The sequence below is a fragment of the Azospirillum himalayense genome, from assembly GCF_042657465.1.
Taxonomy (GTDB): domain Bacteria; phylum Pseudomonadota; class Alphaproteobacteria; order Azospirillales; family Azospirillaceae; genus Azospirillum; species Azospirillum himalayense.
The window spans coordinates 223470-278863 of sequence record NZ_JBHSLC010000004.1; the positions used below are offsets into that span (position 1 = coordinate 223470).

Below are 55394 nucleotides of genomic sequence, written 5' to 3' on the forward strand. Positions count from 1 at the left end.
ACCCAAAGAAATTCGACTCTTTTCATGTGGGGATCGCAAGGCCCGGATGCAACCCGAACCCTTCGGACAAAGCCCCGCTCACGTGTTTGGCCTGACGACTCTTTCCCCGTTCGTCGGCGTCGGCCCTGCCCTTCGGCAGAGTTGTCCCCGGCTTGTTGCTTAGCCCATAGTTTTTTCGGTCCGATTCTTTTGTCTTAGCTTTCCTGAAGGAGCCGGCGGCATGCAGCGTGCCCATCTCGTGGCCGCGTTCCTGACCTTTGCCGCCCTGTGCGTCGGCGTGTCCGCTCTTTCGGTGTCGCGCGACCGCCACGCCACGCTGGAACAGTCCCGCCGCGAATTCGCCGCGACCGCCCATCTTCTCGACGAACACGCCAGCCGCGCCATCGAAGCGGGGGACGCCCAGCTGCGCATGCTGCTCGACGCGCTGGAGCGGTGGGACCGCCGCGACGCCACCGAAGGTCAGCGCATCCAGGCCGCGATGCGCGCCCGCGCGGAACGCCTGCCGCAGATCGGCGGGGTCTGGGCGCTCGACGCGCAGGGCCGCCTGCTTCTGGACAGCGCGGAACACCCGCCGCCGCCCCGCGACCTGTCGGAGCGGGACTACGCCCGGGCTCATATGGGCATGACGCAGGGACCGCCGCCGGGTCTCCATGTCGGGGCTCATCTGCCCGGCCCCGGCGCCAGCCAGGGGCGCTTCACCATCAGCCGCGCCCTGCGCGACGAGGAGGGAGCCCTGCGGGCGATCGCGGTGGCGGGCATCCAGAACACCTATTTCTCGCAGATGTACGGGGAGGCCGGCTGGGGCGAGGGCGCGCGGCTGGCCCTGTTCACCAGCGGCAAGGAGAAGCTGGCCGAATGGCCGCCGCACAGCGCCGTCGAGCCCCCCACCACCGCCTGGCCCCAGCCCTGGGACCCGCCGGACGGCCCGGCAATCATTGAGGGCACGCAGATCACTGCCGCGCGGATGCTGACCGGCTTCCCGATCGTGGTGGTGGCGAGCCGCCCGCTGGCCGAGGTGCTGGCCCCCTGGCGGGAGCGCGCGCTGTGGACCACGGCGGTCAGCGGCGGCATCCTGACCGGCGCGTCCCTGCTGTTCGCCTTCGCCCTCGCCGGCGCCCGGCGGGAGGAGGCGGTCCGGGCGGAGCTTCTGCGCGCCAACCAGAGCCTGGACGAGCGCGTCCGCCAGCGCACGGCGGACCTGGAGAAGGCCCTGCGCAGCGCGGAGATGGCCAGCCTCGCCAAGATGAAGGTGCTGGCGACCGTCAGCCACGACCTGCGCCAGCCCCTGCAGGGTCTGGCCGCCTTCCACGAGCTGCTGCTGAAGGAGGCGGCGAACCCGACGCTCCAGCAGCTCGGCGCCATGGCCTCGGCCTCGCTCCAGGCCGGGCAGCGGCTGCTCGACGATCTGCTGACCCTGTCGCGGCTGGAAGCCGGGGTGATGCCGGTGGAGGTCGGCGTCTTCCCGCTCGCCCCCTTGCTCGACCAGCTCGCCGCCGAATTGCGGGCGGAGGCCGAGGGCAAGGGCCTGCGGCTGACCGTGATGCCCACCGCCGCCTGGGTGCGCAGCGACCCCGCGCGGCTTCAGCCGATCCTGCGCAACCTGCTGTCCAACGCCGTCAAGTACACGGCGCGCGGCGGGGTGGTGGTCGGGGCGCGGCCCCGCGGCGACGGCCTGCGGGTGGAGATCTGGGACAGCGGCCAGGGCATCGCCAAGGCGGAACTGGGCACGATCTGGGAGGAGTTCTACCAGATCGGCAACCCGGCCCGCGACGGGTCGCGCGGCGCCGGCCTCGGCCTGTCCATCGCGGAGCGCACCGCCCGTCTGCTCGGCCATCCGCTGCAGGTCCGGTCCCGGGTAGGCCGCGGGTCCGTCTTCACGGTCACCCTGCCCCGCGTGCCGCCTCCCGCCGTCCCGCCCGCTGCGGAGATCTCCCAGCCGGAGTTGACGCCCCCCGCGGCGGCCCCCCTCCCTGCTGAGCGTGCCGCCGGGGCCTCTCCGGGGCGCCTCTCCGGTCGGCGGGTGCTGGTGGTCGAGGACGATCCGTTGCAGCGCAGTTCCCTGACCCTGCTTCTGGAGCAGGCCGGGGCCGGGGTGATGGCGGCGGACAGCTTCGATTCCGCCCTCGCTGCCGCCCAAGCGACCCTCCAGGCACCCTCGGCCATCCTCAGCGATTACCGGCTGCCCGGCGGCACCGACGGGCTGAGCGGCATCCAGACCCTGCGCGGGGTGCTGGGACGCGACGTTCCGGCCGTCCTGCTGACCGGGGAACTGTCCGCCGACCTCGTGCGCGCCGCCAAGGAGGCGGGGTGCCTCGTGCTGGCCAAACCCGCGGCACCCAACCGCATCCTGTCCACACTGGCGGAGCTGACCGCGGGCGCCAATGCCGCCGCCTGATGTGGGGGCCGGCCGCTGCCGCTTCCCTTGGTGCGCGGCGCCCGGTTGCGCTACAGTCGCCCGATGACCGAAGAAGACCAGCCCCACATCCTGGTCGTCGATGACGACACCCGCCTGCGCGAGCTGCTGCGCAAGTATCTCGCCGGCAACGGCTTCCTGGTGGCCACCGCGAAGGACGCCGCGGAGGCGCGGGCCAAGCTGGCCGGGCTCGCCTTCGACCTGCTGGTGCTCGACATCATGATGCCGGGCGAGACCGGGCTGGAGCTGACCGAATCGCTGCGGCGGGAGCGCGACCTGCCCATCCTGCTGCTGACCGCGCGGGGCGAGCCGGACGACCGCATCGCCGGGCTGGAGGCCGGGGCCGACGACTATCTCGCCAAGCCCTTCAACCCGCGCGAGCTGCTGCTGCGCATCAACTCCATCCTGCGCCGCCAGGCCAGCCGCCCGGTAGACCCGGTGCCGCCGCAGCCGGTGAAGCTCGGCCCGATGATCTACCTGCCCGACCGCGACGAGCTGCGGGCGGGCGACGAGGTGGTCCGCCTGACCACGGCGGAGGCCGGGCTGCTGCGCGTGCTCGCCGCCGCCCCCGGCACCATCTTTTCGCGCGAGGAGCTGACGGAGCGCAGCAAGGTCGCCGGCAACGCCCGCACCATCGACGTGCAGGTGACCCGCCTGCGCCGCAAGATCGAACCCGACCCGCGGGAGCCGCGCTACCTCCACACGGTGCGCGGCGAGGGCTATGTGTTGAGGCCGGACCCGTAACGGGGGCCGCCGGAGCACCCAGAGGATCCAGAGCACTAGGACCAGGACCATGACCACCGACACCGCCGCCGCACCGATGCCGATGCCGCGTCGCGAGCAGACGGGGCTGCTGAAGCGGTTCCTGCCGCGCACCCTGTTCGGCCGTTCGCTGCTGATCATCGTCACGCCGGTCATCCTCGCCCAGGCGGTGGCCACCTGGATCTTCTACGACCGGCATTGGGACACCATGACGAACCGGCTGGCCTTCGCGGTGGCCGGCGACATCGCCATGGTCATCGGCATGCTGGAGCACGACCCGACTCCGGAGGGCCGCAACTGGACGCTGGCCGCCACCGCGCGCAGCACCGACCTGATCGTGACGCTGGAGCCCGGCAGCACCCTGCCCGAGCACCCGCAGAAGCTGCGCGGCATGCTGGAGAACACGCTCAGCAAGGCGCTGCACGAGCGGGTGCGGCGGCCCTTCGCCATCAACACCCGGATCACCCGCGAATGGTACGAGATCCGCGTGCAGATGCCCGACGGCGTGCTGTCGGTGATGTCGCCGGAACGCCGCCTGTTCAGCCCGACCAGCTACATCTTCATCCTGTGGATGGTCGGCTCGGCCCTGGTGCTGTTCACCGTCGCCATCATCTTCATGCGCAACCAGATCCGCCCCATCAAGCGGCTGGCCGCCGCCGCGGACGCGCTGGGCAAGGGCCGCGACGTGCGCAACTTCAAGCCGGAGGGCGCGACCGAGGTGCGGCAGGCCGCCGTCGCCTTCCTGCGCATGCGCGAGCGCATCCACCGCCAGATCACCCAGCGGACGGAGATGCTGGCCGGCGTCAGCCACGACCTGCGCACGCCGCTGACCCGCATGAAGCTGGCGCTGGACATGATGGGCGACGGCCCGGAGGTCGACGAGTTGCTGACCGACGTCACCGAGATGGAAACGATGATCGAAGGCTATCTGGCCTTCGCCCGCGGCGAGGGGACGGAGACCGTCCAGCCGACCGACCTGACCCGCATCCTCAACGAGGTGGTCTCCGGCGTCCGCCGCGAGGGGGCGGAGGTGGCCCTGACGGCACCGGACGGGCTGACCCTGCCGCTTCGCCCCAACGCGACCCGGCGCTGCCTTGCCAACCTGCTGTCCAACGCGCGGCGCCACGGCGACCGCATCTGGGTGCGGGCGGAGCGCGAGGACGGCTTCATCGACATCCTGGTCGACGACGACGGGCCGGGTATCCCCCAGGCGTCCCGCGACGACGTGTTCAAGCCCTTCTTTCGCCTGGACAGTTCGCGCAACCAGGCGACCGGCGGCGCCGGACTGGGGCTGACCATCGCCCGCGACGTCGCCCGCAGCCACGGCGGCGACATCACGCTCAGCGACAGCCCCTACGGCGGTCTGCGCGTGCTGATCCGCCTGCCGGTGTGATCTCCCCAGGAGCCCCGCCATGCCCGTCAGCCCCGACGAATACCGCCTCATGGACGTTCAGCAGGGCGGGTGCTGCTTCTATTGCGGGGAGCCGGTGGGGGCCAAGGCGACCTTCGACCATCTGATTCCGCTGGCCTACGGCGGACTCGACGCGGCGCCGAACGTCGTGCTGGCGCACCGCCGCTGCAACCAGCGCAAGGCCGACCGCCTGCCGACGCCGGAGGAGATCGACCGCTTCGTCACCCAGCGCCGCCGCAGCCAACTGGGCGTCTGGCCGCCGCTGCTGGCGCTGCGCGACGCCGAGCCGGGCGACGAATGGATCACCGTCGCCCGCGCCATCGCCGGGTTGTGAGCGCCGGGCCATGAGCGCCGGGCCATGAGCACTGGGCCATGAGCACTGGGCCATGAGCGCCGGACCTCCTGAGCCCTCTTGACGGCGGCCCCGCCTTCTGGCCCGATCACCGGAACGATAAACAAGGTTAATTCGGGAGCGTTCGATGACGGATCGGTACGACGTCGTGATCGTCGGCGGTGGTGTGATGGGCTGCGCGGTCGCCTATTTCCTGGCGAACGACCCCGGCTTCGGCGGCACCGTGGCGGTGGTGGAGCGGGACCCGACCTACCAGCGCGCCTCCTCCGCCCTGTCGGCCAGCTCGATCCGGCAGCAGTTCTCGACCCCGGCGAACATCGCCCTGTCGCAGTTCGGCCTGTCCTTCATCCGCAACGCGACGCAGCATCTGTCCGTGGACGGCGACCCGGTGGATCTCGGCCTGCGCGAGCCGGGCTATCTCTATCTGGCGACCGGGGCCGGGGCGGACATCCTGCGCCGGAACAACGCCATCCAGCTCTCCTGTGGCGCCGACGTCGCCCTGCTGTCGCCGGATGACCTGACCGCCCGCTTCCCCTGGCTGTCGGTGGAGGGGATCGCGCTCGGCTCGCTCGGCCTGTCCGGGGAGGGCTGGTTCGACGGCTACAGCCTGATGCAGGCCTTCCGCCGCAAGGCCAAGGCGTTGGGCGTCGCCATGATCGCCGGCGAGGTTGCGGGCATCGACACCGCCGACGGCAAGGTCACCGCGGTGCGTCTGGCCGACGGGCGGCGGTTGTCCTGCGGGGTGGCGGTCAACGCCGCCGGGCCGCAGGCCCGCCGCGTCGCCACCATGGCCGGGGTCGACTTGCCGGTGGCGGCGCGCAAGCGCTGCGTCTTCGTGTTCGACTGCCGCGAGGAGCTTCCCGGCTGTCCGCTGGTCATCGATCCGTCCGGCGTGTGGTTCCGGCCCGAGGGCAAGCAGTTCATCTGCGGCGCCCCGCCGCCCGCCGACCGCGACCCGGACACCGACGACCTGACGGTCGAGCACGACCTGTTCGAGGAGATGATGTGGCCGGCGCTGGCCGAACGCGTCCCCGCCTTCGAGGCGATCAAGGTCACCAACGCCTGGGCCGGCTTCTACGAATACAACGAGATCGACCAGAACGCCGTCATCGGGCCGCATCCGGAGCTTCGCAACTTCCTGTTCTGCAACGGCTTCAGCGGTCATGGCCTGCAACAGGCGCCGGGCGCCGGGCGCGGGCTGGCGGAGTTGATCACGACCGGCGCCTACCGCAGCCTGAACCTGTCGGCCTTCGCCTACGACCGTCTGGTGGAGAACCGCCCCCTGCTGGAGACCAACGTTATCTGAAGGCATCCCGACCCCTCTCCCGCCCCGGGAGAGGGTGCCCGCGCAGCGGGCTCTCGCGCTGGCTGAAAACCAGCGCTGACGCGGCAGGTGGACCTTTGGTCCGCCGAGAGCGGGTGAGGGTCGAACAAGGATCAAGGCGTTGACCCTCGGCGGCACCCTCACCCTTCCCACGCCACGGGCGTGGGCCCCTTCCCTCTCCCGGGGCGGGAGAGGGGATTGGCAGCGGACGATTTTGGGGAACGGGCGCGAGCCTGACCGGTTGATGGGGTGACCATTCCGAACGGAGCATGAGGCCCCGCAATGAAGCAGCCCCACACCGAAGAGACCGTCAAGCACACCGACGACCAGCAGAACACCGGCAACCACAAGAAGCCGGACGCCCCCGACGCCAAGGGCGCCGACCGTTTCGGCGGCACCCGCAAGGGCGCGGAGAATGTGGAGCCGACCAAGGACTGACGCTGGGGACTGATCCCGGCCCGAAGGGCTTGCACCGGCGGGGGCGGACGTGCCACATCCCCTGGAGCGTCCATCCCCAATCCGGCCGGGAGCCTCTCCCATGGCTCACGCCATGTTCAAACGCTACAAGGTCCTGTTCACCCGCCCCTTGCCCGGCTTGCGTCCGGGCCGGCCCGAGCGCGACGCCATGGTGGAGCGGCTCAAGCGCTTCGCCAGCCAGAACGGCATGGCTGGCGACCTTCACGCGATCGCGCCCAACGCCGGCTTCGGCATCCTGGAAATCCAGTGCACGGACAAGCTGGCCCGCCGCCTGAGCGACCTGTCCGAGGTCGAGTCCGTCCTGGAAGCGTAAGTCCTGTCCGATGCCTTGCGATGGCGGCCGCTGTTTTCGGCGGGCGCTTACGATGCGTTGGCTTCGTTGTCCTTCTTCGCTTTCTCCTGCTTCGCCTTATCGTGATGCCACTTGATGGCGAAGAACATGCCCGTTCCCAACACGATAATTTTGAATGGGAAGAAGACCAAAGGGAACCAGTCGTACATTTTGAACATCTCCAGGCTATGACACCACCCATCGTCAAGGATCACCTGACGACCGTCAGGTCGATCGCGTGACTTTGTCTGCGGATGGGGCCACGGGCGGCTGAGTTGGCGGGTCTGCAACGAAACGGGCTTCTTCGGCCTTGTAGACGTACTGGCTGGCCACCAACCACCCCTTCAACGGCCGTAAGGGCGGCACACAGGTCAGCAACAGGAACGGCAGGGTCGTGACGAGGTGCACCCAGTAAGGGGCCTCGAACTTTACCTCGATCCAGAGCGCCAGGATGACCGTGGGAATGGAGGCGAAGCAGATGACGAAGAAGGCAGGGCCGTCGGCCGGATCGGCGTAGGAGTGGTCCAGACCGCAGACCTCGCAGTGGGAGCGCAGCGCCAGGAAGCCGTTGAACAGATGACCCTGGCCGCAGCGTGGGCAGCGACCACGCGCGCCGGTGCTGAATGGGGGAAGAGGCGGCCACTCCTGTTCGGATGACATCACGTGTTCCTTCGGGGGCAATGGCAAGCAATGCCTGCATGCAATGCGTGATCGTATGCACCATCAAGGCTGACAATGTCAATTTGAATGCATCCAATACGCCGCCGAAATTCATACAAAATGGGAGACGCGGCCGGGGACAAGGCTAACGGCTGTGCGCCGCTTCAGGCCTGCCTTTGCCTTCCCAGCCGTCAGACAGGTTTCAGGCTCCCTCTCCCCTCCGGGCTGGAATTTGGGAAGCGCAAGCGCCCTCTACCTCCCGTTCAGTTGACGGGACATCGGCTTGCGGCGGCGGCACAACGGGCCATCTTCAGTGTTTCAAAGCACAGATGCCGTCAGGAGCGTGCCTACATGAATCCCCGGTTGCTCGCCGAGGTGCTGGAACCCGTGCTGAACGCCGCGGAGAAGGACGACGCGGCGATGCTCGACGCCGTGAATCTGTCGGCGGAGGCGCTGGCCGCGCTCGGTGCGGTCATCCTCGACCGCGAGGGGCGCCCGGCCGATGGCGTGTCCGACGAACGCGCGGTGGTCGCCGCGCTCAACACCCACGCCCACACGCTGATGCAGTGCGGGCGGCTCGACGACGTGGTCGAAGCGTTGCAACTGGCCGAACGGATCGGCCGGCTGGGCCGCCTGCCCCACCATCCGCGCATGTCCGACGGCTAGCCACCTACGGTTAGGCGGGAGGAACACCGAACCGCCCCGGTTGTTGTGCGAGCCGTGCCGCCCAACAGGGGAGACGTGTCTTGTCGACAGCGCCCAAATCGAACGCTTTTTCCGGCCCCATCGAGGGCGAGGCCCTGTCCCTGCTTCAGGACAAACTGCTTCCCGGCTTCCTGACCGGACGGCGTTGGTACGCCGCAAAGGACGCCGGCACGCCCACCGTGCACATCGTCGATGCGCTGCCGCTTCCGCTGGCCTCCGGTTCCGCCCAGCTCTGCCTGTTGCGGGTCGAGGCACCGGGGCGCGAGCCGCAGCTCTACCAGCTTCCCCTGGTGCTCAACCGCGACGGCAAGGCCGATACCGCTGACCCCTTCTCCATCGCCGGCCCCGAGGCGCTCCCCTGGACAGGCAGCCTGCGCGACGGCTACGGCGACGAGGAGGTGGTTCGCGCCCTGCTCGACGGCATCCGCAAGGGCGGCGAGAACGGCGGCCTGCGCTATGGCCGCAGCCGCGCCTTTGACGCCGTGAAAAACGCGCTGGGCAATGGTGCCGCGCTGCGCTGGACGGGGGCGGAGCAATCCAACACCTCCGTCCGCGTCGGCGACGCGGCGATCCTGAAGGGGCTGCGCAAGCTGGAATCCGGCACCCATCCGGAGCTGGAGGTCGGGCGCTTCCTGACCGAGGTCGCCAACTTCCGCAACACCCCCGCGCTGCTCGGCTGGGTGGAGCGCACGGGCGACGGCGAGGCCGCCACCCTGTGCATCCTGCAGGAGCTGGTCCCCGACGCCCGCGACGCCTGGAGCCACGTCACCGCCTGCTTGACGGAGCGCGTCGAACGCTTCGACGACAAGGCGGACGACGTCGCCCTGATGACCTTCATGCGCCGGCTGGGCCGTCGCACGGCGGAGATGCACCGGGCGCTCGCCACCCCCGGCGGTGGCGACGCCTTCACGCCCGAACCGGTGACTCCGGCCATGCTGACGGGCTGGGCGGACGGGGTGCGCACCCTCGCCCGCCGCGTGCTGGGCCAGCTGCGCGAAGCCGCCCCGCGGCTGGACGCCGACCTCGCTCCCTACGCCGCGTCGCTGGCCGACAGCGAGGCGACGGTGATGCGGCAGATCGCGACGCTGACGCCACCGCACGGCACCTTCCACGCCATGCGCCTGCACGGCGACTATCACCTGGGGCAGGTGCTGGCCGGCAAGGACGACCTGTTCATTGTCGATTTCGAGGGCGAGCCGATGCGCCCGCTGGCCGAACGGCGGGCCAAGCACTGCATCCTGCGCGACGTGGCGGGGATGCTGCGCTCCATCACCTACGCCGCCGCCGGGGCGCGGGCCGCCCTGCCCGGCGACCTGGACGAGACGGCGCGCGGCGCCCGCACCGCCTGGCTGAACTGGTGGGAGGGCGAGGCGGCGGCCGCCTTCGTCGCCGGCTACCGCGAGTCTATCGGGGATTGCCCCGGCTGGCCCACCGACGCGGCCACCGCCACGCAGCTTTTGAAACTCTTCCTGCTGGAGAAGGCGCTCTACGAGATCGGCTACGAGCTGGCGAACCGGCCCGACTGGCTGGCCATCCCGCTGGCCGGGGCCATCGGCATCCTGGGCGCCGACGCCGGGCCGGAGGTCGCCGACCGCGCGTCCGGCCCGGTCGGGCTGGCCGCCCCCGGCGCCACCCGCCTCGGCGAGGCGCGGGCCCACGCCATGCCCTTCGGCGCACAGGTGCAGCCCGACGGCTCCGTCCGCTTCACCCTGTGGGCGCCGGGGACCGAGCAGGTCTCGCTGTGGCTGGAGGACACCCAGGCCCTGCTGCCGATGGTGCGGCGGGCCGACGGCTGGTTCGAATGGACCACCGCCCAAGCCCAGGCGGGCAGCCGCTACCAGTTCGAGCTTCCGGACGGGCTGCGCGTGCCCGACCCGGCCTCCCGCCACCAGCCCGACGACGTGCACGGGCCGAGCGAGGTGATCGACCCCACCGTCTTCCGCTGGTCCGACGCCGCCTGGACCGGCCGCCCCTGGCACGAGACGGTGCTGTACGAGCTGCATGTCGGCACCTTTACCGAGGAAGGCACCTTCCGCGCCGCCATCGACAAGCTCGACCACCTCGTGGAACTGGGCGTCACCGCCATCGAACTGCTGCCGGTGGCCGATTTCCCCGGCGCCCGCAACTGGGGCTATGACGGGGTGCTGCCCTACGCTCCGGACGCCGCCTATGGCCGCCCGGAGGATCTGAAGGCGCTGGTCGACGCCGCCCACGCCAAGGGGCTGATGGTCTTCCTCGACGTCGTCTACAACCATTTCGGGCCGGACGGGAACTACCTCCACGCCTACGCCAAGGCCTTCTTCACCGACCGGCACAAGACGCCCTGGGGCGACGCCATCAACGTGGACGGGCCGCGCAACGCCACGGTGCGCGACTACTTCATCCACAACGCGCTCTATTGGATCGAGGAGTTCCACATGGACGGGCTGCGCTTCGACGCGGTCCACGCCATCCTCGACGACAGCGACAAGCTGTTCCTTCAGGAGCTGGCGGAGCGCGTGCAGGACGCCGTGCGCTGCCGCCGCCACGTCCATCTCGTTCTGGAGAACGACGAGAACGAGGCCCACCTGCTGGAACGTCATCCGGAAGGCGACCCGCGCTGGCACACCGCGCAGTGGAACGACGACCTGCACCACTGCCTGCACGTCTGGGCGTCCGGCGAGGACGCCGGCTATTACGCCGACTACGCCGGCGACGCGGTGAAGCTGGCCCGCGCCATGGCCGAGGGCTTCGCCTTCCAGGGCCACGCCTCCTCCTACCGCGGCGGCGAGGCGCGCGGCGAACCCTCCGCGCATCTGCCGCCGACCGCCTTCGTCACCTTCATCCAGAACCACGACCAGATCGGCAACCGCGCCTTCGGGGACCGCATCACCCGCTTCTCCCGGCCCGAGGCGGTGCGGGCGGCGACCTCGCTCTATCTGCTCGGGCCGGGCATCCCGATGCTGTTCATGGGCGAGGAATGGGCCTCCGACCGCCCCTTCCCCTTCTTCTGCGACTTCGCCGACGAGCTGGCCGAGGCGGTCCGCAACGGCCGGCGGGAGGAGTTTGCCAAGTTCCCCGAATTCCAGGACCCGAAGGTGCGCGACCGCATCCCCGACCCGACCGCGCCGGAAACCTTCCAGTCGGCCAAGCTCGATTGGGACGACCGCGACACCGGCGCGCATGGGGAGTGGCTGGACTGGTACCGCCGCATCCTGGCGGTGCGCCGCAAGGAGATCGCGCCGCGGCTGGAAAACGCGCCCGGCGGTGCCGCCGCCCACGAGGTGATCGACGGACGGGGCATCCGCGTCTCCTGGCGGCTGGGCGACGGCAGCCACCTGCATCTGCTCGCCAACCTGTCCGAGGCGCCGGTGGAGGGCATGGGCGAGGCCGTGGGCCGCGTCCTGTGGACCGAGGGCGACGGGCTCGACGGTGGAACCATGGCGCCGCTGTCCGTCCTGTGGACCATCGAGGAGACGACGGCGCTCGACCGGCTCGGCGAGCGGATGGGGATCGAGACGCACTACACCGGCGCCTCGGGCGAGACCGTCCAGGCCTCGGAGGGCACCATCCGCGCTCTGCTCGCCGCCATGGAGGTCGACGCCGACGACCCGGAACAGGCGCTGGCGGCGCTGGAGCGGCGCGAGTTGGCCCGCCCCCTGCCGCCGGTGGCGGTGCTGCGCATCGACCGCCCGCCTTTCTCCGTCACCGTCACCCTGCCGGAAGGCAGCGGGACGCTGCGCTGGACCTTGACGCTGGAGGGCGGGGGCGACCGCAGCGGCGAGGCCGATTTCACCGACCTGCCGTTGGTCCGCAAGGCGGGCGTGGGTGAGCAGCGCTTCGAGGTGCGCCGCCTCGACCTCGGCGCGGCTCCGGCGCCCGGCTATCACCGGCTGCGGCTGGACGTGGAGGGTCTACGGGCGGAGCATCCCGGCCTGGAAACAACGGTCATCGCCGCCCCCGCCACCTGCCATCTGCCCGCCCCGCTCCAGATGGGCGAACGGATCTGGGGCCTGTCGGTGCAGCTCTACGCCCTGCGCTGCGCCGGGGATTGGGGGATCGGCGACTTCGGCGACCTCGTCAACGTCGCGGAGATGGCGGCGGCGCGCGGGGCGGGCATCGTCGGGCTGAACCCGCTGCACGCCCTGTTCCTCGACCAGCCCGATCAGGCCAGCCCCTATTCCCCGGCCAGCCGGCTGTTCCTCAACCCGCTCTACATCGACGTGCTGGCGGTGCCGGAGCTGATGGGCTGCCCCGAGACCCGCGACCTGATCGCGGATGAGAGCTTTCTCGGCGCGGTGCAGGCGGCGGGGGCCGCCCCGCTGGTCAATTACGCCGCCGTCGCGGCACTGAAGCTGCCGGTCCTGGAACGGCTGTTCGCCCATTTCCAGACCGAAGGCAGCGAGGAGCGGCGTCGGGCGCTCGCCGCCTTCCGGGCCGAACTGGGCGAGGGGCTCGACCGCTTCTGCACCTTCCAGGCCCTGCGCGAGCGTTTCGCCAAGGACGGCACGCCCGACTGGCGCCGCTGGCCGGAGGAGTATCGGGACGCCACTTCCCCCGCCGTCCGCCGCTTCGCCGAGGAGCAGCGGGAGCGCATCGACTTCTTCGTCTGGCTGCAATGGCTGGCCGATAGCCAGTTGCAGGCGGCGGCGGAGCGGGCGCGGGAGCGCGGCATGGCCGTCGGCTTCTTCCGCGACCTCGCGGTCGGGGCGGACAGCGGCGGGGCGGAGACCTGGGCCGACCCGCATGTGGTGGTGGCGCAGGCCCATGTCGGCGCCCCGCCCGACCTGTTCAATCCGGCCGGCCAGGACTGGGGCCTGCCGCCCTTCCACCCCCACGCTCTGCGCGAGGGCGGCTACGCCCGCTTCATCGAGCTTCTTCGCGCCAACATGCGCCACGCCGGGGCGCTGCGCATCGACCACGCCATGGCGCTCCAGCACGTCTACTGGATACCGGAGGGGCACCCGCCCTCCGAAGGGGCCTACGTCGCCTACCCGATGGACGACCTCCTCGGAATCCTGGCCCTGGAGAGCCAGCGCAACCGTTGCCTCGTCGTCGGCGAGGATCTGGGCACCGTGCCCGAGGGATTCCGCGAGCGCATGGCGGAGGCGGGTGTCCTGAGTTACCGGGTGATGTTCTTCGAATGGACCGAGGACGGCGGGTTCCGCGGCCCCGACGACTATCCCTATACGGCGCTCGCCACGGTGGGCAGCCACGACCTCGCCACTCTGCGCGGCTGGTGGGAGGGGCACGACATCACGCTGAAGGAGGAGCGCGGCCTGTATCCGGCGGAGGGTGAGGCGGAGCGCCAGCGCGACCGCCGCAAGGCCGAACGCGCCCGCCTGCTGGAAGCGCTCGCCGACGCCTTCCTGCCCCTGCCCGCCAGCTTCGGCCCCGACAGCCCCTACAGCGAGGCGCTCGGCCACGCGGTGCACGCCTTCCTGGCCCGCACCGGCTCGGCCATCGCCATGGTCCAGATGGACGACCTGACCGCCGAGCTGGAGCAGGTGAACCTGCCCGGCACGGTGGACCAGTACCCCAATTGGCGCCGCAAGCTGCACCTCGCGCTGGAGGACATGGCCGACTGCCCGCAGGCCGGCGCCATCGCCGCCATCATGGCCGCCGCCCGGCCCGCGGCGGTGGCGGACGGGAAGAAGCCAGAAAGCCCCCTCTCCCCTCCGGGGAGAGGGTTGGGGTGAGGGGGTCCCGCAACTCCCGAACGTCCGGCACACGCGCAACCCCCTCACCCTCCCCTCTCCCCAGAGGGGAGAGGGAACACCCATCAGGAGACCAACCCATGGCGGCGGACGCCGATAAGCCGATCCCCCTGGCCACCTACCGCGTGCAGTTGCGCGCCGAGTTCGGCTTCGACCGCACCGCCGGAATCGCCGACTACATGGCGCGGCTGGGCGTCAGCCACCTCTACGCCTCGCCCTACATGAAGGCGCGGCCGGGCAGCACCCACGGCTATGACATCGTCGACCACAACGCCCTGAACCCGGAGCTGGGCAGCGAGGAGTCCTTCCACGCCATGGTCGAGGCGCTGAAGCGCAACGGGCTCGGCCAGATCCTCGACTTCGTGCCGAACCACATGGGCGTCGGCGGGTCGGACAACGGCTGGTGGCTGGACGTGCTGGAGTGGGGGCCGGACAGCCCCTACGCTGGCTATTTCGACATCGAGTGGGAGCCCGACCGCCGTTACCTGCACGGCAAGGTGCTGGTGCCGCTGCTCGGCGACCAGTTCGGCGCCGTTCTGGAATCCGGCGGGCTGGAGTTGCGCTTCGACAAGGACGCGGGCGGCTTCGCCGTCTGGGCCTACGATACCCACAAGCTGCCCATCCGGCCCGCCGACTATGGCACGATCCTCGGCGACGACCATCCCGATCTGGAGCGCATCGGCGACGCCTTCCGCCACCTCGATCAGGTGCGCCCTCACCAGATCCGCCGCGCTAACGCCCTCAAGGCCGAGCTGGCCGCGCTGGTCTCCGAGAAGCCCGATGTCGCCGAGGCCGTGGAGCGCCGGCTGAAGCGCTTCCGCGGCGCGGAGGGCGAGCCGGAGAGCTGGCGCCGCCTGACCGACCTGATCGCCGCCCAGAACTGGCGCGCCGCCTATTTCAAGGTGGCGGCGGACGACATCAACTACCGCCGCTTCTTCAACATCAACGAACTCGCCGGCCTGCGCATGGAGGAGCGGGAACTGTTCGACGTCGCCCACCGGCTGGCCTTCAAGCTGGTCGACGACGGCACGCTGGACGGGCTGCGCATCGACCACATCGACGGCCTCTACGACCCCAAGGGCTATTGCGAGCGGCTGGCCCAGGCGACCGAGCGGCCCTTCTATCTGGTGGTCGAAAAGATCCTGGCCCGCCACGAGCGGCTTCGCGAGGACTGGCCGATCGACGGCACCACCGGCTACGAGTTCGCCAACCTGATGGGCGGCCTGTTCGTCGATCCGCGGGGAGAGGAGGCCTTCACCCGCCTCTATGCCGACTTCACCGGGCGGCGCGAGAGCTTCGACGAGGTGGTGCGGACGAGCAAGATCCGCATCATGGACAGCGAGATGGCCAGCGAGCTTCACGTGCTGGCCCGGCAGGCCTCGCGCATCGCCCGCGCCAACCCGCGCACCGCCGACTTCACCGCCAACATCCTGCATCAGGCGCTGAAGGAGACCATCGCCCGCTTCCCGGTCTACCGCACCTATGTGGACTGGCGCGGCGTCAGCGAGCTGGACCGGCGGAGCATCGACTGGGCGATCACCCAGGCGCGCAAGGCCGACCCGAACACCGACGGCTCAGCCTATGATTTCCTGCACAGGCTGCTGACCACCGATCTGGTGGCCCAACCGCGCAGCGGCTACAGCCGCCAGCAGGTGTTGCGCTTCGCCATGCGCTTCCAGCAGTACAGCGGCCCGGTGATGGCCAAGGGGCTGGAGGACACCGCCTTCTACCGCTACAACCGGCTGGCCGCGCTGAACGAGGTGGGCGGACACCCGGAGCATTTCGGGGTCGGCACCGCCAACTTTCACCACGCCAACGCGGAGCGGGCGGAGCGCTGGCCGCACGCCATGCTGGGCAGCACCACCCACGACACCAAGCGCGGCGAGGACACCCGCGCCCGCCTCTACGCCCTGTCGGAGATGCCGGAGGAGTGGGAGCGGCAGATCCAGACCTGGAGCCGCCTGCTGCGCGCCCGCCGCGGCGACGTGGAGGGCACCGCCCCGCCCGACCGCAACGACGAGTATCTGTTCTATCAACTCCTCGTCGGCGCTTGGCCGGCGGAGCTGACCGGGGCGGACCCCGCCAGCCTCGACCCGCAGGCGATGACCGAGTTCGCGGAGCGCCTCGCCGGCGCCATGACCAAGTCGATGCGCGAGGCCAAGGTCCACAGCACCTGGGCGTCTCCCAACGAGGCCTACGAAAGCGCCATGACCAGCTTCGTCCACGACGCGCTGGACGTGACGCGCAGCACCGCCTTCTTCGACGCCTTCCTGCCCTTCCAAGCGCGGCTTGCCCGCATCGGCATGGTCAACGGGCTGACCCAGACCCTGCTGAAGCTGACCAGCCCCGGCGTGCCGGACATTTACCAGGGCTGCGAGCTGTGGAACTTCAGCCTCGTCGATCCCGACAACCGGCGCCCGGTGGACTACGACACCCGCCGCCGCCTGCTCGACGAGGTCGAAGGGGCGGAGATCGGCAGCTTGCTGAACCGCTGGCAGGACGGCGCGGTGAAGCTCTCCCTGACCCGGCGCGCCCTGGCCCTGCGGACGGCCATGCCCGACCTGTTCGCCAAGGGCGAGTATCTGCCGCTGGATGCGACGGGCGAGCGGGCGGAGCATGTGGTGGCCTTCGCCCGGCGGCTGGGCGACGACACCGTCGTGGTCGCCGCCCCGCGTCTGGTGGGGGCGCTGGGCGAGGCTCCGGACTGGGGCGACACCTCCGTCCCGCTGCCGCGCGGGCAGCGCTGGCGCAACGCGCTGACCGACGGGACGCTGGAGGCTGCGGACGCGGTGACCGCCGCCGACCTGTTCCGGGACTTCCCCGTCGCCCTGCTGGTGCGGGAGGGGTGAGTTCCATGGACCGCAACCCGCCGCCGCGCCGCGCGCTCGTTCCCATCGACCAGCGCCTGATCGGGAGCGATCCCGGCAAGCCTGCCGTCTTCGGGACCGTGCTGTCCGGCGACCCTCGGGAAAGTTTCCTGAATCTCTACGACGGCGGCGGGGGGCGGTTCGCCTGCGGGGTCTGGCAATGCACGCCGGGCACCATCGCTATGGCCGACTGGCCCTACGAGGAGTTCTGCGTCCTGCTGGCCGGGCGGGTGGTCATCACCCCCCGGGACGGCGCGCCGCAGGAGCATGGGCAGGGTGACGCCTTCGTCATTCCCAGGGGCTTCACCGGCGTCTGGGAGGTGCGGGAGACGATCCGCAAATATTACGCGATCGAGAAGCCGCTCGGTCCCCGCGCCGCCGTGGGGCGGATGCTGCGTGCCCCGCTGTGGCTGGCCCGGCGGCTGTTGCGGCGGGGCGAGCCGGCGCTTGTCCGCGGGGGCTTCTAAACGAGAACCCTGACAGGGCTGCCTCACAAAATACCCGATTTCTTCTGTCAGGATTGATCGAATCCCTCCGCCACGCGTTATTCCGATGGACAGGTGCCCGAACCGGGAAACGAGAGGCGCCTCATCGGACCATTCCTGCACGACGGCCTGCACCACGGGACGCGACCACAGACGGACGGGAGACAAGTCATGAGCGATCATCGCCAATGGGTCGAGCTGGACCCCAGCAACGGCTCCGAAAACACCAAGCCACAGGACGGGCAATCCGCCGCGGCCCCTGCGCAGAACTCCGCGCAGCCGGCGGAAGCCCCTGCGCCGGGCGGCCCGGACGAGTCTCCGGACCGCTGACCGACAGTCATTTTCCAAGGGTACTTTTTAAAGCATCGGAAAACGGCAGGGCGGGCCTCAGTGCCTCAGCCCTGCCGCCGCATAGGCTGCTGTACGGGTTGCGGCGCCGATTGCGGCGCGGCGGCGGACGCACGGTCGGGCCGCCCGAACAGTTCCAGCGCCGGCGGAATGGAGGACGGGCGCAGGCCCGCCAGGATTTCCCCGACAGCCCCGACCGCATCGACGAGCGCGTCGGGCATCACCGGCTTGCGCAGCAGGCCGACCGCGAAATCGCGCGCCTCCTCGCCGCGGTGGTCGAAACCGGTGATCAGCAGGGAGGGGATGTTGTGCTCCTCCCACAGCTTGCGGGCCAGCGTCAGCCCGTTCTCACCTCCGGCCAGATAGACGTCCACCAGGGCAAGATCCGGCTGTTCCCGGACCCCCAGCCGCGTCGCCTTGGCGGCGTCGCGCAGAGGGCCGACGACCGTGTATCCGGCATTCTCCATCACGGCCTTGATGGCGGGCCCGATCAACGGGTCGTCTTCGACGACGAGCAACTTCACGGCATCTGTTCCTTGTTGGCGGACGGCACGGACCGACGTGGCCCGCAGCGCCCATGTTTGTCGATGCGGTGCATCAATCAAGGGGCTGATTGCGCGCAATGAGCGAGCCGGCGCGGGACCGAACGGGCAGTGCCATAGGGAGAAGCGAACCCGCAGCCCACTTTGCGTGTTTGAGACAGTCCAAGCGTGATGCAACCTCCGTGGGAGTCCTGCATGAAGTTCATCGAATTCACCGACCGCGCCGGGGCACCGGTCCTGATCAACGCTGCGGGAGTTCTCTACCTGCGCGGCACCGAAGGGGAGCGGACCGAGATCACTTTCGCCGGACGCTCCGAACCGCTGGTGGTCGCCGCCCCGCTGGACGAGGTGGCCCGGACGCTGGAAGACGCCACGCCGATACCGCCCGACCCCACCCTGGCGCTCGTCTCCTGATGGGCCGGCCTCACACGTCGTAGATCGGGCCGGGCGTGGACTTGTTGGCGCCGCCGCGCTTGCGCTCCTCCTTTTCGGTCAGTTCGGCCTCGCCGCCCCGGTCGGGCTTGACGGTGCCCCCCTGGGCCTCGTCGATCCGGTCATCCTTGGGCTGGGGCTGGGTGGCGGGATTCCGGTCGTCGTTCATGACGGTCCTCGTTCTGGTTGTCGGTTCACCGTCCTCAACATTTCGCGGGCCGCGACGTTGCGCCCGTCGCCTGCCCCTTCCGGAGGGCTGATGCGCGCGCGGCGCGGGTTGCCTGGAACCGCGCGCTCCATCACTTTTCGGGGCGCAGACAAACCGGAAGGACCGCCATGATCGACCTTCACTATTGGCCGACCCCCAACGGGCACAAGATCACCCTGTTCCTGGAGGAAGCCGGGCTGGACTACACCATCCATCCCGTGGACATCTCGGCCGGCGACCAGTTCAAGCCGGACTTCCTGGCGATGTCCCCGAACAACCGCATGCCGGCGATCGTCGACCGCGCCCCGGCCGACGGCGGGGAGCCGGTGTCCGTCTTCGAATCGGGCGCGATCCTGACCTATCTGGCGGAGAAGACCGGCAAGTTCCTGCCCGCCGACACGCGCGGCCGCAAGACGGTCCTGGAGTGGCTGTTCTGGCAGGTGGGGGGCCTCGGCCCGATGGCCGGGCAGAACCATCATTTCGTGCAATACGCGCCCGAGCAGATCCCCTATGCCATCGACCGCTACGTGAAGGAGACCAACCGCCTCTACGGCGTCCTGAACAAGCGTCTGGCGGGCCGCGCCTTCATCGCGGGGGACGCGCTGACCATCGCCGACATGGCCTGCTACCCGTGGATCGTCCCGCACGAGCGGCAGCGCCAGAACCTCGCCGACTTCCCCGAGCTGAAGCGCTGGTTCGAAGCGATCCAGGCCCGCCCGGCGACCGTCCGTGCCTATGAGAAGGGTGCGGAACTGGCCAAGCGCCCGTCGGTCACCGACGAGGGGAAGAAGATTCTGTTCGGCCAGACCGCCGCCAACGTCCAGAAGTAGTTTCCGTTCTGCGCCGATGGCTTCCGTCGCTCCCGCGAAGATGGGAACGACGGAAGCAACGGTCCGGTTGCCGGTTGGCGGCTGCAAATTGGCGGCTGCAAACCGAACCAGGATGACCTCAAAGCGAATAAGACGATGTGAATCCAAAGCGAACGGAAGTTCGCTTGGGGCTCCGCCGCAACCGCGGCCCCATGCCCTACTTCGAGCCTTCGACCTTGATTCGCCCCTCGATGGCCGGCGCGCCCGTTCCGTTGGCCCGGAGGAGCACCGCCTCGCTGGAGGCCGGGAAGACCCCGGTCAAGGCGGTCACGACCACTTGGTGGGTGACCAGCACCACCGGCGCGCCATCGGCCGGCAACCCGGCCAGGAACCGGCGCAGCGTGGCGATCTGCGCCTCCTGCTCCTCCCGCCGCTCGAAGAAGGAATTGAGCGCCGGAAGCTCCTGCACCGGACCGGCCCCCAAAAGCCGGGCGGTCTCCAGGCAGCGGCACCACTGGCTCGAATGGACGGCGGCCGGCCGGCCGGCGATCCTCCGCAGCAGATCGCCGGTGCGCCGGGCCTGTTCCCGGCCGTTTGCGTCCAGGTTGCGCTGGGTCGCGCAGTCGCGGATCTGGAAATTCGGCGGATCGCCGACCCCCGGGGCCTCCGCGTGCCTCATGAGGATGATCAGCCCCTTCGGATCGCCCCTGTCCGGAGGCGTTGCCCAACCCCGCTGAGCGGAGCAAACGATCGCCATGGCGGCAAGCGCGGCGACCAGCGACCTGCGGCGGACAACCCTCGGCATCGGACCACGGCGGTTGGTGACGGGACGACACCGATATTGATCGCGTGGGTCGAAGGCCAAGCCCGCCTTGCGGCGTGCCTCCCGAGCGCGGCGCCTCGCGACCGGCAGCCGCCCTACCGGTCGCCGCGCAGGACGTCCCGGCTGGCCAGCACGGCGCCGCCCATGATCAGGGCACAAGCCGCCCAGACGGTCCAGCCCCCAGCCGCCTGCCCGAACAGGATCAGCAGCAGGGTGGAAGTCAGCGGCGTGGCGTAGGACAGCACGCCCAGCGCCCGGATGTCGCCGCGTTTCACCCCATGGTCCCACACGAAGAAGGCCGCGCCGACCGGCCCGATCCCCATGGCGAGCACCGCCAGCCACTCGCCGCCGGACGGCGCCACGGTGGTTTCGAACAGCAGGTGAGACAGCCCGGCCAGCACCGCCGTGGCGAGGCAGAAGCCGCCGACCGCCTCGGTCGGGACGTCGCCGAAGCGGCGCGACAGCACCGAATAGGATGCCCAGAGCACCGCCGCGGCCATGGCCGACAGATAGCCCGGCGTGTCCCCGGCGTCGAGCGACAGGCCCCGCGCGCCGCCGGTCACGATCAGCACCGTCCCGGCCAGCCCGCACAGCGCGCCCAGCACATGGCCGCGCTTCAGCCGCTCCCCCGGCAGCAGGGCGGAGAACAGGACGATCAGCAGCGGCCAGAGATAGTTCAGCAGATTGACCTCGACCGCCGCGCCGGGAGCGAGGCGGAAGGCCAGGAAATAGAAGAAATGGTAGCCGAACAGCCCGGCGACGCCGAGTAGCCAGACCCGCCATGGCTGGCGCAGCACGCCGATCACGTCCTTGCCCCGCGCGGCCCCCGCCGCCGTCCCGACGATGAAGGCGACGCCGAAGGACATCGCGACGAGTTGGAACGGTGGAATGGTCCCCGACAGCGCCGTCAGCAGCGCCAGCGTGGACCACATCAATATGGCCAGCCCGCCAATGGCGGTGGCGCGGCGGACGGCGGCCGGGACTGACGCCGCGGCGGCCGGGAGACTCTGGGGCGGGAAGCTATCGGTCGACATGGCGAACGCTTAACGCAAAGAACGCCGCCGGGCAATCGGCCCGGGCAATCGGGCTGGGCAATCGGACTGTCGGACACCGGACCTGTGCGTGTATCCTGCCATTCGGCCGGCCGCATGCCGTCCCTCCGTCCGCGTCGTCCCCTTCCCAACCACGGCCCCCGTTTTGCCCACCGAAGCCCTTCTCGCCGTCCTGGCCGGCGCCCTTCTCCATGCCGGCTGGAACACCGCGCTGAAGGCCGGCGGCGGCAGCGCGTCCGATGCGGTCCTGGTGGTCGCCGGGTCCGCCTTCATCGCGCTGCTGCTGCTCCCCGTCCTTCCGTCGCCATCGCTCGCCAGCGCACCTTACCTCTGTGTGACGGCGGTGCTGCACGTCGCCTATTTCCGTCTTCTCGCCGCCGCCTATCGCGAGGGGGCGATGAGCCACGCCTATCCCCTGATGCGCGGCACACCGCCGCTGCTCGTGGCGCTGTGCAGCGGCGTGCTGCTGGGCAAAGGTCTGTCCGCCGGCGCCTGGGCGGGGACGGTGCTGGTCTGCGGCGGCATCCTCGGGTTGACCCTGCTGGGGCGGGGATCGGGCCCGTCGGGGTCGTGGCGGGGCAACGCCTGCGCGCTCGCCAACGCCCTGGTGATCGCCGCCTACACGGTGGTGGACGGCATCGGCGTGCGGCTGTCCGGCGCGCCGGCCGGCTACACGCTGTGGTGCTTCCTGCTGTTGAGCGTGCCCATGGTGGGCGGGGCGCTGCTGAGCGACGCCCGCGGCTTCCTGAGCCACGCCCGCCGGCGCTGGATGGTCGCGCTGGCCGGCGGGGCGGCCAGCATCGCCTCCTACGGGCTCGCGCTCTGGGCGATGACCCTGGCGCCGGTCGCGGTGGTGGCGGCGCTGCGCGAAACCTCGATCCTGTTCGCCATGGCGTTGGCCGCCCTGGTGCTCAAGGAGCGGGTCGGTCCGGTGCGTCTGGCCTCCGGCGTGGTCATCGTGCTCGGCGCCGCGTCGCTGCGCCTCGCGGCCTGAGGCCCTACTGGCGGATGGCCAGGAAGTTCTGGTACGCGAAGATTTCGTCGAACTCGGAATAGCCGGACAGCCGGTACAGCCCGTCCTTGACGATCTTGCAGACGGCGAAGCCGTCCAGCCGGTTCCAGAAGTCGCGCAGGAAGGTCCGGGAATCGAGGTTGCAGCCGCCGAACTCGAACTGGATGAAGTCGATGGCGCGCCGGTCCAACAGGCCGCGCGCCCCGTCCAGAACGGCGATCTCGTGGCCCTCCACGTCGATCTTGAGGAAATGGATGCGGTCGATGCCGGTCTCCGCGCAGAACCCGTCCAGGGTCGCCAGACGAACGGTCTCGCCGCTCCCGCCCTCCCGAAACTCCCGGATCGCACGATCGTGGAGGGAGGCCAGGGTCGAACCGGGCCGGTCGCTGTGCAGAGTGGCCGCGCCGGCCCGGTCGGACAGGCCGAGGTTGACGGGACGGCAACGGCCGGGGTAACGCGCGGCCGTCTCCTGCAGCGCGCGGAACGCCGTCGGCGACGGCTCGAAGGACCAGACGGTCGCGGCGGAAAAGCGGTCGAGTGCCGCCGCCGTGTAGACACCGACGTTGGCGCCGACGTCGAAAATCACGGCTTCGGAGTCCGCGACGCCGCGCCGCTTCAGTTCGCCCTGGATGTAGCGGAGGACTCCGGCCTCGCCCGACGTCTGGATGTCGGCGTCGTTGACCAGACCCATCCCCTTCAGGGCCTGCCGGTGGATCGCGCGGAAGAAATCCTGCTGGCCGGCCTTTCCCTGATGCTCCGCGACGTGGTCGGCGAGAGCGCGGAACAGCTCTTCAGGGGTCATGGCGGCGTGGTCTCCGGCAGCGGCGGACCGGCAGTGTAGCCGCCGCCGCCCCGCCGCGCCTCAGAAAAGCCCGTTCAGCAGGGACCCGCGCCCGCTGTAGCCGCCGCTTCCCCCGGTGAGAATGCCCAGCGCCCCGGAACTGGTCGTCGTGCCACCGGTCAGCAGGGAGGTCAGGCGCTGAAGCTGCGGCGTCTGCTGGAGCGGGTTGTCGCCCTTGGCCGGCTGCTTGGCGATGGTGTCGTAGTCCTTGCTGTAGTCGCCCATGCGGAGTTGGAGGCCGTAGTTCTTCTCCTCCTTGGCCGCCACGCCCTTGTCGCGGGAGACGCGCAGCGTGTAGTCGCCGCGGTCGAGCGACAGGGTGCCCGCCTCGAACTTCTTGTACGCGTCGTAGGTGCCGCCGGCCTCGCTGTTGCTGTCGGCGATGATCTTGCCCTGCTTGTCCATCAGCTGGACGCGCACGCCGGTGTCGCCGACGCGGCCGAGGGCGACCTCGCCGGGCGTCGCCAGGTTGAATTTGTAGAAGTCCGCCGGGTCGTTGGCGGCCAGCGTGCTGAGCACGTTGAGGCGGCTGGTGTCCTTGATCAGCGTGCCGACGTTGGTGGCGAAGGGCGCGGCGTTCAGGGCCGACTTGCGGACGGTCTGCTCATACTCCTGGACATTGCCGCTGGGCTTGGCGTCGGTCGCCTGCTTGGCCTGCTCCTGGACACGCTTCATCGCCGCGTCGATGGACGTCTGGATGCTCTGCGCCAAGCCGCTGATGTCGCTCATTCCAACCATGGCACGCCCCTCCGACCGGCATTCTTCGCGTTCGTCGGGCGGCCCCTTGCAGACGGCGGGCCAAAAGGCTTTCGATGATTTTCAAAGGGTTGAGCTAGGGCTCCCGCCGAAGGGGCCGGCAAGATCCGCACCCCGTCCGGCAGGAATTGCCGGGCTCAAGCCTCCACCAGCGTGAATTTGTCGACGTCCACCAGCCCGCGGTCGGTGATCTTCAGATGCGGGATCACCGGCAGCGGCAGGAAGGCCAGCTGCAGGAAGGGCTCGGCCAGCGGGCAGCCCATCTCCTTCACCGAGGCGCGCAGACTGCGCAGATGACGCTCCACCGTCTCGAAGGGCTCCAGGCTCATCAGCCCGGCCAGCGGCAGGGCCAGTTCGCCGACCACATGGCCGTTGCGCACCGCGACGAAGCCGCCCTGAAGCTCGATGAGGCGGTTGACGGCGATGGCCATGTCCTCGTCCGACGCGCCGACCACGCAGATGTTGTGGCTGTCGTGCCCGACCGAGGAGGCCAGCGCGCCCTCGCGGAGGTGGAAGCCGCTGGCGAAGCCCCGCCCGACATTCTGGTTGGTGCCGTGGCGGGCGAAGACGCAGATCTTCAGGATGTCGCGGTCCGGCTCGGCCACCAGCTTGCCGTCCCTGGCCGGCACCTCCAGCCGCAGATGGGCGGTGATGATCTTGCCGGGCAGAACGCCGATCACCGACTGGACGGAGCCGCGGGCCGGCACCGCGAAGTCCTCCGCCGTCACGGGGTGGAGCTTGACCGAGCGCAGCCCCACCGGGCTGACCGCCGGGCGCCCGGCGAAGGTCTCCGGCGTCACCACCCGCCCGTTGCGGATGACCCGGTTGACCGCGCAGTCCTCCAGATCGTCCAGCAGGACGAGGTCGGCGCGCTGCCCCGGAGCGACCAGCCCCCGGTCGAACAGGCCGAAGCCGCGCGCCGCCGACCATGTGGCGGCGCGGTAGACATGGGCCACCGGCGCGCCGAGCCGGATCGCGCTGCGGATCAGATGGTCCATGTGCCCCTCCTCGGCGATGTCGAGGGGGTTGCGGTCGTCCGTGCAGAAGCCCAGGAAGGGCGAGGTTTCCGGCTGGATCACCGGGGCCAGCGCGTGCACGTCCTTCGACACCGACCCGTCGCGGATCAGCACCTGCATGCCCTTGCGCAGCTTCTCCATCGCCTCCGGCGCGCTGGTCGTCTCGTGGCAGTTGCGGATGCCGCAGGAGAGATAGGCGTTCAGCTCCCGCCCGCTGAGCAGAGGGGCGTGGCCGTCGATGTGACGCCCGTCGAAGGCGGCCAGCTTGTCGAGAACCCCGTCCACCTTGTGGAAGACGCCGGGAAAGTTCATGAACTCGGCCAGCCCCAGCACCTTCGGGTGGTCCTTGTGGCGCAGCAGGTCCGCCGCCTCCAGCCGCGCGCCGGAGGTCTCCAGCTCCGTCGCCGGCACGCAGGAGGAGAGCTGCACACGCAGGTCCAGTGCCGTGCCCTCGGCGCAGTCCAGGAAATAGCGCAGCCCCTTCTCGCCCAGCACGTTGCAGATCTCGTGCGGGTCGCAGATGGCCGTGGTGGTGCCGCGCGGCAGGACGCAGCGGTCGAACTCCATCGGCGTGACGCAGGTGGATTCGCAATGGACGTGGGTGTCGATGAAGCCCGGAACGACGGTCAGCCCGCGCCCGTCGATCTCCTCCACCCCGTCGTAGGACTCGTAGGTGCCGACGATCCGGTCGCCGCAAAGGGCGATGTCGCCCGCGGCGGTCTCGCCGGTGACGACGTTCAGGAAACGGGTGTTCTTGATGACCAGGTCGGCCTTCGTCTCGCCCAAGGCCTGGCCAATGCGCGTCTTCAGATCGTCCCGGGTGACCGCCATCGCTTCGCCTCGTCCTGCCCGTTTCCAATTCTTCTTTAGGTAAATGGCCGGGCGGGACCCTTCAATCGGATTTTCCGTAACGTCAAGCCGCACGGTCAGTCACCCGGGCGACGCGCCAGCTTGGTCACCGGCCCGGTGCCGCGGTAGTCCGGATAGTTCCAGTAGGTGCGCGGCTCCAGCCGGTAAGCGGGAAGACCAAGGCCCAGCGTGTAGACAGGCCCGCTTCCGCCATAGCCGATGGCGTAACCCGCCCCACGGGTTCCGTCGTCGTCTCCGCAAGCCGTCAGCACAAGCAGAAGAACGACAATGAAGGATTGAGCGGTTTTCCCGATGATGGCTGTGATGGGTTTCATGATCCACCAGCCTGCTCTGTCGCGCTGCATCCCTAAGAAGATAAACAGGACTGGTCTCTCAACTATTCCCGGGATAATAGTTCGCTCAAAAAACAATATGCGCTTCGTCTAGTTCCGACCCAATGGTGACGCGGCAACGTGTCATAGAAGGATTTAACGCTTCGGAAACCAATAGGCTCCTCATTATCGTCATGCACAGAGGCGGCCCAAGACCGCCGTAATGGGGACGTCCAGCATGTTGAAAGCGCTTAGGAATCTAAAGATCGGGCCGAAGGTCTATCTTCTCGTGGGGCTGCAGGCGGCGGTGGCCGCGGTGACCGGCCTGATGGGACTCGCCGCCATGCAGGATCTGTCCGGCAAGTCCGAGGCCATCGAGCGGGCGTCGGACCGGCAGGTGCTGGGCGAGCAGCTCAACGGCCTCGTCCTGGCCGTCGTCATGGATTCGCGCGGCGTCTACATGGCCCGCGACCGGGCCGAGGTGGACAAGTTCGGCAAGCCCCTGCTGGACAGCCTGAACAGCCTCGGTGAGCGGCTCGGCACCCTGAAGCGCCTCACCCCGGCGGAGGGGCAGGCCACGCTGGCCCCGGTGACGGCGAAGGCCGAGGAGTTCATCCGCTTCCGCACGGAGCTGGTGCGCATCGCCCGCGAGAAGGGGCCGGCCGAAGCCCGGACCTACGGCGACAACGACGCCAACCGCGGCAACCGCCAGGCGCTCAACGCCGCGATCCAGGCGCTCAGCGCCAGTCAGGACGGCATGATCGACCGCCTGCACGACGAGTTGGAGTCGGCCCGGAGTCACTGGACCACGCTGATGCTCGCCATCGGCGTCGGCGGCGTGCTCTTCGGCATCCTGCTGGCGGTTCTGGTCGCCCGCGACATGATCGCGCGCCCCATCGCCCGCATGACCGCCGCGATGAAGACCATCGCCGCCGGCAACACCGGAGCCGAGGTGCCCGGCACCGGCCAGGGCGACGAGGTCGGCGACATGGCCGAGGCCGTGCTGGTCTTCCGCGACGGTCTGCGCCGCGCCAACGATCTGGCCGAACAGGAGCGCCGCGAGATCGACGTGCGCCGCCAGCGGCAGGAACAACTGGAAGCCCTGACCCACGGCTTCACCCAGAAGATCGAGGGGCTGTGCCGCACTCTGAACGGGGAGGCCGACAGCATCCGCAGCAGCGCCGAATCGCTGACCCATTCCGCCGCCGACGCCTCCCGCCGCAGCTCGACCGTCGCCGCCGCGGCGGAGCAGGCCACCAGCAATGTCCAGACCGTGGCCGCGGCGACCGAGGAGCTGTCCACCTCCATCGGCTCGATCAGCCAGCGCCTCGGCGAGGCCGCCCGCATCGCCAGCGAGGCGGAGCGCGAGGCCCAGCGCACCAACAGCACCATCCAAGGCCTCGCCCAGGCGGCGGAGAAGATCGGCGCGGTGGTCAACCTCATCACCGAGATCGCCAGCCAGACCAACCTGCTGGCGCTGAACGCGACCATCGAGGCGGCCCGCGCCGGCGAGGCTGGCAAGGGCTTCGCCGTGGTGGCCCAGGAGGTGAAGAGCCTCGCCAACCAGACCGCCCGCGCCACCGAGGAGATCTCCGCCCAGATCGTCGCCATCCAGAGCGAGACCCAGCAGGCGGTCGGCGCGATCAGCGGCATCGTCGGCACCATCGAGCGGATCAGCGACATCAGCACCAACGTCGCCGCCGCGGTGGAGCAACAGGGCTCGGCCACCCAGGAAATCGCCCGCAACGTGCAGGAGGCCGCCATCGGCACGCAGGAGGTCTCCTCGACCATCTCCGGCGTGTCGCAGTCGGCCGACCACACCGGCGAGGCCGCCGGCGGCCTGCTGAGCGCCGCCAAGGGCCTGTCGGTCCACGCGCGCACCCTGCAGAGCGACGTGGACGACTTCACCCGCCAGATGAAGGCGGTCTGATCCTCTCCCCCTCCTCCCCGGACTTTATGCCGGGGAGGAGGCCTTTCCCGACGCATCCTTTCCACTGATGCGCCCCGAGCGTTCGAAGCTTACCCGCCAGATACCCCATTTGATGTAGATCAATGCCGCGCCCGCATCGAAACTGGTGCAATGCCGGCGAGCGTTTCGCGCCCAAATACCCCTACAATCGATAGGGATTACGCCGCGCCGTGGGTTTCCCGCCTCGGGTTTCCCAGGACGCGCCGTGGCGTGCTGCGCATCCGGCGTCCGGCAACCGGGCGGCCAGCGGATCAATGCGAAAGGGTCTTTGGGGGAAATCATGCCCGACGGACATGTGGATCTCGACGCCGAGCACATCGGCGATCTCGACGAGTATGAGGGTGCGCTGGCCGGCCTGTCCCGCCGGGAATTCCTCGCCTACTGCACGGGCGTGGCCGCCACGCTGGGCCTGTCCCCCGCCTTCGGCGTGAAGATCGCCAACGCCGCCGTGGCCGCGCCGCGCCCGACGGTGATCTGGCTGTCGGGACAGGCCTGCACCGGCTGCACCGAATCGCTGCTGCGCACCCACCACCCGTCGCTCGAGACGCTGATCCTCGACACCATCTCGCTGGACTACAACGAGACGCTGATGACCGGCTCCGGCCACCAGGCCGAGAACTGGAAGCAGCAGGCGATGAAGGACAATTGGGGCAAGTACCTGATGGTCACCGACGGCTCCATCCCGACGAAGGACGGGGGCGTCTACTGCAAGGTCGCCGGCAAGACCTACAAGGACGCCGTGCTGGAGTGCGCCAAGGGTGCGGCCGCCGTGATCTCCATGGGCTCCTGCTCCTCCTGGGGCGGCTGGCCGTCGACCGGCGTCAATCCCACGGGCGCCGTCGGCCTGAACGAGATCATCAAGGACAAGCCGGTCGTCTCCGTCCCCGGCTGCCCGCCGAACCCCTACAACTTCCTCTCGCTGGTGCTGCATTTCGTCGCCTTCGGCAAGCTGCCGGAGCTGGACGACAAGATGCGCCCGAAGTTCGCCTTCGGCCGGCTGATCCACGAGAACTGCGAGCGCCGCCCGCATTTCGACGCCGGGCGGTTCGCCATGGAGTTCGGCGACTACGGCCACCGCCAGGGCTACTGTCTCTACAAGCTCGGCTGCAAGGGTCCGGAGACCTACGCGAACTGTCCGTCCATCGGCTTCAACGACGTCGGCCAGGGTACCTGGCCGGTGGGCACCGGCCATCCCTGCTTCGGCTGCACCGAGAAGGGCGTCGGCTTCACCAAGAGCATCCATGAGCTGGCCTCGCTGAAGTCGGTGGCCCCGCCGAACACCTACCCGGCGGTCGCCGTCGAGAAGGGCGAGGGCATGTCGGCCGGGGCCGCAGCGGTGGTCGCCGGCATCGCCGGCGCGGCGGTCGGCGCCGGCGCCGTCATCTCCAGCCGGCTCGGCAAGCAGGACGCGAAGACCGAATCCTCCTCCACCGCCGCCGAGTGAGGTGACGCCATGTCGAAAAACATGATGTCGACGAACAAGATGTCGAAAAGCAAGACATCGGTCTCACGGCGCGGCTTCCTGCGCAACGCGGTCAAGGGCAGCGCCGCGGCCGCGGCGGCGGCCTGCACCACCGTGGTCGCCGCCCCGCCGGAGGCCAACGCGCTGGTCCGCCCGCCCAAGCCTCTGCCGCCCGAGGCAGTCGGCCTGCTCTACGACAGCACGCTGTGCATCGGCTGCAAGGCCTGCGTGACCGCCTGCAAGGAGGTCAACCACATGCCGCCCGATGTCGGCCCGGCCCAGCAGGGCTGGAACGCGGGGGGCGGCGACAAGCCGATCTACGACAGCCCGGTGGAGCTGTCGGCCAGGACGCTGAACGTCATCAAGGCCTACAGCCACGGCACCGGCGCCACCAAGGACGCGGCGGAGAACGGCTTCGCCTTCATCAAGCGGCAGTGCCTGCACTGCGCCGATCCGTCCTGCGTGTCGGTCTGCCCGGTGTCGGCGATGACCAAGGATGCCAGGACCGGCATCGTCAACCACGACCCGAGCGCCTGCATCGGCTGCCGCTACTGCGTGCTGTCCTGCCCGTTCGGCGTGCCGAAGTACGATTACAACGACGCCTTCGGCGAGATCAAAAAGTGCCAGCTCTGCAAGCAGCAGCTCGCCAAGAACGAGCTTCCGGGCTGCGCCGACGTCTGCCCCACCGGGGCGACGCTGTTCGGCCGCACGGAGGACCTCAAGGCGGAGGCCAAGCGCCGCACCGCGCTGACGGTGGGCGAACACGCGCACTACCCGCGCGGCGACATCGCCGGCAAGGTCGGCGGCCCGCGCGACGGCCATGAGAAGCTGGTCGAGGCGGCCTACCAGCCGCACATCTACGGCGAGAAGGAACTGGGCGGCACCCAGTGCCTGGCGGTGTCCGCCGTGCCGTTCGACAAGCTGAACCTGCCCACCAACGTGCCGGAGAACGGCTATCCGACCCTGTCGGAAGGCATCCAGCACACGCTCTACGCGGGCATGATCGCCCCCGCCACGGTGTTCGCCGGTCTCGCCTATCTGGCGCACCGCAACACCAAGAACCACACCGACGAGTGAGGGGGCCACGCCATGTCTTCGCAAGCTCATGAGCATCAACCGCTCGGCGGTAGGGTCCTCACCCTTCCCTTCTTGATCTGCGCCGCGCTGGTCGCCCTCGCCGGCGTCATCCTGTTCCAGCGCTACACGCAGGGTCTGGCCGCCGCGTCGAACCTGAACGACGGCTATCCCTGGGGCATCTGGGTGGCCATCGACGTGGTGATCGGATCGGCCTTCGGCTGCGCCGGCTACGTCATCGCGCTGCTCTGCTACATCCTGAACCGCGGCGAGTACCACCCGCTGGTCCGTCCGGCGGTGCTGGCGAGCCTGTTCGGCTACGGCCTCGCCGGTCTGGCGGTGCTGGTCGACCTCGGCCGCTACTGGAACTTCTATCACATGATGCTGCCGTGGTATGCGCAGCCCAACTCCGTGATGCTGGAGGTCGGCCTGTGCGTGGCGACCTACACGCTGGTGCTGGTGGTGGAGTTCGCCCCGGCCTTCCTGGAGCGCTTCGGCATCGAGGGGCTGCGCGCCAAGCTGAACCGGGTGCTGTGGGTCTTCATCGCGCTGGGCGTCCTGCTGCCGACGATGCACCAATCGTCGCTCGGCACCATGATGGTCATCGTCGGGCACAAGCTGTCGCCGCTGTGGCAGTCGCAGATGCTGCCGGTCTTCTTCCTGCTGACCGCCATCCTGATGGGCTTCGCCATCGTGGTCTGGGAATCGGTCATGGCCTCGCTGAACTTCCGCCGCCCGATGGAGACGCCGGTGCTGTCGAAGCTGGCGGGGCTGATGCTGGTCGTCGCCTCGCTGTTCGTCGTGCTGCGCTTCGTCGACCTGATCGTGCGTGGCCAGATCGGCCAGATCTTCGGCGGGCCGCAGTCCGGCTGGTTCGTGGTGGAGATGGTCCTGATGATCTCCGGCCTCGCGCTGCTGATCCCAAAGGCCAACCGCAACCGGTCGCGGGCGCTGTTCCTGTCGGCCTCGCTTCTGCTGGCGGCGGGCATCCTCTACCGCCTGAACGTCTATCTCATCGGCTTCACGCCAGCGGTCGGTCCTTGGCACTACTTCCCCTCGGTCAAGGAAATCATGGTCACCGTCGGCGTCTTCGCGCTGGAGATCGCGCTGTATCTCCTCTTCGTGAAGAAGCTGCCCGTCATGCACGCCGTCCATCCCGAGCACGGCTGAGTTTAGGAGAGTTTCATTATGGCTCAGCGAGTTGTTGTAGATCCGGTCACCCGCATCGAGGGTCACCTGCGGGTCGATTGTGAAGTGGACGGCGGCAAGGTCACCAACGCCTGGGCGTCGGGCCAGATGTGGCGCGGCATCGAGCTGATCCTTCAGGGCAAAGACCCGCGCGACGCCTGGGTCTTCGCCCAGCGCATCTGCGGCGTCTGCACCACGGTGCACGCCATCACCTCCGTCCGCGCGGTGGAGAACGCGCTGAAGCTGGAGGTGCCGCTCAACGCCCAGTACATCCGCAACATGATCCAGGGCGCCCACAACGTCCACGATCACATCGTCCATTTCTATCACCTGTCCGCGCTCGACTTCGTCGACATCGTCTCGGCGCTGAAGGCCGATCCGGCGGCGACCGCGAAGCTGGCCCAGTCGATCTCCGGCTGGCCGAAGAACAGCACGCAGGAATTCGCCACCGCGCAGAAGAAGCTGCAGGCCTTCATCAACTCCGGCCAGCTCGGCATCTTCGGCTCGGGCTACTGGGGCCATCCGGCGATGAAGCTGACGCCGGAAGCCAACCTGATGGCGGCGTCCCACTACCTCCAGGCGCTCGACTACCAGCGGCGCATGAACAAGGTGGTGGCGATCCTCGGCTCCAAGACCCCGCACATCCAGAACATGGCGGTGGGCGGCGTCACCAACCCGATCAACATGGACAGCCAGTCCACCCTGACCCTCGAAAAGCTGATGTACATCAAGCAGCTGATCGACGAGGTGGGCGACTTCATCACCCAGGTCTACATCCCCGATGTGGCGGCCATCGGAGCCTTCTACGCCGACTGGACGCAGTATGGCCGCGGCGTGGTGAATTACCTGTCCATCCCGGACATGCCGCTGGACACCAAGGGCACCACCTTCGCCCTGCCCGCCGGCTACATCGACGGCGGCGACCTCACCAAGTTCACCCCGATCAAGGACTTCCACGACCCCTACTTCGAGAAGGGCGTGAAGGAGAGCGTGAAGCATTCCTGGTACCAGGGCGGCAAGGGTCCCCTGCACCCCTATGACGGCGAGACGATCCCGAACTTCACCGACTGGCAGGACGACGGCAAGTACAGCTGGATCAAGTCGCCGACCTTCTACGACAAGCGCGCCCAGGTCGGCCCGCTGGCCAACGTGCTGGGCATGTACGCGTCGGGCCACCAGCGCACGCAGTTCTGGGTCAACGCGGTGCTCGACGCGGTGTCGGGCCACCTCGGCAGCAAGGTCGGCGTCGACGCGCTGCACTCCACCATCGGCCGCCACGCCGCCCGCGCGGTGCGCTGCGTGGTCCTGCACGAGGAGTTGCAGAACCAGTGGAAACTGCTGATGGAGAACATCGCGAAGGGCGACACCAAGACCTTCAACAAGCCGGTGTTCCCGAAGGGCGAGATCCGCGGCTTCGGCTTCCACGAGGCGCCGCGCGGCATGCTCTCGCACTGGGTCGTGATCGAGAACGGCAAGATCAAGAACTACCAGGCGGTCGTGCCGACCACCTGGAACGCCGGCCCGCGCGACGAGGACGGGAACATCTCGGCCTATGAGGCGGCCCTGATCGACAACCCGGTGGCGGTGGCCGACCAGCCGCTGGAGATCATCCGCACCCTGCACAGCTTCGACCCGTGCCTGGCCTGCGCCGTGCACCTGACCGACACGGAAACGAAGTCGCACTATCAGGTGAAGGTCGTCTGACCGCCACCGCCTGACCGGCCGAAAGCCCCTCCTCCCCGCGGAGGAGGGGCTTTTCGCGTCCCCCACGCCGGTCGATTGATCCAGTTCACGGCGCCCGGCGCCGGACCCGTTTCATCCTGCTGTTTCAAAATCCCTTCTGTTTCAAAATCGTCGAACGGAGCGCGCGTCCCATGTCCATCCTCGTCCTCGGCCTCGGCAACATCCTCCTGATGGACGAAGGGGTGGGCGTGCGCGCCATGGAGGCGTTCGACGCCGCCTGGAGCGTGCCCGATCACGTCAGCGTGGTGGATGGCGGAACCTGCGGCATGGACATGCTGGACCTGATTGCCAGCCACAAGCATCTGATCGCCGTGGACGCGGTGAAGACCGGCGCGCCGCCGGCCAGCCTGACCGTGCTGCGCGGCGACGAGGTTCCGGCCTATTTCAAGGGCAAGCTGTCGCCCCACCAGCTCGGCCTCAGCGATCTGCTGGCCTCGCTGCGGCTGCAGGACGAGGCGCCGGAGACCGTGACGGTGGTCGGCTGCGTGCCGATGGCGCTCGGCACCGGCCTGATGATGTCGCCGGAGATCGAGGCGGTGATCCCGCGGATGGTGACGATGATCGTCGAGGAACTCGCCCGCCTCGGTGTGACCGCCACGCCCCGAAACTGAGCGTGGCGATCACGATCGATCCTCAGCGGTCGGCGCGGATCGGGCCGAACTCCACCGGGACCCAGGCGTAGCCCTTGCCTTCGGTGCGGACATGGCCGATGCCGGGGAAAGGCAGATGGGCGCCGGCCACCCACAGCTTCTGCGCCGCGGCGTCGGCGAAGATCTTCTTCCGGGACGCGATGGCCTGCTCCTTGTCGGCGTCGAACTCGATGACGACCTCCGGACGGGCGAACTGCACGGAGTGGCTGTGCACGACGTCGCCCCACATCAGGATGCTGCGCTCCCCCGACGTGAACAGATAGCCGCTGTGGCCGGGCGTGTGACCGTAGGCCGCCACCGACTCCACGCCCGGCACGAGGCTGTCGCCGGGCTGGTAGGGCTTCAGCTTGCCGGCTGCCGCGTAGGGTGCCACCGCCGCGCGGGCCATGGCGAAGAAGGGCTGGCTGTCCGCCGGGGCCTTGGCCGCCACCTCTTCGCTCAGCCAGAAATCGGCGTCGGCCTTGGCGACATGGACCGTGGCGTTGGGGAACAGCATGGCGCCGTCCGGACGCAGCAGGCCGTTGGCATGGTCCGGATGCAGGTGGGTCAGCAGAACCGTGTCGACCTGCTCCGGGTTGTAGCCGGCGGCGCGGATGTTGTCGGCGATGAAGCCCAGCGCCGGACCGAAAGCCTTGGCCGTCCCGGTGTCCACCAGGACGAGGTTCGCTCCGGTGTGCACCAGATAGGCGTTCACCGCCGTCTGGACGCTCGGCGTGTCGGCGAGGAACATCCGGGCGAGCAGGCCCTGGATGTCGTCGGCGCTGGCGCCGCTGAGGATCTTGCGGTCGAGGTCGATGAAGCCGTCATACAGCGCGGTGACCTCGAAGTCGCCGATGGCCATGCGGTAGAAGCCCGGCGCCTGGGTCCGCTGCTGGCCCGGCACCTCCGCCAGGGCCGGCGCCGCGGGGGCCAGGACGGCACCGGCAGGAAAAGCGACGGCCAAGGCGAGCAGGGCGTTGCGCAGGGAGGCGAAGGTCGGCGGTGTCATCGGCGTGGTTCCCCTTCAGGACGGTCGGCGCCCAGCATGGCCGTCCTGAACGCGCCGGGGAAGCGTCCCGGGAGGAATGCGCCAACCAATTGGAATAATTCTGAAATTTCGTGACCGGCGCACACGCGCAAGCGGCTCGGCGGGGTGTCCCGCCGAGCCATGGCGCCGAATCGGGCCGCTCAGCGGTCGCTGCGGATCGGGCCGAACTCCACGGGAACCCAGGCGTAGCCGTCCCCTTCGGTGCGGACATGGCCGATGCCGGGGAAGGGCAGATGGGCGCCGCCCACCCACAGCTTCTGCGCCGCCGCCTCGGCCAGGAGCCGTCGGCGCGACGCGATGGTCTCGTCCTTGTCGACGTCGAACTCGATGACGACCTCCGGGCGGGCGAACTGAAGGGCGTGGCTGTGCACGGTGTCGCCCCACAGCAGAATGCTCTGCTCCTTCGAACGGAACAGGTAACCGCTGTGTCCCGGCGTGTGACCATAGGCCGCCACCGACTCCACGCCGGGCAGGAGGCTGTCGCCGGACTGGTAGGGCTTCAGCTTGCCCGCCGCCTCATAGGGCGCCACCGCGGCGCGGGCCATGGCGAAGAAGGGCTTGAGCGGCGCCGGGGCCTTGGCCACCGCCTCCCCGCCCAGCCAGAAATCGAATTCGGCCTTGGCGACCCGGACCTCGGCGTTGGGGAACAGGATGGTTCCGTCCGGGCGCAGCAGCCCGTTGGCATGGTCCGGATGCAGATGGGTCATCAAGACGGTGTCGATCTGATCCGGGCTGTAACCGGCGGCGTGGATGTTGTCGGCGATGAAGCCGAGCGTCGGCCCCAGCGACTTGGCCGCCCCGGCATCCACCAGAACCAGATTGGTGCCGGTGTGCACCAGATAGGCGTTCACCGCCGTCTGGATTTCCGGCCGCTCCCCCAGGAACATGCGGTCGAGCAGGCCGATGATGTCGTCGACCTTGGCGCCGACGAAATACTTGCGGTCGCGGTCGATGAAGCCGTCGAACAGCGCGGTGATCTCGAAATCGCCGATGGCCATGGGGTAGAAGCCCGGCGCCTGGGTCCGCTGCTGGCCCGGCACCTCCGCCAGAGCCGGCGCCGCGAGGGCCAGGACGGCACCGGCGGCCAGGGCAAGGAGGGCTTTGCGCAGGCTGGCGAAGGTCGGCGGCATCATCGGCAACACACGACTCCTGATTGGGCGATGGCTGGTAATGGCAACCAAGTGTACGGGCAGAAACGAGAGCGGGCACCAAAAAAACGAACGCATTTTTATTAAATTCTCAAGAAACTGCACAAAAAAAGCCCGGCGAAGCGATTCGCCGGGCCTTCCATTGGATCGGGCTTCTTGCCGCCCGTCCCTACCGTCTTCAGGCGATCAGCCCAGCGCGAGCAGCGCCACGCCGGCCAGACCGACCACGGCACCCGTGCCGCGCAGAGCCAGGGCGCCCTTGCGGCCCTCGACCAGACGGCGCAGCGACAGGGCGGCGCCGATGCCCGCACCGTGCAGCAGAGCGGTGGACAGGGCGAAGCCCAGGCCGTAGAGCAGCGGCTGCGCCGCCTCCGGCATCTCGGCACCGTGGGCGTGGCCGTGGAACACGGCGAACAGGGCGACCACGCCGGCGGAGGCGAGCAGCGGCAGGCGGGACTGCAGGGCGATCAGGGCACCCAGGGCGACCACGGACAGGACGATGCCAAGTTCGACCTGCGGCAGGTCGATGCCGGCCAGACCGAGCAGGCCGCCGCCGATCATCGCGCCGACGAAGGCCGCCGGCAGCGCCCACAGGGCCTTGCCGCCGCGCTGCGCGGCCCACAGGCCGACGGCGACCATGGCCAGCAGGTGATCCCAGCCGCCGACCGGATGCAGGAAACCATGGACGAGCCCGGCGTCGTGGGCGCCGAAGGTGTGGGCGAGCGCCGCATTGGGCAGAGCGGCCAGGGCCGCCGCCGCGGTGGCCGACGCGAGAGCGAAACGTTTCATCCGTGAAAACCCCTGCTGTATCGTTGAGCGACGCACGACCGACCCCTTACCCCCATCGCGCACGAAGCGGTCGCCACTGTAGCAGAACCGTTCCGATTGGAAATGGCGGAGCGTTATGAAACTACGCCGGACCGCATGTTTGACGCATATCAATGTGCGGATTCACCCCCCGGTCAAGATGACGCGGTTGCATTGATCGTTTCACACCGGCCACAGCCACGCCGGCCGTGTCACGACGACCGGCTTTCCCGCATGAGGGCGCGCGCATGTGTCTCGGCATTCCGATGCGGGTCCTGGAGACCGACGGCTTCACCGCGCGCTGCGCCGGCCGCGGCGAGGAACGGCGCGTCAATGTCATGCTGATCGAGGAGGTGCCGGAAGGCGGCTGGGTCCTGGTCCATCTCGACCGCGCCGTCCGCCCGCTGGAGGCTGAGGAGGTGGAGCCGCTGAACCGCGCGCTCGACGCCATTCTGCTGGCGGCGAAGGGGGAGAACGTGGACCACCTGTTCGCCGACCTGATGGAAAAGGCAACCGCATGACTCCCGGCGGCCCCGAGGCGGGCTTCGCCGCCGACGCGCGTCCCGCCTGCGGGGCTTGCGGCGCCGTCTACGACCCCGCGGCCGGTGATCCGGGGCGGGAGGTGCCGCCGGGAACGCCCTTCGGCGGTCTGCCGGATTATTGGCGCTGCCCGGGCTGCGGCGGCCCGCAGCATGGCTTCGCCGTCGTCACGCCGCCGGGCGACGACCCCATGGAGGCGCGCGTCGCCGCCCTGACCGCCAGCTATCGCCTGATCGCGGAGCGCGACATGGCCGGCGTCCCCATCTGCAACGCCGCCCTGGCGGTGGAGGCGGTGGGGTTCCGCCCCCATGGGCCGGGCTGGATCGGCTGCGTCATCGCCCCCTGGTTCCTGAACGCGGTGCTGATCCCGCGCGATCCCGCCTCGTGGGCGGAGCGGCGCGACGGCGACAAGATGGAGGTCGCCCTGCCCTCCGGCGCCTACCGCTTCACCGCGGCGCGGGTGGGGGTCCTGGGAACGCTGTCGGTGATCCCGCTCGCCTCGGCCATGAACGTGTTCGCCGATCAAGAGGACGCCCGCGGGGCCGCCGTTCTGGCGCTCGACCATCTGATGCGGGAGCCGCAACCGGCGCCACAGACCGAGCCGCCGCCGGCAAGCGAGGCGGACACCGCGAAGCCCACCCTGTCCCGCCGCTCCTTGTTCGGGGGTGGACGCCGATGAGCGTGACGGGCGCCGGGCTGGAAGGCAGCGTGTCGGTGCGGCTGGAAACGGCCGCCGGACGGGTGCGCGCCGTGTCGGTGCAGGTCCGCCGCCCCGCCGCCGCCCGCGCCCTGTGCGGACGCACGCCCGACGAGGCGATGCGCCTCGTGCCGCTGCTGTTCAGCCTGTGCGGCACCGCCCAGTCGCTGGCCGCGGCAGAGGCTCTGGAGGAGGCGCTCGGCCTCGACGCCCGCCCGCACACCACCGCCCGCGCCCTGCTGGCCGAAGCGGAAACCGCGACGAACCACGCGTGGCAAGTCTTGATGGACTGGCCGGCTCGGCTGGGCGAGGCGCCGCAGCCCAGGGACCTTGCGGGCCTGCGCGCCGCCGCGGCGGCAATCCATCCCGCGCTCTACCCCGCCCGCGACGGGCTGCGTCCCGGCGGCGGTCTCCTGCGGCCCGACCGCGCCGCCCTGACCGCCGCCGTTGCCGCCCTGCGCGAGGGTGTGGAGCGCGCTGTCTTCGCCGCCCCGGTTCCTACCGACACGGCGGACCTGGAGCGCTGGGCCGGGGCGGGCGGAACCGGCGCGGCGCGGCTGATGCGCCGCGTCCTGGCGCCGGGCATGGCGGGTTTCGGCGCCTGCGGCGTGACGGCGCTGGAACCGCATCCGGCAGGATGGTTCGGCGAAAGGCTGTCCGCCGACGCGGCCTTTTCGGAGAACCCCCGGCAGGACGGCGCCCCGGCCCACACCGGGGCACTGGCCCGCCGGAGCGCGCATCCGCTGGTCGCCGCGTTGCTGGCACGGCATGGCTCCGGCCTCGCCGCTCACACCGCCTCTCGGCTGGTGGAACTGGCGGGACTGGCGGAGCGCTTGGCATCCTGGGCGGATCGCCTCGACGACGCCGAACCGGCCCCGGACGACGGCAGCGCGCGGCACGCCGCGGGAAGCGGCGCCGTCGAGACGGCGCGCGGGCGCCTCGCCCACTGGCTGCGGATTGAGGGTGGCCGCATCGCCGATTGGCGCATCGCGGCGCCGACCGAATGGAATTTCGCCGCGGACGGGCCGCTGGCCCAGGGTTTGGAAGGCACCGCGGCCGACGCGGGTCTGGCCGAGCGTGCCGGCCTGCTGGTGGCCGCACTCGATCCCTGCGTGGCCGCCGCCATCACGATTCAGGGCGAGGACTGACTCATGCACGAGCTGGCGCTCAGCCAGGGCATCATCGACGTGATCCGCGATCAGGCCGCGGCCCAGGGCTTCACGACGGTGAAGACGGTGCGTCTGGTCATCGGCACCTTGTCTCACGTCGAACCGCAGGCCATCGCCTTCGGCTTCGACGCGGTCAGCCGCGGCACCATCGCGGAGGGCGCCGTTCTGGACATCGAACGCCCGCCCGGCCAAGCCTTCTGCCTGTCCTGCGAGAAGCCGGTCCCGCTGCCCGAGCGGTCGGCCCCCTGCCCCGAATGCGCCGGCCACCAGCTCATGGTGACCGGCGGCGAGGAAATGCGCGTCAAGGAACTGGAGGTGGAGTGATGTGCACGGTCTGCGGCTGCGCCGAAGGCGAAACGAAAATCGAGGCCGGCCACGCGCACGGCCATCATCACCACCACCATGGTCATGACCATCCTCACGATCACGACCATGACCATGACCACCACCATCATCACGACCACAGCCACGAGCATGTCGGCCCGGACGGCAAGGTCTACCGGCACACCCACGGCGACGACCATGGGCATGACCACCGCACCATCGATCTCGGCCGCGGTCCGGCGGGCACGGAGGTGCCGGGCATGTCGCAGACCCGTCTGATCGCCATCGAACAAGACATCCTAGCCAAGAACGACAGCTTCGCCGCGGTGAACCGGCAGCTGTTCGCGGCGAAGGGCGTGTTCGTGCTGAACCTGATGTCCAGCCCGGGATCGGGCAAGACGACCCTGCTGACCCGCACGCTGACCGACCTGATGGGGCGGTTCCCGATGGCGGTGATCGAGGGCGACCAGCAGACCTCCTTCGACGCCGACCGCATCCGCGCCACCGGCACGCCGGCCATCCAGGTCAACACCGGCAAGGGCTGCCATCTCGACGCCCAGATGGTCACCCAGGCGGTCGGGCGCCTGCCGGTGGAGACGGGCAGCGTGCTGTTTATCGAGAATGTCGGCAACCTCGTCTGCCCGGCCGGCTTCGACCTCGGCGAGGCGCACAAGGTCGTCGTGCTCTCGGTGACGGAGGGGGAGGACAAGCCCCTGAAGTATCCGGCGATGTTCGCCAGCGCCGACCTGCTCCTGGTCAACAAGGTGGACCTGCTGCCGCATCTGACCTTCGACATGGCGCGCATGATCGCCTACGCCCGCCAATTGAAGCCCGGCCTGCGCGTGATCGAGGTCTCCGCGACCGCCGGCCAGGGACTGGAGGATTGGTACGGCTGGATCGAGGAGGGGCTTGCGAAGGCGGTCGCGGGACGCGGCGCATGAGCGCCGCCGACTTCCTCCTGATGGCAGGGGCCTGCCTGTATTTCATGGCCACCCCCGGCCCCGGCATCTTCGCCGTGGTCGCCCGCTCCCTCGCCCTGGGCTGGCGGCGCAATCTGGGCTTCCTTGGCGGGATGGTGGTGGGCGACCTCGTGCTGCTGGCGCTCGCCCTCGGCGGGCTGGCCGCCGTGGCCCACGCCTTCGAGGAACTGTTCATCCTGCTGCGCTTCGCCGCCGCCGGTTACCTGATCTGGCTGGGCATCCGAACGTGGCGCGCGCCTGTCGCCCTCGGAGAAGACCCGCCGGAGGTCGAGGGCGCACAGTTGCGGGGCTTCGCCAGCGGTCTGGCCCTGACCCTTTCCAACCCGAAGACCATCCTGTTCTACATGGCCTTTCTCCCGGCCTTCGTGGACCTGACCCGCGTCTCCGCCACCGACGCCGTGCTGATGGCCGTGATCGTGGTCGGGGTATTGAGCGCCGTCCTGCTGACTTACGCTGTGGCGGCGTCGCGTGCCCGTCATCTGTTCCGCAGCGCACGGGCCATGAAGACCCTGAACCAGGGAGCCGGCACGTTGATGATCGGCGCCGGCGTGGCGGTCGCCGCGCGGTGAGGCGGCTGCGTGTCCGGGTCCGCGGGCAGGTGCAGGGGGTCGGCTTCCGGCCTTTCCTGCACGCGCTGGCGCACCGCTTCGCCCTGACCGGCTGGGTGCTGAACGACGGGGCCGGGGTGCTGGCGGAAGTGCAGGGCGATGCTCTGGAGCGCTTTTTGACAGCGCTTGCGAAGGACGCCCCGCCGCTGGCGCGGATCGACGCGGTCGAAACGGAAGATTGCCCCATCCGCCCCAACGAGGCGGGCTTCGCCATCCTGGCCTCGCAGCGCGGCGCGGTGACCACTGGGGTCGCCCCCGACGCCACCGTTTGCCCGGCCTGTCTGGCCGAGCTGTTCGACCCGGCGGATCGACGCTACCGCTATCCGTTCCTCAACTGCACCCATTGCGGCCCGCGCTTCACCATCACGCGCGCCCTGCCCTACGACCGGCCGCAGACCGCCATGGCGGGCTTTCCGCTCTGCCCGGACTGCGCCGCCGAATACACCGATCCCACCGACCGCCGCTTCCACGCCCAGCCGACCGCTTGCCCGGCTTGCGGCCCGCGCCTGTCCCACTCCATCGAAGAGGTGCTGGCCGCGCTGCGCGGCGGAAGGATCGTCGCCATCAAAGGGCTGGGCGGCTTCCACCTCGCCTGCGACGCGTTCGACGCGGCGGCGGTGGAGCGGCTGCGCACGCGCAAACAACGCAACGGCAAGCCCTTCGCCCTGATGGTCGCCAACATCGCCTCCGCCGAGCGGTTCGTGGCGGTGGGAGCGGCGGAGCGGACGCTGCTGGAGGGGGTGGCGCGGCCGGTGGTGCTGTTGCGGCGGCGTGAATCCCCTCCCCTGCGCAGCGGGGGAGGGTTAGGGAGGGGGCAAGCGTCACCCTCCCCGACACTTCCCGACGCCATCGCCCCCGGCCTCGCCTGGCTGGGCGTCATGCTTCCCTACACGCCGATCCATCATCTGCTGTTCCACGAGGCCGCCGGACGTCCCGACGGCACGGCGTGGCTGGAGCGGCCGCAGGACCTTGCCCTGGTCATGACCTCCGCCAACCCCGGCGGCGAACCGCTCGCCATCGGCAACGACGAAGCCCGGCAACGGCTGGGCGGCATCGCCGACCTGATCGTCGACCATGACCGCGACATCTTGATCCGCGCCGACGACAGCGTGATGCGGGTGGTGGCGGGCGCGCCGGCTTTCCTGCGGCGGGGGCGCGGCCATGCGCCGGCGCCCATCCGCCTGCCGCGCTCCGGACCGCCGGTGCTGGCGGTCGGCGGGCACCTGAAGGCCACCGTCTGCCTGACCCGCGGCAACGAAGCCTTCCTCAGCCAGCACATCGGCGACCTCGACAACGCGGCAACCCTGGCGTTCCTTGAGGAGAGCGTCGCCCATCTGAGCCGCATCCTGGCGGTGGAACCGATGGCCGTCGCCCACGACCTCCACCCCGACTTCCAGAGCACGCGCTTCGCTGAATCGCTCGGCCTGCCGACGTTGCCGGTGCAGCATCACCACGCCCACATCGCGGCGGTGCTGGCCGAACATGGCGAGGACGGTCCAGCGCTCGGATTGGCGCTGGACGGATTCGGGCTGGGGCCCGACGGCGGGTCCTGGGGCGGGGAAATGCTGCTGGTGGAGGGCGCCGGCTTCACCCGCCTCGGCCATCTCGCGCCGCTGGCCCAGCCAGGCGGCGACGTGGCGGCGCGCCAACCCTGGCGCATGGGAGCGGCTGCGCTGGCCCGCATGGGACGCGGCGCGGAGATCGCCGGGCGCTTCGCCGCCTGCGGCCCGGCGGATGGCGTGCGGCGGATGATCGAGGCCGGCATCAACGCACCGCCAACCAGTTCCTGCGGGCGCTGGTTCGACGCCGCCTGCGGCCTGCTGGGGGTCCGCGCCGTCGCCGGCTTCGAAGGCGAGGCGCCGATGGTCCTGGAATCCCTGGTCCGCCGCCCCACGGTGCTGGAGGGCGGCTGGCGGATCGCCGGCGGCGTGTTGGACCTCACGCCCCTTCTCGAAAGTTTGTTGCAGATCAATGCGCAGGAAGGAGCGGAGCGGTTCCATGGAACCCTGGTGGCGGCACTGGTCGCATGGGCTATGCCGGAACTGGCGGCGCGCGGTCTCGACCGCGTCGCCCTGTCCGGCGGCTGCCTGATGAACGCCGTCCTGGCGGAGGGGCTGAGCGCCGGTTTCGCGGCGCGCGGCGTCACCGCGCTGCTGCCGCGCCGGGCGCCGGCCAACGACGGCGGGCTCAGCCTGGGACAGGCCTGGGTCGCCGTGCAGAGTTTGCTTCAGGAAGGACCGCCCCGATGTGTCTCGCCGTTCCCGCCCGCGTGATCGAGCTTCTGGAGGACGACCGCGCCACCGTCAGCCTCGGCGGGGTGAAGGTCGCCTGCTCCCTGGCCCTGGTCGAGGGAGTGACGGTGGGCGACTACGTGATCGTCCATGTCGGCTACGCTCTGTCCAAGCTCGACGCGGAAGAGGCCGAGCGCACGCTCGCCCTGCTCGCCGAAACCGGCACTGGCACCGGGACCTTGGCGCCCGCCTCCGAAGATCCCACCAGCGCTGCCGCCTGAATTTGTGGACCCTGCCATGACCGACCGCCGTCTCTTCACCCGCAAGCTCGACCTCGCCCGCGGTGCCGTGGACATGAGCCACGGATCGGGCGGCAAGGCCATGGCCCAACTGGTGCGGGAGCTGTTCGCCGCCGCCTTCGCCAACCCGCTGCTCGACCAGGGCAACGATCAGGCGGCCTTCGATCCGCCCACCGGGCGGATGGTTGTGACCACCGACGGCTTCGTCGTCTCGCCCCTGTTCTTTCCCGGCGGCGACATCGGTTCGCTGGCCGTGCACGGCACGGTGAACGACGTCGCCATGGCCGGGGCGGTGCCCCTCTATCTGACCGCCGGCTTCATCCTGGAGGAAGGCTTCCCGCTGGCCGACCTGAAGCGGCTGGTGGACAGCATGGCCGAAGCGGCGCGCGAGGCCAGCGTGTCCATCGTGACCGGCGACACCAAGGTGGTGGAGCGCGGCAAGGGCGACGGCGTCTTCATCACCACCACCGGCATCGGCGTGGTGCCCCCCGGCGTCGCCCCGTCCGGCGAGCGGGCGCGGCCCGGCGACGCGATCCTGGTCAGCGGCACCATGGGCGACCATGGCGTCGCCATCATGTCCACCCGCGAGAATCTCAGCTTCGAGACGGACATCCGGTCGGACAGCGCGGCGCTGCACGGGCTGGTGGCCGGCATGGTCGCGGCGGTGCCGGACGTCCATGTCCTGCGGGACCCGACCCGCGGCGGTCTGGCGACGACGCTGAACGAGATCGCCCACCAGTCGGGAGTCGGCATGCTGCTGCGCGAGGCCGCCATCCCGCTGAAGGCGGAGGTCGCGGCGGCCTGCGAACTGCTCGGGCTCGACCCGCTCTATGTCGCCAACGAGGGCAAGCTGATCGCCATCTGCGCGGCGGAGGACTCCGATCGCCTGCTGGCAGCCATGCGCGCCCACCCGTTGGGCACCGAGGCCGCCATCATCGGCGCGGTGGTCGATGATTCGCACCGCTTCGTGCAGATGGAAACGCGCTTCGGCGGCAAGCGCATCGTCGATTGGCTGTCCGGCGAGCAGTTGCCCCGCATTTGCTGAGCCCCTGCTTCCACCCAAAGAGGCACCCCGTCGGCTCCATCACCGCCGTCCAGCGTACCGCGATGGAACTGCGAAGGATCTTCCCGGCCGGGGGACCCCCGACGCGCCTCGCGCGTTGCCTCCCCCGGAAGGCGGTCGTGTTTCCGCCAGCCGAATTGTGAGTACGGGGGATCGATGGGTATTCCGCAGTCCATCCAGTTGGGTGCTGCACCGCTGGAACCGGCGACGCTCGCCGGCACGGCGTCCGCCGCGGAGCTGGTCGCGCGTCTGCCGGCCACGGAGCCGCTGCACCGCAACCGGGTGAAACGGGCCTTCGACCTCGTCGGTGCGGTCGGGCTGATCCTGTTCTTCGGGCCGCTGATGCTGATCGTCGGTCTGCTCATCACGCTGGACGGCGGTCCCGCGGTGTTCGGCCACCGGCGCATCGGGACCGAGGGCCGCGACTTCACCTGCTTGAAGTTCCGCTCCATGGTGGTCAACGCACCGGAGGTCTTCGAGAAGCTGATCGAAACCGACCCGGAGGCCCGCGCCGAGTGGGAGGCCACGCGCAAGCTGCGCAACGACCCCCGCATCACCTGGATCGGCCGCTTCCTGCGCCGCACCAGCCTGGACGAGTTGCCGCAGCTCTTCAACGTCCTGACCGGCGACATGAGCCTGGTCGGCCCGCGCCCCATCGTGCAGGAGGAGGTGGCGCGCTATCACGTCTGCTTCCCCTTCTACACCCGATGCCGCCCCGGACTGACCGGGCTGTGGCAGGTCAGCGGCCGCAACGACGTGGATTACGGCCAGCGCGTCCAGCTCGACACCGCCTATCTGCTGGGCTGGAGCCTGTGGGGGGATTTCCGCATCCTGCTGCGCACGGTCGGCGTGATGCTCAGCGGAAAAGGTGCCTATTAAGGCGTAGAATCCCCGCGCCGCTGCCCTCCCCCGCCCGGAGAGTGGCGGTCCCGGAGGTGGAGACATACATCCTATCCGACGCGAGGCGATGGGTCCCGCGGCACCAGGGCCAGGATTTGAGATTGCACGGTCAACGTGCTAGGTTGCGGATGGACGACCGGCGGGACCGGCCGGAAGGCTGTGTTCCGCTGTACAAACGCACATATGCACCGGCCTTGGGCGTCCGGCAGACGAAACCCCTGGTACAATAAGGCTTGCAGTCGCGTTGATGGCTTTGATTCCGCCGGCCGGGCCGGTCAGTCAAGAGGGGCGCAGGATGGCGAAACTGCTGGCGGCGCTGTTGCTGCTGATGGTGGCGATGGGACCCGCCTGCGCGGTGGTGCCCGCCTCCCGCGCCGACACCAGCATCGCGCTGGACCATTACCGGCAGGAGTTCGCGAAGGCCAAGGGCACCTCATCCCTCCCCTCCCCGGCGGACCGCAACTATCTTCTTTTCTCCGACGTCCTGCGCCGCGTTCTGGCCGAGCATGTGAAGCCGGGCACGCCGCAGGTTCTGGTCGAGAAGGCCGTCGCCGGCCTTCAGAAGAAAAAGAAGGAGGAGCCCGGGGCCACCGACCGGGCGCTGACCGAGGCGGCGCTGGACGCGATGCTGACCTCTCTCGACCCCTACTCGGCCTTCCTCGACTCGGAGCATTTCCGCTACATGCGGGAGCAGACCCAGGGCGAGTTCGGCGGGCTGGGCATCGAGGTGACGATGGACGAGGACAGCGGCCTGATCCGCGTCGTGTCCCCCATCGACGGTTCCCCCGCCGCCCGCGCCGGGCTGCGCACCGGCGACCTGATCGCCCGCATCGACGAGGCGCAGGTCAAGGGCATGAATCTGCGCGACGCGGTGGCGCGCATGCGCGGGCCGGTCGGCACCTCCGTCGCCCTGACCATGCGCCGCAACGGCGGCACCAGCGGCACCGGCGGGAATGGCGGCCCCGACGCCCCCTTCCGCGTGTCGCTGACCCGCGCCATCGTGAAAATCCAGCCCGTCCGCTACCGGCTGGAGGGCGACGTCGCCTACGTCCGCATCGCCGCCTTCAACCAGCAGACCTCCCACGCGCTGGATGAGGCGGTGGAGGAGATGCGCCGGCAGGCCCATGGCCGGCTGGCCGGCGCGGTGCTGGACCTGCGCAACAATCCCGGCGGTCTGCTCGACCAAGCGGTGAACGTCGCCGACCGCTTCCTGGAAGCGGTGGACATCGTGTCGGTGCGCGGCCGCGATCCGGACGAGAACCGCCGCTACACCGGCACGCCGGGCGACCTGCTGGCCGGGCTGCCCATCGTCCTGCTGATCAACAGCGGGTCGGCCTCGGCGTCGGAGATCGTCGCAGGCGCCCTTCAGGACCACAGCCGGGCGCTGCTGTTCGGCACGCGCAGCTACGGAAAGGGCTCGGTGCAGACCATCTCGTCGCTGTCCGGCGACATCGGCATCCGCCTGACCACCGCGCGCTACTTCCGCCCGTCCGGCGGGCTGGTCGACTGCTTCGGCGTGTCGCCGAACCTGGAGATCAAGCCGGCCAACGACAACAGCGAGGAAACGCATCCCGACCCGGCGACCTGCGACCCGCACGCCACCCCGCCGCCGCCGCCGCGCGCCTGGCGGATCGAGGACCTGTGCCCCGACGTGGCCGCCGCCCCGTCGAAGCCCGACGCCGACCGCCCGCTGGACTGCGCCGTCGCCGCCATCCGCACCCGCTTGATGGGCACGCTGATCGGGCGGCCGTAAGCCGCTCCCCTAAAGCGAATTTCCATTCGCTTTAGGGGAGCGGCTTACGGCCGGGCTTCGGCCGCACTTGCGGCCGGGACCGCAGTCGCGGTCCAAAGCGGATTGAAATCCGCTTTAAGGCCCAGCAAAAAAGCCCGCCGCTCCATCGGAACGGCGGGCTTTTTCTTTGTGCCCCGCGCACCGTCTCAATCCCTATGGGTGGATCGCGACGGGGAAGGGAATGGTGCTGCTCCCGCGACCGGGCGTATGGGGATGGGTCCGCCCCGCCCCCTCACACCCGGCTGTTCGACGTCAGACCACTTCGACGCGCTGCGCTTCCGGACCCTTGACGCCCTGGCGGACGGTGACCCGCACCTGCTCGCCATCGGCAAGCACGTCGAGGCCCGAACGCTCCAGAGCGCGGATGTGGACGAAGATGTCCTTGCCGCCGGTGGACGGGGCGATGAAGCCGAAGCCCTTGGACACGTTGAACCACTTCACGGTGCCGTCGACCGTCTCCTCGGCGCCGCCGGCGCCACCGCCGTAGCTGCTGCCGCCGCCGTAGCCGCCGCCGTAGCTGTCACCGCGCGGAGCGCGCGCCGCCGGGCGCGGGGACTCGCTGGCGGTCGAGGTGTCGACGTCGTGGATGGTGGCGACCTGCGGGCCCTTCGGGCCGCGGGACAGGTCACAGGTGATGGTGGCACCCTCGGGCAGGCTGTCGTGTCCGCAGAACTGCAGAACCGTGGAATGCAGGAAGGCATCCGGCGAGCCGTCTTCGGGCGTGACGAAGCCGAAGCCCTTCGTTGCGTTGAACCACTTGACGGTGGCGCGGATGTTGCGCTGGGTGATCTCGGGAGCGCGGAAGCTGTTGCGCTGCGGACGGTCGAACATACGTGGTCTCATCTGTCGTGATAGGCCATGCCCCAACCGGCGGAACATGGCCCCCCGAAGATGATCCGTTCCGCGGCGCTTTTCAATTGAGATCGCGCGCGCCGGAAAGAAAGATTCGGCAAAAACCCGGCCGAAAGCCGCCCGGCGGTCACCGGGCGACCAAAAATATCGCAATTGCTGCGAGAATCGGCGGATTGCCGGTCAAGTCCGAGCGCTCAAGACCGCCGCCTCAAGACCGGACCGTCAGGCCGCCCCGCAGCACTTCTTGTACTTCTTGCCGCTGCCGCAGGGGCAGGGATCGTTCCGGCCGACCTTGGGGCCGCTGCGCGGGCGGGCGCCCAGCGTGCCGTCCACATAGTACCAGCGGCCGTCCCGCTTGGTGAAGCGGCTGGTCTCATGATGCTTCTGCGGCTTGCCGTTCATGGTGAAGTGGGCGACGAACTCGACCAAGCCGTCCTCGTCCTGCGCCCCGCCGGCTTCGGTGCTGCGGACTTCGAGGCCGGTCCACTGGCTGTTGGCGGCCCAGGTCTCGATCTCCTTGCGGTCGAAGTCCTCGCGGGTCTCCGGCAGCAGCGTCTCCTGCAGGTAATCGATCTTCCCGCAGGCGAAGGCCGAGTAGCGCGACCGCATCAGCGCTTCGGCGGTGGGCGCCGGCGCGGAGCCGTCGAGATAGGGGCCGCAGCAGGCGTCCAGGGGCTTGCCGGAGCGGCAGGGGCATTCGGTGGTGGCGGTGGTGGTCATGACTTCCGGCCTCTCGATTTGAGGGCGCCATGCATAGCGCAGCCGACGGCCTGCGCCAAGCGTCACCGCCACCACAATATTGTCCATGGGAAATTCGCCTGAACCGGACCGGCATTCGCGCTAATCTCTGCAGAACACGGGCGGCCGGCCCGGAGCGATGGAACCGGTGATGACGAGAAGCGGACCCGACCTCCCCATGCGGCGCATCGCCGCCGACACCGTGCTGATCCGGCAGGGTGAGGCCGGGGATTGCGCGTGGCTGATCCAGTCGGGCGAGTTGGAGGTTCTGCTGGAGGGTCCGGACGGTACCCGCCACCTTGGCAACGTCGGGGCCAACGCCATCGTCGGGGAGATGGCGCTGCTGGACGACGGGCTACGCAGCGCCACGGTGCGCACCCTGACCCCCGTCGAGGCGGTGGAACTGTCACGCGACACCTTCCGCGCGCTGCGCGGGCGCTGCCCGCCGCTGGCCTCCTATCTGTTGGAAAGCCTCGTCGCCGCGATCCGCCGCGGCTACGGCCTGCCCCAGCCCGAACGGCAGGAGGGAGGCTCCGCGATCCGCTCCACCGACTCCTTCGCCACGGTGGCCGACCGCCGCATGTTCCGCCGCGGCCACAGCTTCTTCCGCCAGGGGGACGCCGGAACGGCGGCCTATCTGATCCAGTCCGGCTCGGTCGGTGTGCAGCGCGACGGGGCCGACCTCGGCGTGCTGGGGCCGGGGCGGATCTTCGGGGAACTGGCCCTCCTCGCCAACCGCCCCCGCGCCGCCACCGTCGTTGCGCTGGAGGCCACGGTCTGCGAAATGATCCGCAAGGACCAGTTCGCCAAGGCCATCGAGACGATGCCGCCCATCCTGCGCTCGCTGACGCGCATCTACATCGAGCAGTTGTCCGGCGGACGGCTCCCGCCCCACCACGCCGAACCCGCAAGAACCGACTCTCCATGATTCCCAAGACCACCAAAGCCGTCCGCGTCAAAGTTCCCCGCCCGCAGCCCGATCTGTCCTTCGAGATCGCCTTGGGCCAGGGGCGGCTGGTCTGCGGCATCGACGAGGTGGGGCGCGGCCCGCTCGCCGGCCCTGTGGTCACCGCCGCCGTGGTGCTGCCGGCGGGCGGCCTGCCCGACGCGCTGGCCCGCGCCATCAACGACAGCAAGGCGCTGAGCCTGCGCGCCCGCGAGGCGCTGGAACCGGAAATCCGCGCCCACGCCCTGGCCGTCGCGCTGGCCGAGGCGTCCGCGGCGGAGATCGACGCGTTCAACATCCACAAGGCCACGCTGCTGGCCATGAAGCGCGCCTACGAGGCACTGCCCGGCGAGCCGCCCGCCGTCGCGCTGATCGACGGGAAGTTCAAGCCCGACCTGTCCTGCCTGATGGAGGCCATCGTCAAGGGCGACGGGCGCAGCCAGTCGATCGCCGCGGCCTCCATCGTCGCCAAGGTGGCGCGCGATCGCGAGATGATGCGGCTGGCGGAACTCCACCCGCAGTACGGCTGGGACCGCAACGCCGGCTACCCGACGCCGGAGCATCTGGAGGCGCTGCGCCGCCACGGCGTGACGCCCCACCACCGAGTCACTTTTGCACCAGTCCGCGCCCAAATCGAACGGGCCGGCTGACCGTCGCGATTCCGGCGCAAGAAATCAGTTGACGGCGACTCGGCGGCGAATCATTGTCCCAACGACTGATTCGCTGTTTTGGTTTCGTCAATGCTCCCCCTGAACAAAATTCTCGTGGGCGATTGCATCGCCCTCATGAATGAAATGCCGGCTGAATCGGTGGACCTTGTCTTTGCCGATCCGCCTTATAACCTCCAGCTGGGGGGCGAACTCTTGCGCCCGAACCACTCCCGTGTTGACGGAGTGGAAGAGGACTGGGACAAGTTCGAAGATTTCGAGACCTATGACCGCTTCACGCGGGACTGGCTCGCCGCGGCCCGCCGCATCCTGAAGCCCGAGGGATCGTTGTGGGTGATCGGCAGCTACCACAACATCTTCCGTGTCGGCGCCACGCTGCAGAATCTGGGCTTCTGGATTCTGAACGACATCGTGTGGCGCAAGACCAACCCGATGCCGAACTTCCGCGGCACGCGCTTCGCCAACGCGCATGAGACCATGATCTGGGCCTCGCGCGAGAAGGACGCCCGCTACCGCTTCAACTACGATGCCATGAAGGCGCTGAACGACGATTTGCAGATGCGCAGCGACTGGCTGCTGCCGATCTGCAACGGCGCGGAGCGCCTGCGCGACGAGGACGGCCGCAAGGCCCACCCGACGCAGAAGCCGGAATCGCTTCTCTACCGCGTCATCCTGTCCTCCTCCCGCCCCGGCGACACGGTTCTGGACCCCTTCTTCGGCACCGGCACCACGGGCGCCGTGGCGAAGCGGCTGGGCCGCAACTGGATCGGGCTGGAGCGCGACGCGACCTACGCCAAGGCGGCCACCGCCCGCATCGCGGCGGTCGAGGAGGCCCCCGACGCCGCCGTCCTGGACACGCCGCCGAAGCGGTCGGCTCCGCGCATTCCCTTCGGCTGGGTGGTGGAGCGCGGCCTGCTGCGCCCGGGCACGTCGCTGTTCGACCTGCGCCGCCGGGTGGTCGCCCGCGTGCGCGCCGACGGCACGCTGATCGGGGCCGGCCCGCGCGGCGAGCATCGCGGGTCCATCCATCAGGTGGGGGCCGCCATGGCCGGGCTGCCGGCCTGCAACGGCTGGACCTTCTGGCACTATGAGGACGGCGGCGACCTGCGCCCCATCGACGTGCTGCGCGAGCGCATCCGCTCGGAAGCCTCCGCCTGATTTCCGGAGCCGGGCTTGAGACGGGGCGGCCGTTGGCGCCGCCCCGTTCCCGCAAGTTCGGCATTGGAGCCCTTCATCGAGCGCCGCCCGCATGCCTTGGCAGGACGGGGACGGCGTGATAGGCGTGTGCGCCATGAACAAGCTCTTCGCCACCGTCACCGCTCCGGCGCCCCGTTCGGCCCCGGCGTCGCTTTCCACCCGTTGCTTCGTGCGCGATCTGGTCATGGATGCGCTGATCGGCGTCTATGCCCACGAGCGGATCAAGCCGCAGCGGATCCGTCTGAGCCTCGACCTGGAGGTTGCCGCCCCCGGCGTGACCGGCGAGGACATGGCGGCGGTGGTGAAGGGGCTGGTCAGCCAGGGCCATGTGACCCTGATTGAAACGCTGGCCGAGCGGATTGCCGAGCGCTGCCTGTCCGACGAGCGGATCACCAGCGTCAAGGTGCGGGTGGAGAAGCTCGACGTGTTCCCGGACGCCGCCAGCGTCGGCGTCGAGATCGAACGCGCCCGGGCCTGACGTTCGAGGCGGGCCGTTAGGCTGATTCCGTCCGCGCCACGGCGACATGGGCGGTCGTCGCGATGGCGGAACGCGGCGTCGGAAGAGCGGCGATTTCCTGAATGAGCTTTTGCCGGAGCGCTTCGACGAAGCTGCTGCGGTCCATTGCCGTCTTCACGAAGCAGTTCACGCCGCCGACGACGTTCTCCTGGTAATACTCCTCCAGCCAGGGAAACTCGTCGAGAATGGCCAGGGCGTTGATGGTGATTCCCTGCCGCTCGACCCGGTCGCGGACGCCCGCGGGGTCCGGACCGCTGTTGGAGAAGCCGTTCGACACGATGTCGATGACCTTGCGCGCAGCGTCGAATCCGTTGCCGGCAAACAGCTTCGCCGACTCCGCGATGGCGCTGCCCAGCGCCGTGGAATCCCCCTGGAAACCGCGCGGCGCCTTGTCGATCCGGTCCGCAAAGGCAGCGACCTCCTCCGCGCTGGTCAGCGGAGTCCAGGGCACCAGGACGCGCAGGCTGTGCGGGCCGGAGAAGACCACCAGGGTCGCCGCGGCTCCGCCCGCGGTTACCGCATCGCTGACGTCCGGATCGCGGAAGGCCGCGGCGTGGCCCTGCAACTGGAATTCCAGGTCCCCATCGGTGATGGAGGCCGACCCGTCCACCGCCAGAACCAGTTCCAGGGCGACGCGACGCCCGGCGGGTGCCGGAACCTTCTTTGCCTTAGGCTCTGCCCGCAGGGGTCCGGCAAGCCACACTCCGGCCAGGAAAGCCGGCAGGGCCAGGATCGATCGCCGCCTCATGTCCCTCAGTCCACCTTCCGTCTATGCGTGCTCCAGCGCGTGACGCACCACCTTCATCATGACGGAGGGAAGAGCCTGCCCGCCCAGCCGGTCCACCGGAACCCACAGCCCCTCGGCCATCCGCCAACCATCGCCGGCCTTGGCCGCGACGACCTCAAGTTCGAGGTGAAAATGGCTGAAAGTATGGCGGACCACGCCCGGCAGGCGGCGCCAGGACAAATCCAGCGGGGCCGCCGCCGCGATCTCCCCATCGGTCGGCGCGTGGCCGGCCCAGGGGGTGGAGGGCACCTCGGTCATCCCGCCCAGCAGCCCCTCCTCCGCCCGGCGGCGCAGCAGAACGGCCCCCTCCGGGTTGATCAGCCAGAAGGCGACGCCGCGCCGCGTCGGCTTGTCCGCCTTCGGGGCCTTGCGGGGAAGCTGCTCCTGGATGCCGGCGGCGCGGGCGGCGCACCAGTCGGACCAGGGACAGAGCATGCATTTCGGCTTGCGCGGCGTGCAGACCGTGGCGCCGAGGTCCATCATCGCCTGGGCGTAGTCGCCGGGCCGCTCCTCCGGCGTCAGGAGGGCGGCCAGCGCGCGCAGCTTGGGCTTCACGCCGGGAAGCGGCTCCTCCACGGCGAACACGCGAGAGATCACCCGCTCGACGTTGCCGTCCACCACCGTCGCCTTGTGGCCGAAGGCGATGGCGGTGATCGCCGCCGCGGTGTAGGCGCCGATGCCCGGCAATTCCAGCAGGGCCACCTCCTTGTCGGGGAAGCGCCCCGCCCGCTCCGTCGCCACCACCTGCGCGCATTTGTGCAGGTTGCGCGCCCGCGCGTAGTAGCCGAGGCCGGCCCAGGCCACCAAAACGTCGTCCAGCGGCGCCGCCGCGAGGTCGCGCACCGTCGGCCAGCGCTCCGTGAAGGCGCGGAAGTAAGGCGCGGCGGCGGGCACCGTGGTCTGCTGCAGCATGATCTCCGACAGCCAGACCCGGTAGGGGTCGGCGACCTCCCCAGGCTTGGCGCGCCAAGGCAGGTCGCGGCGGTTGTGATCGTACCAGGAGAGCAGCCGTTGGGCGGCGTCCCTGGGGGCGTGCTTGGAGGCGGTGTGGGAAGGCGTCGTCATGGCGGCAAGACATAGGGCGAACCCGGACACCGATAAAGGGCCGCCGATAAAGGGCCGCCGATAAAGGAACTCCCGCGGGGGCGCTGGCGAAGCCCTGCCCGCTTGCGCTAGGGTGCGCGGACCATCACCAGGAAGCCCCGACCAGGAAGCCTTGACATGAACGGACCGCGGCGAATCGGCCAGACCGTCCCTGAGGTGGCCGGCAAGGCGCTGGGCAAGCGCGGGCTGGCCTTCGGCTCGCTCATCAACGACTGGCCGTCCATCGTCGGCCACCAGTTGAGCCTGCGCACCGCCCCCGACAAGCTGAGCTTCCCCCGCGGCAAGCGGGAGGACGCCGTCCTGCACATCCGCGCCATGGGCGCCATCGCGCTGGAGCTTCAGCATCTGGAACCGCAGATCGTGGAGCGGATCAACAGCTTCTTCGGCTACCGCGCGGTGGCGAAGATCAAG

Annotated in this window: 54 protein-coding genes (1 of these 54 only partly in view); 37 read left to right on the plus strand and 17 right to left on the minus strand. The window is 69.6% G+C overall.

Going from position 1 to position 55394, the window contains the following annotated elements:
• Positions 1 to 220 precede the first annotated feature (220 nt).
• The 7 genes from ACFPMG_RS03060 to ACFPMG_RS03090 all read left to right on the plus strand — a co-directional run bounded on the left by ACFPMG_RS03060 (position 221) and on the right by ACFPMG_RS03090 (position 7052).
• A complete protein-coding gene (locus ACFPMG_RS03060) occupies positions 221 to 2395 on the plus strand; it encodes an ATP-binding protein (protein ID WP_376993757.1) in 2175 nt (724 codons plus the stop codon).
• Positions 2396 to 2458: 63 nt separating this feature from the next.
• Positions 2459 to 3157: a response regulator gene (locus ACFPMG_RS03065; protein WP_376993758.1), complete on the plus strand. Its 699-nt coding sequence runs from the start codon at positions 2459 to 2461 to the stop codon at positions 3155 to 3157.
• Between the two features lie 49 nt (positions 3158 to 3206).
• Complete coding sequence (locus tag ACFPMG_RS03070) at positions 3207 to 4568, plus strand: ATP-binding protein (RefSeq protein ID WP_376993759.1); 1362 nt, start codon at positions 3207 to 3209, stop codon at positions 4566 to 4568.
• Between the two features lie 19 nt (positions 4569 to 4587).
• Complete coding sequence (locus ACFPMG_RS03075; RefSeq protein WP_376993760.1) at positions 4588 to 4920, plus strand: HNH endonuclease; 333 nt, start codon at positions 4588 to 4590, stop codon at positions 4918 to 4920.
• Positions 4921 to 5065: 145 nt separating this feature from the next.
• Entirely contained in the window at positions 5066 to 6244 is a 1179-nt protein-coding gene (locus ACFPMG_RS03080) for an NAD(P)/FAD-dependent oxidoreductase (RefSeq protein WP_376993761.1), read from the plus strand.
• 300 nt (positions 6245 to 6544) lie between these two features.
• A complete protein-coding gene (locus tag ACFPMG_RS03085; RefSeq protein WP_014197509.1) occupies positions 6545 to 6700 on the plus strand; it encodes a hypothetical protein in 156 nt (51 codons plus the stop codon).
• A 100-nt stretch (positions 6701 to 6800) separates the two neighbouring features.
• Positions 6801 to 7052 carry a hypothetical protein gene (locus ACFPMG_RS03090; protein ID WP_040134425.1) on the plus strand — a complete coding sequence of 84 codons (252 nt, stop codon included), beginning with the start codon at positions 6801 to 6803 and terminating at the stop codon, positions 7050 to 7052.
• A gap of 47 nt (positions 7053 to 7099) precedes the next feature.
• Here the strand turns inward: ACFPMG_RS03090 and ACFPMG_RS03095 are convergent, their stop codons facing one another.
• Positions 7100 to 7240, minus strand: a complete 141-nt coding sequence (locus ACFPMG_RS03095) for a hypothetical protein (protein ID WP_175428789.1) — start codon at positions 7238 to 7240, stop codon at positions 7100 to 7102.
• A gap of 55 nt (positions 7241 to 7295) precedes the next feature.
• Positions 7296 to 7730, minus strand: coding sequence for a DUF983 domain-containing protein (locus ACFPMG_RS03100; protein WP_376993762.1), 435 nt, complete (start codon positions 7728 to 7730; stop codon positions 7296 to 7298).
• Positions 7731 to 8081: 351 nt separating this feature from the next.
• Here ACFPMG_RS03100 and ACFPMG_RS03105 point away from each other — a divergent pair, with 351 nt between their 5' ends.
• The 5 genes from ACFPMG_RS03105 (at position 8082) to ACFPMG_RS03125 (ending at position 17813) form a co-directional block, all read left to right on the plus strand.
• Positions 8082 to 8396, plus strand: coding sequence for a hypothetical protein (locus tag ACFPMG_RS03105; protein ID WP_040134427.1), 315 nt, complete (start codon positions 8082 to 8084; stop codon positions 8394 to 8396).
• An 80-nt stretch (positions 8397 to 8476) separates the two neighbouring features.
• On the plus strand, positions 8477 to 14113 hold the full coding sequence (gene treZ / locus ACFPMG_RS03110; RefSeq protein ID WP_376993763.1) for a malto-oligosyltrehalose trehalohydrolase: 5637 nt from the start codon (positions 8477 to 8479) through the stop codon (positions 14111 to 14113).
• 98 nt (positions 14114 to 14211) lie between these two features.
• Positions 14212 to 16980: a malto-oligosyltrehalose synthase gene (gene treY, locus ACFPMG_RS03115; protein ID WP_376993764.1), complete on the plus strand. Its 2769-nt coding sequence runs from the start codon at positions 14212 to 14214 to the stop codon at positions 16978 to 16980.
• 5 nt (positions 16981 to 16985) lie between these two features.
• Positions 16986 to 17465 carry a cupin domain-containing protein gene (locus tag ACFPMG_RS03120; RefSeq protein ID WP_376993765.1) on the plus strand — a complete coding sequence of 160 codons (480 nt, stop codon included), beginning with the start codon at positions 16986 to 16988 and terminating at the stop codon, positions 17463 to 17465.
• A 189-nt stretch (positions 17466 to 17654) separates the two neighbouring features.
• The gene (locus ACFPMG_RS03125; RefSeq protein WP_376993766.1) at positions 17655 to 17813 is read left to right on the plus strand and encodes a hypothetical protein; all 159 of its coding nucleotides are present in this window, start codon (positions 17655 to 17657) and stop codon (positions 17811 to 17813) included.
• Positions 17814 to 17878: 65 nt separating this feature from the next.
• On the opposite strand, the gene ACFPMG_RS03130 is transcribed toward ACFPMG_RS03125, so the two are convergent.
• Positions 17879 to 18355 carry a response regulator gene (locus tag ACFPMG_RS03130; protein WP_376993767.1) on the minus strand — a complete coding sequence of 159 codons (477 nt, stop codon included), beginning with the start codon at positions 18353 to 18355 and terminating at the stop codon, positions 17879 to 17881.
• A gap of 213 nt (positions 18356 to 18568) precedes the next feature.
• On the opposite strand from ACFPMG_RS03130, the gene ACFPMG_RS03135 reads away from it, so the two are divergent.
• Positions 18569 to 18787, plus strand: a complete 219-nt coding sequence (locus ACFPMG_RS03135; protein ID WP_035683641.1) for a hypothetical protein — start codon at positions 18569 to 18571, stop codon at positions 18785 to 18787.
• Positions 18788 to 18797: 10 nt separating this feature from the next.
• Here the strand turns inward: ACFPMG_RS03135 and ACFPMG_RS03140 are convergent, their stop codons facing one another.
• On the minus strand, positions 18798 to 18974 hold the full coding sequence (locus tag ACFPMG_RS03140; protein WP_376993769.1) for a hypothetical protein: 177 nt from the start codon (positions 18972 to 18974) through the stop codon (positions 18798 to 18800).
• 167 nt (positions 18975 to 19141) lie between these two features.
• On the opposite strand from ACFPMG_RS03140, the gene ACFPMG_RS03145 reads away from it, so the two are divergent.
• Positions 19142 to 19843 (plus strand): glutathione binding-like protein, encoded by a 702-nt coding sequence (locus ACFPMG_RS03145; protein ID WP_376993770.1) that lies wholly within the window; start codon positions 19142 to 19144, stop codon positions 19841 to 19843.
• A gap of 196 nt (positions 19844 to 20039) precedes the next feature.
• Here the strand turns inward: ACFPMG_RS03145 and ACFPMG_RS03150 are convergent, their stop codons facing one another.
• Together ACFPMG_RS03150 and yddG are read right to left on the minus strand one after the other, a co-directional pair.
• Positions 20040 to 20501 carry a histidine phosphatase family protein gene (locus ACFPMG_RS03150; protein ID WP_376993771.1) on the minus strand — a complete coding sequence of 154 codons (462 nt, stop codon included), beginning with the start codon at positions 20499 to 20501 and terminating at the stop codon, positions 20040 to 20042.
• 239 nt (positions 20502 to 20740) lie between these two features.
• Positions 20741 to 21679 carry an aromatic amino acid exporter YddG gene (yddG, locus tag ACFPMG_RS03155; RefSeq protein ID WP_376993772.1) on the minus strand — a complete coding sequence of 313 codons (939 nt, stop codon included), beginning with the start codon at positions 21677 to 21679 and terminating at the stop codon, positions 20741 to 20743.
• A 163-nt stretch (positions 21680 to 21842) separates the two neighbouring features.
• Between yddG and ACFPMG_RS03160 the strand changes: the two genes are divergently transcribed.
• Positions 21843 to 22691 carry an EamA family transporter gene (locus tag ACFPMG_RS03160; protein WP_376993773.1) on the plus strand — a complete coding sequence of 283 codons (849 nt, stop codon included), beginning with the start codon at positions 21843 to 21845 and terminating at the stop codon, positions 22689 to 22691.
• Between the two features lie 4 nt (positions 22692 to 22695).
• Here the strand turns inward: ACFPMG_RS03160 and ACFPMG_RS03165 are convergent, their stop codons facing one another.
• From ACFPMG_RS03165 to ACFPMG_RS03180, 4 genes are all read right to left on the minus strand, one after another.
• The gene (locus ACFPMG_RS03165; RefSeq protein WP_376993774.1) at positions 22696 to 23511 is read right to left on the minus strand and encodes an FkbM family methyltransferase; all 816 of its coding nucleotides are present in this window, start codon (positions 23509 to 23511) and stop codon (positions 22696 to 22698) included.
• Positions 23512 to 23571: 60 nt separating this feature from the next.
• Positions 23572 to 24288, minus strand: coding sequence for a hypothetical protein (locus tag ACFPMG_RS03170; RefSeq protein WP_376993775.1), 717 nt, complete (start codon positions 24286 to 24288; stop codon positions 23572 to 23574).
• A gap of 155 nt (positions 24289 to 24443) precedes the next feature.
• On the minus strand, positions 24444 to 26153 hold the full coding sequence (gene ade / locus ACFPMG_RS03175) for an adenine deaminase (protein WP_376993776.1): 1710 nt from the start codon (positions 26151 to 26153) through the stop codon (positions 24444 to 24446).
• A gap of 95 nt (positions 26154 to 26248) precedes the next feature.
• Positions 26249 to 26506, minus strand: coding sequence for a hypothetical protein (locus ACFPMG_RS03180; RefSeq protein WP_376993777.1), 258 nt, complete (start codon positions 26504 to 26506; stop codon positions 26249 to 26251).
• Positions 26507 to 26741: 235 nt separating this feature from the next.
• On the opposite strand from ACFPMG_RS03180, the gene ACFPMG_RS03185 reads away from it, so the two are divergent.
• The 6 genes from ACFPMG_RS03185 to ACFPMG_RS03210 all read left to right on the plus strand — a co-directional run bounded on the left by ACFPMG_RS03185 (position 26742) and on the right by ACFPMG_RS03210 (position 34550).
• The gene (locus ACFPMG_RS03185; protein ID WP_376993778.1) at positions 26742 to 28433 is read left to right on the plus strand and encodes a methyl-accepting chemotaxis protein; all 1692 of its coding nucleotides are present in this window, start codon (positions 26742 to 26744) and stop codon (positions 28431 to 28433) included.
• Positions 28434 to 28752: 319 nt separating this feature from the next.
• Positions 28753 to 29916 carry a hydrogenase small subunit gene (locus ACFPMG_RS03190; RefSeq protein WP_200477383.1) on the plus strand — a complete coding sequence of 388 codons (1164 nt, stop codon included), beginning with the start codon at positions 28753 to 28755 and terminating at the stop codon, positions 29914 to 29916.
• Between the two features lie 9 nt (positions 29917 to 29925).
• Positions 29926 to 31011 (plus strand): hydrogenase 2 operon protein HybA, encoded by a 1086-nt coding sequence (gene hybA, locus ACFPMG_RS03195; protein ID WP_376993779.1) that lies wholly within the window; start codon positions 29926 to 29928, stop codon positions 31009 to 31011.
• Positions 31012 to 31023: 12 nt separating this feature from the next.
• Positions 31024 to 32178 carry a Ni/Fe-hydrogenase cytochrome b subunit gene (gene hybB, locus ACFPMG_RS03200; protein ID WP_376993780.1) on the plus strand — a complete coding sequence of 385 codons (1155 nt, stop codon included), beginning with the start codon at positions 31024 to 31026 and terminating at the stop codon, positions 32176 to 32178.
• An 18-nt stretch (positions 32179 to 32196) separates the two neighbouring features.
• Positions 32197 to 33900, plus strand: a complete 1704-nt coding sequence (locus ACFPMG_RS03205) for a nickel-dependent hydrogenase large subunit (protein WP_035678657.1) — start codon at positions 32197 to 32199, stop codon at positions 33898 to 33900.
• A gap of 170 nt (positions 33901 to 34070) precedes the next feature.
• Positions 34071 to 34550 (plus strand): HyaD/HybD family hydrogenase maturation endopeptidase, encoded by a 480-nt coding sequence (locus tag ACFPMG_RS03210; RefSeq protein ID WP_014198377.1) that lies wholly within the window; start codon positions 34071 to 34073, stop codon positions 34548 to 34550.
• Positions 34551 to 34572: 22 nt separating this feature from the next.
• On the opposite strand, the gene ACFPMG_RS03215 is transcribed toward ACFPMG_RS03210, so the two are convergent.
• From ACFPMG_RS03215 to ACFPMG_RS03225, 3 genes are all read right to left on the minus strand, one after another.
• Positions 34573 to 35577: an MBL fold metallo-hydrolase gene (locus ACFPMG_RS03215; RefSeq protein ID WP_376993781.1), complete on the minus strand. Its 1005-nt coding sequence runs from the start codon at positions 35575 to 35577 to the stop codon at positions 34573 to 34575.
• 179 nt (positions 35578 to 35756) lie between these two features.
• Complete coding sequence (locus ACFPMG_RS03220; protein ID WP_376993830.1) at positions 35757 to 36749, minus strand: MBL fold metallo-hydrolase; 993 nt, start codon at positions 36747 to 36749, stop codon at positions 35757 to 35759.
• A gap of 201 nt (positions 36750 to 36950) precedes the next feature.
• The gene (locus tag ACFPMG_RS03225) at positions 36951 to 37553 is read right to left on the minus strand and encodes a HupE/UreJ family protein (protein ID WP_376993782.1); all 603 of its coding nucleotides are present in this window, start codon (positions 37551 to 37553) and stop codon (positions 36951 to 36953) included.
• A 266-nt stretch (positions 37554 to 37819) separates the two neighbouring features.
• Between ACFPMG_RS03225 and ACFPMG_RS03230 the strand changes: the two genes are divergently transcribed.
• The 11 genes from ACFPMG_RS03230 to ACFPMG_RS03280 all read left to right on the plus strand — a co-directional run bounded on the left by ACFPMG_RS03230 (position 37820) and on the right by ACFPMG_RS03280 (position 48135).
• Positions 37820 to 38092, plus strand: a complete 273-nt coding sequence (locus ACFPMG_RS03230; RefSeq protein WP_376993783.1) for a HypC/HybG/HupF family hydrogenase formation chaperone — start codon at positions 37820 to 37822, stop codon at positions 38090 to 38092.
• Positions 38089 to 38790 (plus strand): [NiFe]-hydrogenase assembly chaperone HybE, encoded by a 702-nt coding sequence (gene hybE, locus ACFPMG_RS03235; protein ID WP_376993784.1) that lies wholly within the window; start codon positions 38089 to 38091, stop codon positions 38788 to 38790. The genes ACFPMG_RS03230 and hybE overlap by 4 nt, the downstream gene beginning before the upstream one ends.
• Complete coding sequence (locus tag ACFPMG_RS03240) at positions 38787 to 39956, plus strand: nickel-dependent hydrogenase large subunit (protein ID WP_376993785.1); 1170 nt, start codon at positions 38787 to 38789, stop codon at positions 39954 to 39956. The genes hybE and ACFPMG_RS03240 overlap by 4 nt, the downstream gene beginning before the upstream one ends.
• Positions 39957 to 39959: 3 nt before the next feature.
• Entirely contained in the window at positions 39960 to 40301 is a 342-nt protein-coding gene (hypA, locus tag ACFPMG_RS03245; RefSeq protein ID WP_376993786.1) for a hydrogenase maturation nickel metallochaperone HypA, read from the plus strand.
• Entirely contained in the window at positions 40301 to 41242 is a 942-nt protein-coding gene (gene hypB / locus ACFPMG_RS03250) for a hydrogenase nickel incorporation protein HypB (protein ID WP_376993787.1), read from the plus strand. Before hypA ends, hypB begins: the two co-directional genes overlap by 1 nt.
• A complete protein-coding gene (locus ACFPMG_RS03255; protein WP_376993788.1) occupies positions 41239 to 41850 on the plus strand; it encodes a LysE family translocator in 612 nt (203 codons plus the stop codon). Before hypB ends, ACFPMG_RS03255 begins: the two co-directional genes overlap by 4 nt.
• Positions 41847 to 44162 carry a carbamoyltransferase HypF gene (gene hypF, locus ACFPMG_RS03260; protein WP_376993789.1) on the plus strand — a complete coding sequence of 772 codons (2316 nt, stop codon included), beginning with the start codon at positions 41847 to 41849 and terminating at the stop codon, positions 44160 to 44162. The genes ACFPMG_RS03255 and hypF overlap by 4 nt, the downstream gene beginning before the upstream one ends.
• Positions 44135 to 44401, plus strand: coding sequence for a HypC/HybG/HupF family hydrogenase formation chaperone (locus ACFPMG_RS03265; RefSeq protein WP_376993790.1), 267 nt, complete (start codon positions 44135 to 44137; stop codon positions 44399 to 44401). The genes hypF and ACFPMG_RS03265 overlap by 28 nt, the downstream gene beginning before the upstream one ends.
• 16 nt (positions 44402 to 44417) lie before the next feature.
• On the plus strand, positions 44418 to 45464 hold the full coding sequence (gene hypE / locus ACFPMG_RS03270; protein WP_376993791.1) for a hydrogenase expression/formation protein HypE: 1047 nt from the start codon (positions 44418 to 44420) through the stop codon (positions 45462 to 45464).
• A 174-nt stretch (positions 45465 to 45638) separates the two neighbouring features.
• Entirely contained in the window at positions 45639 to 46361 is a 723-nt protein-coding gene (locus ACFPMG_RS03275) for a sugar transferase (protein ID WP_376993792.1), read from the plus strand.
• Positions 46362 to 46677: 316 nt separating this feature from the next.
• A complete protein-coding gene (locus ACFPMG_RS03280) occupies positions 46678 to 48135 on the plus strand; it encodes a S41 family peptidase (protein WP_376993793.1) in 1458 nt (485 codons plus the stop codon).
• A 291-nt stretch (positions 48136 to 48426) separates the two neighbouring features.
• Here ACFPMG_RS03280 and ACFPMG_RS03285 read toward each other — a convergent pair whose 3' ends face one another.
• Positions 48427 to 49005, minus strand: coding sequence for a cold-shock protein (locus tag ACFPMG_RS03285; protein WP_059399307.1), 579 nt, complete (start codon positions 49003 to 49005; stop codon positions 48427 to 48429).
• 243 nt (positions 49006 to 49248) lie between these two features.
• Positions 49249 to 49746, minus strand: a complete 498-nt coding sequence (locus ACFPMG_RS03290; RefSeq protein WP_376993794.1) for a YchJ family protein — start codon at positions 49744 to 49746, stop codon at positions 49249 to 49251.
• Positions 49747 to 49915: 169 nt separating this feature from the next.
• On the opposite strand from ACFPMG_RS03290, the gene ACFPMG_RS03295 reads away from it, so the two are divergent.
• The 4 genes from ACFPMG_RS03295 to ACFPMG_RS03310 all read left to right on the plus strand — a co-directional run bounded on the left by ACFPMG_RS03295 (position 49916) and on the right by ACFPMG_RS03310 (position 53053).
• Positions 49916 to 50692, plus strand: a complete 777-nt coding sequence (locus ACFPMG_RS03295; protein WP_376993795.1) for a cyclic nucleotide-binding domain-containing protein — start codon at positions 49916 to 49918, stop codon at positions 50690 to 50692.
• Entirely contained in the window at positions 50689 to 51360 is a 672-nt protein-coding gene (locus tag ACFPMG_RS03300) for a ribonuclease HII (RefSeq protein WP_376993796.1), read from the plus strand. Before ACFPMG_RS03295 ends, ACFPMG_RS03300 begins: the two co-directional genes overlap by 4 nt.
• 90 nt (positions 51361 to 51450) lie before the next feature.
• The gene (locus ACFPMG_RS03305; protein ID WP_376993797.1) at positions 51451 to 52536 is read left to right on the plus strand and encodes a site-specific DNA-methyltransferase; all 1086 of its coding nucleotides are present in this window, start codon (positions 51451 to 51453) and stop codon (positions 52534 to 52536) included.
• 133 nt (positions 52537 to 52669) lie between these two features.
• Positions 52670 to 53053, plus strand: a complete 384-nt coding sequence (locus ACFPMG_RS03310) for a dihydroneopterin aldolase (RefSeq protein WP_376993798.1) — start codon at positions 52670 to 52672, stop codon at positions 53051 to 53053.
• A gap of 16 nt (positions 53054 to 53069) precedes the next feature.
• On the opposite strand, the gene ACFPMG_RS03315 is transcribed toward ACFPMG_RS03310, so the two are convergent.
• Both ACFPMG_RS03315 and mutY read right to left on the minus strand, forming a co-directional pair.
• Positions 53070 to 53840, minus strand: coding sequence for a DUF1194 domain-containing protein (locus ACFPMG_RS03315; RefSeq protein WP_376993799.1), 771 nt, complete (start codon positions 53838 to 53840; stop codon positions 53070 to 53072).
• A 21-nt stretch (positions 53841 to 53861) separates the two neighbouring features.
• Positions 53862 to 54944, minus strand: a complete 1083-nt coding sequence (gene mutY / locus ACFPMG_RS03320; RefSeq protein WP_376993800.1) for an A/G-specific adenine glycosylase — start codon at positions 54942 to 54944, stop codon at positions 53862 to 53864.
• A gap of 156 nt (positions 54945 to 55100) precedes the next feature.
• Between mutY and ACFPMG_RS03325 the strand changes: the two genes are divergently transcribed.
• Positions 55101 to 55394: the 5' portion of a DUF721 domain-containing protein gene (locus ACFPMG_RS03325; protein ID WP_137141900.1), read on the plus strand. 186 nt of this gene lie beyond the right edge of the window; the window shows 294 of its 480 coding nt (coding positions 1-294); the start codon lies at positions 55101 to 55103; the stop codon falls past the right edge of the window.

Coding starts and splice junctions, on each gene's coding strand:
- ACFPMG_RS03180 (WP_376993777.1), bottom strand. CDS start 26,506: ATGAAACCCATCACAGCCATCATCGGGAAAACCGCTCAATCCTTCATT.
- ACFPMG_RS03210 (WP_014198377.1), top strand. CDS start 34,071: ATGTCCATCCTCGTCCTCGGCCTCGGCAACATCCTCCTGATGGACGAA.
- ACFPMG_RS03185 (WP_376993778.1), top strand. CDS start 26,742: ATGTTGAAAGCGCTTAGGAATCTAAAGATCGGGCCGAAGGTCTATCTT.
- ACFPMG_RS03170 (WP_376993775.1), bottom strand. CDS start 24,288: ATGGTTGGAATGAGCGACATCAGCGGCTTGGCGCAGAGCATCCAGACG.
- treY (WP_376993764.1), top strand. CDS start 14,212: ATGGCGGCGGACGCCGATAAGCCGATCCCCCTGGCCACCTACCGCGTG.
- ACFPMG_RS03255 (WP_376993788.1), top strand. CDS start 41,239: ATGAGCGCCGCCGACTTCCTCCTGATGGCAGGGGCCTGCCTGTATTTC.
- hypA (WP_376993786.1), top strand. CDS start 39,960: ATGCACGAGCTGGCGCTCAGCCAGGGCATCATCGACGTGATCCGCGAT.
- ACFPMG_RS03310 (WP_376993798.1), top strand. CDS start 52,670: ATGAACAAGCTCTTCGCCACCGTCACCGCTCCGGCGCCCCGTTCGGCC.
- hybA (WP_376993779.1), top strand. CDS start 29,926: ATGTCGAAAAACATGATGTCGACGAACAAGATGTCGAAAAGCAAGACA.
- ACFPMG_RS03095 (WP_175428789.1), bottom strand. CDS start 7,240: ATGTACGACTGGTTCCCTTTGGTCTTCTTCCCATTCAAAATTATCGTG.
- ACFPMG_RS03220 (WP_376993830.1), bottom strand. CDS start 36,749: ATGATGCCGCCGACCTTCGCCAGCCTGCGCAAAGCCCTCCTTGCCCTG.
- mutY (WP_376993800.1), bottom strand. CDS start 54,944: ATGACGACGCCTTCCCACACCGCCTCCAAGCACGCCCCCAGGGACGCC.
- ACFPMG_RS03215 (WP_376993781.1), bottom strand. CDS start 35,577: ATGACACCGCCGACCTTCGCCTCCCTGCGCAACGCCCTGCTCGCCTTG.
- ACFPMG_RS03105 (WP_040134427.1), top strand. CDS start 8,082: ATGAATCCCCGGTTGCTCGCCGAGGTGCTGGAACCCGTGCTGAACGCC.
- ACFPMG_RS03125 (WP_376993766.1), top strand. CDS start 17,655: ATGAGCGATCATCGCCAATGGGTCGAGCTGGACCCCAGCAACGGCTCC.
- ACFPMG_RS03140 (WP_376993769.1), bottom strand. CDS start 18,974: ATGAACGACGACCGGAATCCCGCCACCCAGCCCCAGCCCAAGGATGAC.
- ACFPMG_RS03070 (WP_376993759.1), top strand. CDS start 3,207: ATGACCACCGACACCGCCGCCGCACCGATGCCGATGCCGCGTCGCGAG.
- ACFPMG_RS03205 (WP_035678657.1), top strand. CDS start 32,197: ATGGCTCAGCGAGTTGTTGTAGATCCGGTCACCCGCATCGAGGGTCAC.
- ACFPMG_RS03280 (WP_376993793.1), top strand. CDS start 46,678: ATGGCGAAACTGCTGGCGGCGCTGTTGCTGCTGATGGTGGCGATGGGA.
- hypB (WP_376993787.1), top strand. CDS start 40,301: ATGTGCACGGTCTGCGGCTGCGCCGAAGGCGAAACGAAAATCGAGGCC.
- hybE (WP_376993784.1), top strand. CDS start 38,089: ATGACTCCCGGCGGCCCCGAGGCGGGCTTCGCCGCCGACGCGCGTCCC.
- ACFPMG_RS03065 (WP_376993758.1), top strand. CDS start 2,459: ATGACCGAAGAAGACCAGCCCCACATCCTGGTCGTCGATGACGACACC.
- ACFPMG_RS03085 (WP_014197509.1), top strand. CDS start 6,545: ATGAAGCAGCCCCACACCGAAGAGACCGTCAAGCACACCGACGACCAG.
- ACFPMG_RS03240 (WP_376993785.1), top strand. CDS start 38,787: ATGAGCGTGACGGGCGCCGGGCTGGAAGGCAGCGTGTCGGTGCGGCTG.
- ACFPMG_RS03090 (WP_040134425.1), top strand. CDS start 6,801: ATGGCTCACGCCATGTTCAAACGCTACAAGGTCCTGTTCACCCGCCCC.
- ACFPMG_RS03120 (WP_376993765.1), top strand. CDS start 16,986: ATGGACCGCAACCCGCCGCCGCGCCGCGCGCTCGTTCCCATCGACCAG.
- ACFPMG_RS03285 (WP_059399307.1), bottom strand. CDS start 49,005: ATGTTCGACCGTCCGCAGCGCAACAGCTTCCGCGCTCCCGAGATCACC.
- ACFPMG_RS03265 (WP_376993790.1), top strand. CDS start 44,135: ATGTGTCTCGCCGTTCCCGCCCGCGTGATCGAGCTTCTGGAGGACGAC.
- ACFPMG_RS03060 (WP_376993757.1), top strand. CDS start 221: ATGCAGCGTGCCCATCTCGTGGCCGCGTTCCTGACCTTTGCCGCCCTG.
- ACFPMG_RS03190 (WP_200477383.1), top strand. CDS start 28,753: ATGCCCGACGGACATGTGGATCTCGACGCCGAGCACATCGGCGATCTC.
- ACFPMG_RS03315 (WP_376993799.1), bottom strand. CDS start 53,840: ATGAGGCGGCGATCGATCCTGGCCCTGCCGGCTTTCCTGGCCGGAGTG.
- ACFPMG_RS03135 (WP_035683641.1), top strand. CDS start 18,569: ATGAAGTTCATCGAATTCACCGACCGCGCCGGGGCACCGGTCCTGATC.
- ACFPMG_RS03075 (WP_376993760.1), top strand. CDS start 4,588: ATGCCCGTCAGCCCCGACGAATACCGCCTCATGGACGTTCAGCAGGGC.
- ACFPMG_RS03300 (WP_376993796.1), top strand. CDS start 50,689: ATGATTCCCAAGACCACCAAAGCCGTCCGCGTCAAAGTTCCCCGCCCG.
- ACFPMG_RS03100 (WP_376993762.1), bottom strand. CDS start 7,730: ATGTCATCCGAACAGGAGTGGCCGCCTCTTCCCCCATTCAGCACCGGC.
- ACFPMG_RS03150 (WP_376993771.1), bottom strand. CDS start 20,501: ATGAGGCACGCGGAGGCCCCGGGGGTCGGCGATCCGCCGAATTTCCAG.
- hybB (WP_376993780.1), top strand. CDS start 31,024: ATGTCTTCGCAAGCTCATGAGCATCAACCGCTCGGCGGTAGGGTCCTC.
- ACFPMG_RS03145 (WP_376993770.1), top strand. CDS start 19,142: ATGATCGACCTTCACTATTGGCCGACCCCCAACGGGCACAAGATCACC.
- ACFPMG_RS03230 (WP_376993783.1), top strand. CDS start 37,820: ATGTGTCTCGGCATTCCGATGCGGGTCCTGGAGACCGACGGCTTCACC.
- ACFPMG_RS03305 (WP_376993797.1), top strand. CDS start 51,451: ATGCTCCCCCTGAACAAAATTCTCGTGGGCGATTGCATCGCCCTCATG.
- ade (WP_376993776.1), bottom strand. CDS start 26,153: ATGGCGGTCACCCGGGACGATCTGAAGACGCGCATTGGCCAGGCCTTG.
- yddG (WP_376993772.1), bottom strand. CDS start 21,679: ATGTCGACCGATAGCTTCCCGCCCCAGAGTCTCCCGGCCGCCGCGGCG.
- ACFPMG_RS03290 (WP_376993794.1), bottom strand. CDS start 49,746: ATGACCACCACCGCCACCACCGAATGCCCCTGCCGCTCCGGCAAGCCC.
- ACFPMG_RS03080 (WP_376993761.1), top strand. CDS start 5,066: ATGACGGATCGGTACGACGTCGTGATCGTCGGCGGTGGTGTGATGGGC.
- ACFPMG_RS03295 (WP_376993795.1), top strand. CDS start 49,916: ATGACGAGAAGCGGACCCGACCTCCCCATGCGGCGCATCGCCGCCGAC.
- ACFPMG_RS03225 (WP_376993782.1), bottom strand. CDS start 37,553: ATGAAACGTTTCGCTCTCGCGTCGGCCACCGCGGCGGCGGCCCTGGCC.
- hypE (WP_376993791.1), top strand. CDS start 44,418: ATGACCGACCGCCGTCTCTTCACCCGCAAGCTCGACCTCGCCCGCGGT.
- ACFPMG_RS03165 (WP_376993774.1), bottom strand. CDS start 23,511: ATGACCCCTGAAGAGCTGTTCCGCGCTCTCGCCGACCACGTCGCGGAG.
- ACFPMG_RS03275 (WP_376993792.1), top strand. CDS start 45,639: ATGGGTATTCCGCAGTCCATCCAGTTGGGTGCTGCACCGCTGGAACCG.